Source organism: Allobacillus sp. SKP2-8, from assembly GCF_007559355.1.
GTDB lineage: Bacteria > Bacillota > Bacilli > Bacillales > Alkalibacillaceae > Allobacillus > Allobacillus halotolerans.
In genome coordinates, this window is sequence record NZ_VMHF01000001.1 from 74,032 (window position 1) to 131,702 (window position 57,671).

The window sequence follows — 57,671 nt, forward strand, 5'->3', positions numbered from 1 at the left end:
GGCGCCAAAAGACGTTCCATTTGAAAAGGTTCCAATCGGTTCTTGGGAAGTTCTTAAAAATGGACAAGATGGTGTCATCCTTGCATTTGGAACAATGCTTGATGTGGCGTTGAAAGCTGCTGATCAGTTAAGCGAAGAAGGTTTATCTGTTCGCGTAGTTAACGCGCGCTTTATTAAACCGTTGGATGAGAATATGATTAAACAAATCGTGAAAGAAAATATACCGATTTTAACGATAGAAGAGCATGCCTTACAAGGTGGTTTCGGAAGCGCTGTTCTTGAATTTATTGAACAAGAAGACTATTTATTCCCATATGTTTATCGAATGGGACTTCCAGATTATTTTGTTGAACACGGTAGTGTCGGTGAGCTACTTGAAGAAACAGGTTTAACTGTAGAAAATGTTAAGAAGAAGATTAAACGAATTGTACCATTACAAAAGAAAAGAGCTTAACGTATGAAAAGAGTTCGATTAGATGTCCTTTTAGTCGAAAAAGGTTATTTTGAAACAAGAGAAAAAGCAAAACGATCTATAATGGCCGGTCTTGTTCACTCGGAAAACGAGCTATTGGACAAGCCGGGTGTTAAGATCGATCCAAATACAAAAATTACCGTTAAAGGAAAAGCAGTACCTTATGTAAGTCGAGGTGGCTTGAAGTTAGAAAAAGCGTTAAAAGAATTTAATGTCAATATTGCTAATAAGTTAGTGATGGATATTGGTTCTTCTACAGGTGGTTTTACGGATTGCGCCTTATCTTTTGGTGCCAAGGAAGTTTATGCCATCGATGTAGGATATAACCAGCTTGACTGGAAAATGAGAAGTGATGAACGTGTGCATGTCATGGAGCGAATGAATTTTCGCTATGTCACACCTGAAGATCTAAAATACGGTAATCCGAATTTTGTTGTAACGGATGTTTCATTTATATCTCTGCGATTAATTTTCCCCACGATAAAAAAGCTTGTACAAGATGATACTGATATTATAGCTTTAATTAAACCTCAGTTTGAAGCAGGAAAAGAAGAAGTCGGGAAAAAAGGGATTGTCCGCAATCCAAAGACGCATGAAAAAGTCATCCGTGAGCTAACAGACTTTATCGTTTCTGAGGGCTTTCAAGCCATAGCATTAAGTTATTCACCTATTACGGGTGGTGATGGGAACATCGAATATTTGATTCACGCAAAGTGGTCGACAGAAGGAGAAATAGATCTCATCAGTGATAAAATTAATGAGGTCATTTCATCAGCTCATCAATCTTTATAAGAACCTTGGTTAAAGTCTGTGTACTTGCAATGGTGAAAATGTCGTAACCTTTAGGAATAGTGAGGAATGACAAGTGAAAAAGACGCAACGGTTAATTAAAATGCGTGAGATTATTACAAAGAATGAGATCGAGACGCAAGATGAACTCGTTCGCCAGTTCAATGAACAAGGTTATAATGTAACGCAAGCGACAATCTCACGTGATATTAAAGAACTCCAATTGGTCAAAGTGCCGACGGAAAAAGGAACGTATAAATACAGCTTACCGATTAAACCAACTGGAAATCCTCGTGAAAAGCTCTCCCGGTCTTTAATGGACAATTTAGTGACAATCGATCAGGCCAACTGTTTTATTGTTTTAAAAACATTGCCTGGTAATGCTCAATCGGTTGGTGCTTTAATCGATCAATTGGATTGGGAAAATATGATGGGAACTATTTGTGGAGACGATACTTGCTTAATTATTTGTCGATCGGAAGAAAGTCGTGCGGCAGTATATGAACGATTTATGGAAATGATTTATTAATTGAGGTGACACAATGCTTGGTCAACTTTCAATCAAAGATTTTGCAATCATTGATGAAATAACATTAGATTTTAAAGATGGATTAACCGTGCTTACAGGGGAAACAGGGGCTGGTAAATCCATTATTATTGATGCAATTCAATTGTTGGCAGGTGCACGGGCTTCAGTTGAATTTGTACGTCACAATCAAGACCAAGCAAGGATTGAAGGACTCTTCTTTATTGATGATGAAAAACATGAAGTATATGATGTACTTTCGCATTTTCATTTACCGATTGATGAAGAAGGAAATATCATTTTAGAACGATACATAACGGCTAAAGGAAAAAGTATATGTCGGGTAAATCATAAATTGGTGACTTTAGCAATCCTGAAAGAAGTTGGAAGTAAGCTAATTGATATACATAGCCAACATGAAACACAATCATTAATGAATCCTGAACAGCATATTGAGTTGATGGATCAATTTGATGCAAAAAAAATAACCTCTTCTAAAAATGATTATTTAATGATTTTTAATGAACTGAAGAAAGCTAAAGAACGAATGAAAGAGCTTTCTGAAAGCGAACATAAAACGAACGAACGTCTAGACTTACTGACTTTTCAATTGAGTGAACTTCAAGAAGCTCAACTGGAACCGAATGAAGACGTACAATTGGAAAAAGAACGAAATCAGTTAGCGAATTATGAGCGGATTTTTGATGGACTTCAAACAGCTTATGGCTCCCTTTATGGTGAAAACAGAGGACTTGATTTCTTATCCAATGCGATGAATGCACTCGAACAAATTGAAGATGTAGATGACCAATTACAAAAGATTTCAGAACAAATGAAGTCACATTATTTTGCTTTAGAGGAATTAAGCTTTGATATCCGGCATGAATTAGATCAGATGGAATTTCATCCTGATCGGCTAAATGAGATTGAATCCAGATTATTTGAATTAAATCGACTGAAGAGAAAGTACAATAAAGATTTGGAAGGGCTCATGTCTCATATGGCTAAAATGGAAGAAGAACTTGAGCAACTTCAACATCGCGAAACTCATCTACAGTCTTACGAAAAGCAGATTGATGAACTGACTAAGGATGCCTTAATTGAAGCAGAACAGCTGCATACACTACGGAAAAAGATCAGCGTTGACTTAACGAAAGAAATTCAACAGGAATTGAAGGACTTATATTTAGAAAAAGCGGTTTTTGAAGTTGACTTCACGCAACCTTCAGGTGATGTGAATTGGAAAGATAAATCAATCAGATTGACTCATGAAGGTTTTGATCAAGTGCAATTCAAAATTAGCACAAATCCAGGAGAACCCTTAAAGCCTCTCCACAAAGTGGCTTCAGGCGGTGAAATCTCAAGAATTATGCTTGCGCTAAAACGAATCTTTTCTAAGCACCAAGGGATTACGAGCGTAATTTTCGATGAAGTCGATACAGGAGTCAGTGGCCGGGTCGCACAAGCGATCGCTCAAAAAATCGTTGATATTTCTAAAGGTTCTCAAGTACTCTGTATTTCCCATTTACCGCAAGTAGCGGCAATGGCTGATCAACATTACCGTATTGAAAAAATTCAAAAAAATGGTGAATCGACACGAACAACAGTCAATTTATTGACCGATGAACAGGCGATAGAAGAGATCGGTCGGATGATTTCTGGAGAAACAATGACAGAATCAACTAAACAACATGCCAAAGAACTGATTGAACAATCGATTCAGTTGAAAAATGCATAATAATTATTTTCATGCTATCTGGTAATCGGATAGCTTTTTTTATTATCCAAACCTTTCTTAAATCAAAATCTTCATAAAAAATGCGATCTATACGTCATAATTTCACTCATAAAAGGAAAAGTTAAACTTCATTGCATGGTATTAAGTCGTTTAAAAACCATCGATTTAGCTCAAATTAATGGTGAAACATCAGAAGATGAAAACACCATGAAATGAGGAGTTGAATATATGATTCGTTCCCGCGTCACCCTTTTAATGATTCTCCTTGTTTCGTTCATCACTCCATTCGCATCCGACACCATTGTTTTAGCGGAAGACCAACCAACCGTAACTCACGTCATACCTGGTGGCCAATCAGTAGGCGTACAATTACACACTGCTGGCGTAGTCGTTGCAGGTTTCAGTGAAATCGAGACAGCAGATGGAAAAGTTTCCCCTGCTAAGCAATCAGGTCTACAAGTTGGTGACATTATTATCCGTGTAAACCAAGCTAAAATTGAAAACATGAGCGAATTCACTTCATTATTAGAACGGATGACCAAGAAATCTGACACGGTCGAGTTAATGATCAAAAGGAAAGAAAATATCTTCCCTGTTAACTTGAAGCCGTACGAAATTGATGATGAACTGAAGTTAGGTTTATTCATTAAAGATGCAACTGCAGGTATTGGAACAATGACTTTTTATGATCCAACATTCCAGAAATACGGTGCACTTGGTCATAGGATAACCGATCAGCATTCAAAAAAACCAATGGATATTTATAATGGTAAAATCGTTCAATCACAGGTTACATCAATAAATAAAGGAGAAAATGGTGTCCCTGGTGAGAAAAAAGCACGCTTTTCAATGAAAGATAAAAGCTTAGGCACGATTCAAAAGAACAGTGATTACGGCATTTTTGGCAAAGTTACTAAAGGAGCAGAATTGTTTTCCGAAAAAGAGCCGATCCCTGTAGCCTCATCGGATGAAGTCAAAAAAGGTAAAGCTAAAATATATACAGTCGTTGAAGGCGATGAAGTGGAAAGCTTTGATGTGGAGATTGTCAGTTCAAAACCTTCAAAAAAAGCAGCAACAAAAGGAATGATCATTAAAGTTACCGATGAACGGTTGCTTAAAGAAACAGGTGGCATTGTCCAAGGAATGAGCGGAAGTCCGATTATTCAAGATGGAAAGCTGGTTGGAGCAGTTACTCATGTGTTTTTAAATGATTCAAAAAGCGGATATGGTGTACATGTGGAATGGATGTTAAATGAAGCAGGTCTACAAATAGCAAATAAACAAACAGCCTTAGCAAGCTAACCATTAACCAGTCGGTATCCCGACTGGTTAATTTACATAATATTTTCGACAAATTTTATCATATTTTGTAGAAACTCAACGAAAAATTAAGTAATCATAAGAAAAACACTTGTTTTATAAAATATTTAAAAAAATTTAAAGAAAAAAGAGGAGATTTGGGTTATTTAGAGAAGTTATAACGTAGAAGGAAATGGAATTTACAAAGTTGGAGGGTAATTATGGAAAAAATTAACGTAGCAATTGCAGATGACAACAAAGATTTAGTACATATGTTGGAAAAGTATTTAACAGAAGAAGGAATGGATGTCGTTGGAACAGCTTATAATGGGAAAGAATGTTTAAATATGTTGGAAGAAACCGTTCCAGATGTATTGGTTCTAGATATTATTATGCCACATATCGATGGGTTAGCCGTATTAGAAAATATGCATCAGTTAGATGTCGAAGCTTTACCTAAAGTCATCATGTTAACCGCTTTTGGTCATGAATCAGTCACGAAAAAAGCTGTTGATCTAGGGGCTACATACTACATGATGAAGCCTTTTGACATGGAGCAATTGAAACAGCAGATTATTCAAGCGGCTGGTGGTCAATCCATGTCTCCGACGAAAACGCATAGTGTTGGGGTAGTGCAACCGAAGAAAATTGATTTAGATTCCAACATTACATCCATCATACATGAAGTTGGCGTTCCAGCACATATTAAAGGATATATGTATTTACGAGAAGCAATCTCGATGGTTTATCATGATATTGAGTTGCTCGGTTCAATTACGAAAGTTCTTTATCCGGATATCGCAAAGAAATTCAATACAACAGCTTCACGTGTTGAGCGTGCGATACGCCATGCCATTGAGGTAGCTTGGAATCGTGGTAATATTGATTCATTGTCAGCAATCTTCGGTTATACCGTGAGCGTTTCTAAAGCGAAACCGACAAACAGTGAGTTTATTGCAATGATTGCAGATAAATTACGATTGGAACATAAAGTTAGTTAACGCATTCAAAAGCGGCCTTTCGGGTCGCTTTTTTTATTTAAATCAATCTTTAATTTGGAAAATCCTGATATGTTAATAATCGATGTTTCATGTTAAAATAGAACATCTTTAATTCAGTGCAGAAATGAAGGTGTTCACATGAAAGTATCAAAATTTGGCGGAAGCTCAGTAGCAAATGCAGAAATGTTGAAAAAAGTAGCAGATATTGTTCAAGCAGACGAAGAACGTAAATTCGTCGTCGTTTCTGCTCCTGGGAAACGCTTTGATGGCGATCATAAAGTTACAGATTTATTTATCGAATTGCTTAATCAATTTACAGCAGGTGCTGACTATCAAGAGACATTAACACAAGTAATAGACCGTTTTCGAGAGATTACTCAAGATTTATCATTATCGAACGAGATACCGGATGAGCTTGAAAAAAAGATTGTGGAATTATTTTCGCTGAAAAAGAGTCATGAACAATTGATTGATGAGTTAAAATCTTTTGGTGAGGATACACTAGCCCAGATTTTTAGTGATTATCTGACGAAATTGGGAATAGAATCTACATATAAAAACCCAAAAGAAGCTGGAATCATCGTCAGTGATGATTACGGAAATGCAACCATTTTGGATGAAGCTTATGAAAAATTATATGAACTTCGGAACCAACGAGGTGTTGTTGTGATTCCTGGATTTTTTGGATACACAAAGACAGGAGAATTAAGGACCTTTCCACGTGGAGGTTCAGACATTACTGGGTCAATTATTGCTGCAGGGGTCGAAGCTGATCTGTATGAAAACTTTACAGATGTGAGCTCTGTATATTGTGTGAATCCAAAGCTCGTTCAAGAGCCGAAAGAGATAACGATGCTGACATACAAAGAGATGCGGGAGTTGTCTTATTCGGGTTTTTCTGTTTTTCATGATGAAGCGTTGATTCCTGCTTTTAAAAAGAAAATTCCCGTTGTTGTCAAAAACACTCATCAACCCGATTGTCCAGGAACAATGATCAAAGCGGAAAAAGAAGATTTTTCTAAGCCTGTTGTGGGTATTGCCAGTGATGAGGGCTTTTCCAGTATTTATGTACGAAAATACTTAATGAACAGAGAGTTGGGTTTCGGACTGAGATTGCTAAAGATCTTAGTTGATGAAAACATTTCTTTTGAGCATGCCCCATCTGGAATTGACGACATGTCCGTGATCGTGCGAACACATCAACTGACACAAGAAAAAGAAGAAAAGGTTCTAAAACGAATCCAAGAAGAATTACATGTTGATACGATATCCATCCAACATAACTTAGCGATGATCATGTTGGTTGGTGAGGGGATGAGCCAACGCATCAATGTTGCAGCGAAGGCTACAAAAGCAATTGCGGAAGCGACAACGAATATTGAAATGATTAATCAAGGTTCCTCAGAAGTATCCATGATGTTCGGCATTGAATCTGATAAACTTCAGCAAACAGTACAATCCCTATATCGGGAATTTTTTGAGCACTCACCATCAAGTTGACTTAATTATCTGAAAACTTTAATATAATAGTAACAAAATAAAATTGGAAGGGGACTTGATTATGGAAATACTTACTCTAACCAGCTGGACTTGGTTTTGGTTTCTAGTTCCATTACCATTATTAGCTGTTTGGGCAGTAGTCTCTTACTTTACCGATGCACCGAAGGAGGATGATTCAGAGTGAATCCAACGTATATTACGTTCCTTCTGTATTTGATCGTCCTTCTTGCCATTGGTATAACGACGTATCGAATGACAAATACGATGTCCGATTATATTTTAGGTGGGCGCCGTTTAGGAAGTTGGGTAACGGCTTTTTCCGCATCGGCCAGTGACTTTAGCGGGTGGCTTTTATTAGGACTTCCAGGTGCCGCATACGCCGCAGGTTTTGGCCAGTGGAGTTTATGGCTTGCTGTTGGTCTTGCAATTGGAGCAATGTTTAACTGGAGATTCGTTGCTAAAAGGTTACGCGTATATACACAGTTCTCCAAAGATTCAATCACATTACCTGAGTTTTTTGAAAACCGTTTTAGGGATCGTTCGAATTTATTGCGTCTCATCTCGGCCTTATTTATTTTAGCCTTTTTCCTTTTCTATACTGCATCAGGTCTTGTTGCCGGCGCAAAGTTGTTCGAAGGAACATTTGATTTTGATTATCATAATGCATTATTGATCGGTGCTGTTGTCATTGTTGCATATACCTTCCTCGGAGGATTTTTAGCTGTCAGCTTCACAGACTTTATTCAAGCGCTCTTAATGTTCATCGCTTTAGCGATAACAGCTGTTGTCGGCGTATATGAAATCGGTGGCTTCGGTGCTCTATTTGAGAGTATGGGTGATGTTCGAGAAAGTTTAACGGACGCTTTTGCCGGAACAGCATATGACCAAGGAACTGGTGTGATATGGGAGTCTGCAGGAGCAATCGGTATAGTCGGCATTATTTCCGCTTTAGCCTGGGGACTTGGTTATTTCGGCCAACCGCATATTTTGGTTCGTTTTATGGCTATTCGTAGCCACAAGGAAATCCGAAAATCCAGACTTATTGCGATGATCATGGGTGTCGTCATTCCGCTTTATTCATCTTTATTAGTTGGAATGATTGGGATTGTTTCGATTTCGGAACCGTTGGCTGACCCTGAACAAGTATTTATTGTATTGGTCCAAATGACATATAATCCATGGATCGCTGGGTTTTTACTAGCGGCTGTATTGGCTGCTATTATGAGTACAGTCGATTCACAGCTATTGGTTTCATCTAGTGCATTAACTGAAGATTTTTATCGTAGGTTTTTCAGAAGAGCTGCGTCAGAAAAAGAATTGGTATGGGTCGGTCGGATTTCCGTATTGCTCATTGCAGTCATCGCAGTTATTCTAGCATGGAATGAGAGCAGTTCTGTACTTGATCTTGTTTCTTACGCATGGGCTGGCTTTGGTGCTACTTTTGGACCACCGATATTATTCTCCCTATTCTGGAGAAAAACGACTCGAAACGGTGTTCTAGCCGGTATGATTGTCGGTGGTTTAACCGTTATGACATGGTCGTTAACTGGATATGAAATTTATGAAATGGTACCAGGATTCCTGTTCGGTAGTTTAACCATTATATTAGTCAGTGTCATCGGTAAAGCCCCTTCGAAAGAGATTACAGAAGAATACGATAAGGTTGTCAATAATCTTTAATCCATATAAAATAGACATAGAGCGACAAAAAAAGGTTTGGAGTCCACTCCAAACCTTTTCTTGAATATGACAGAAGAGGATGGGATTTTCGTGACAGATTATATTTACGGCAATACCCCTTGTTTTTTAGGGGGTAAAAAAGTTCAAATTGGAACCAACGAAGTAAATGATCGAGACGTATTGATCTATGGTGTACCCTGGGAGGGCGCCGTTACTTGGGGAGACTACACAGGAGCAGAACTCGGTCCAAAATCCATTCGTTTGAATTCCGCACGTTATAGTGGCTACCTTCCTGAACTAGGTGGCATTGATGTACTATCCCATTACCAATTAGGCGACCTAGGTGACGTTGATATTGTTCCTCATGATGTTCCTGATACAATGAATCGAATTGAATCTTTTGCCGGCAAAGTATGGGATACTGGTAAGTTTCCGGTAGCTTTTGGTGGAGACCATGGAATCACTTTTCCGATTGTCAGTGCATTGGGGAAGAAAATCGATGGCAAAGTAGGAATTATTCATTTAGATGCACACTATGACAACATGAATGATTACCAAGGGGAAATGTACGCTCGTTCTACTCCATTCAAACGGTTGTATGAAGATGAAAATGTCCGTAGTGAAAGTATTGTTCATATGGGTATTCACGGACCAAGAAACAAACCGGAAACAGGAAAGTTTGCAGCTGAAGCTGGTGCAACAACGATTACATCAAGAGAAATCCGTTATGTGAATGACATTCAGGCAATGGCGGATAAAGCATACGAAATTGCCAGCGAAGGAACAGAAGCGGTTTACCTTTCTATTTGCAGTGATGTATTGGATTTCGCTTTTAATCCAGGAGGTCCGGTTGATGGAAATGGTCTAACTTCTTTTGAATTAGTTGAATTAGTACATGCTTTTGCTAAAAAAGGAATTATTGGTATGGATTTAGTAGAGATTTATCCTATCCAGGATCCAAATGATTTTTCATCCCATTTGGCTTCAACAATTATCCTTTACGCATTAGCGGGAAATATTTTACATGAAAAAGAAAAATAAATGTAAAAAAGCTGAGCAGTCGAGAAATTCGGCTACTCAGCTTTTTCTTTATTAATCACAGGTACTTCATTATTTCTTTTTGATAGGCTCTGTTAAAGTTTGGTGTTGATAATAAAGAGATTGTGCATAGTTGTTGAATGGTGAAGAGCGAAGGTGGCGACTTCTGCGGGTCAAGAAATAAAGGAACTTCCGCTAAAACCGCACACGTCCTGTGTGCAACGCGGGAAGCCACCACATCCTGTGGAAGTACGTCCTGTGGCCAACGTTGACACTAGCCCGTCCTAGGCGTCGGAACAGCACGAGCTGAAGATCCACTTGGGAAGTGTTTTTCTTACCAAGTTAGCTGAAGCCGTGCCCGCGGTAAAGAAGACACTGCGATTTATCGCAGATGTCGCCCTTATGCCCTTTGGGTAAAAGCGTTCACCGTAAGCGAATCACCATAACACAACGAACTTTAATAGAGCGTCTTGATAAATGCTTTATTTGTCGGTGATTTTATTTATTGTCGACTAACACACAATCTTTTCCTGAATCTTTCGTTTTATTTTTCTTCTGATCTCTTCGATAAATAAAGCCTCCAATAAAACCAATCCCTATGATGATGAATAAAATCCCGGCTGAAAACTGAATCATGACATTGATGAATAAGGGAGCGACTTCACCAAAAAAGGAATCACGAAGTAATTTAATGCCATAAGCTGCTAAGACGCCAGGTATCAATAATAGAATCAAAGCGATTAAACGAATCATTGCAAACCCTCTTTTCTCTTAATCCCTTACTGATTATATCAAAATAATCAAGAAATCACATATAAAACACTTGATAAATTAAAGCGTTTTCATATATGATGGAAGTATGCAAAAAATTGCAGTGATAAAGGTGAATATAATGCAAAATGTGTTAATCGTTGGAGCAGGAAAAGGTGGAACTGCAATTTTACAACTGTTTTCAGATATCGATTTATTATCTGTGCAAAAAGTTGCAGACATTAATTCAGATGCACCAGGTATGATCGAAGCAAGAAAAAATGGGATTGCAACGTACCCATCTTACATGGAAGCAATCGATGAAACGATAGATATTATTGTTGAAACCACAGGGGATGCGACTGTTTTCCAAGAACTGAGGCAAATGAAACCCCAAAACTGCGTGCTTATTCCTGGAACAGTTGCACATGTCATTGCGGATCTATTGTATGAAAAAGAAGGGTTAATGAACCAAGTTGAAAATGAAGTGAATATGCGGGAGATCCTGCTGTCATCGATTCACGATGGAATGATTGTGGTAGATACAAATGAAAAGATCACATTCGTTAATCAATCCGCTGCTGATTTCTTGAATCAGCAGGAAACAGAGATGCTTGGAAAGAAAATTAGAGAAATTATCCCTGACTCTGCTTTGCCCAACATTCTTCAAACAAAGGAGAAAGAGATCAATAAACAACTAATCCTTGAAAATGGAAAAAAAGTGATTACGACAAGAATACCTATGATTGATGACTCGAATCAACTGATTGGTGCTTTTGCGGTTTTCAAAGATATTACCGAAGTCGTGGAACTCGCGGAGAAGGTAACAGATTTAAAAGAAATCCAAACGATGCTTAAAGCAATCATCCAGTCCAGTGAGGAAGCGATCTCGGTAGTGGGTGAGAATGGGATTGGATTAATGATCAATCCGGCTTATACGAAAATAACCGGACTTCATGAGGAAGAAATCATCGGGAAGCCAGCAACAACTGATATATCAGAGGGCGAAAGTGTGCATTATGAGGTCTTAAGGACAAGGAAGCCAGTCAGGGGAAGAAAGATGAAAGTTGGCCCCTATGATAAAGATGTTCTTGTCAATGTAGCCCCGATTATTGTTGACGGGAAGTTAAAAGGTAGTGTCGGCGTCATTCATGATCTATCAGAAATCGAGTCACTCACTGCTGAATTAAAAAAGGCAAAGCGAATTATTCGCAACCTCGAGGCGAAGTACACATTTGATGACATCATTGCTAATTCAGAGGATATGCGATTAACGCTTGAACAGGCTAAGATTGGCGCCAAAATGCCTACATCGATTCTGTTAAGAGGTGAACCAGGTACAGGGAAAGAGTTGCTTGCTCACGCTATTCACAATGAAAGTCGTCGTAAATTTGATAATTTCATACGTGTGAACTGTGGAGTAGTAGATGATGATACGTTACAGAAAGAATTGTTTGGCGATGAATTAGGTCCACCTGAAAGGCAAAAGGGACTATTTGAGGAAGCTAGTAATGGAAGTGTATTTCTGGATGATATAGGAGAATTGTCGCTTACGATGCAAGGTAAGTTGTTAAAGGTCCTCGAAGATCAGGAAGTTGTTCGTTTTGGAGGTCATGAACGTATTTCTGTTGATGTTCGAATTATCGCAGCAACGAGCGTTAACTTGGAACGTGCCATTGTTAACGGATCTTTTAAGGAATCGCTCTTTTACCGACTGAATCGACTACCGATTCATTTACCTCCATTACGGGAAAGAATGGATGACTTAAAACCATTAACGAAGCATTTAATGAACCATTTAAATGAAAGTTATGGTAGAAAAATAAACAATATATCAGAGGCGGCTTTAGATAAATTACGAAACTACAGCTTTCCTGGAAACGTCAGGGAATTAGAAAATATTCTCGCACAGGCGTTCATTAAGATGCATCCACATGAACGAGAAATTCAGGAGCATCACATTCCAAGACTTCACAAACATACTTTTGATCAACTGGATTTACTCCATGATCAACGCGAAGAAGAATTTGCAACGTTGCAAGAAGCAATGGATGACTTTGAAAAACAATTTATTTTAGAAATTTTAGAAGCAAATGATTATATTAAATCCAAAACAGCAAAACAGTTAAATATCTCTATCCGTAATTTATATTACAAAATGGATAAATATAACATCGGCAAACATTTAAATTCAGCCGAGGATGGTTGACCTAATCCTTAGCTAAAAAAAGTTTCTCAATATAAAGAAAAACATTAAAGGAGGAGTTACTATGGAACTATTTAAATACTTAGAGGAATACGATTATGAACAGGTGATTTTTTGTCATGATAAAAATTCAGGATTAAAAGGAATTATCGCGATCCACGATACAACACTTGGACCTGCTTTAGGTGGTACACGCATGTGGACTTATGATTCAGAAGAAGAAGCTTTGGTGGATGCTTTACGCTTGGCAAGAGGGATGACTTATAAAAATGCTGCAGCCGGCTTAAATCTAGGCGGTGGTAAAACAGTCATTATTGGAGATCCGAAAAAAGATAAAAGTCCAGAACTCTTTCGCGCATTCGGCCGTTACATTCAAGGACTTGCCGGCCGCTATATCACTTCTGTAGACGTCGGTACAAACACTGAGGATATGGATTTCATTTATATGGAGACGGATTATGTGACTGGTAAATCCCCTGAACATGGATCAGCTGGAAGCCCATCACCTGCGACCGCATATGGTGTTTATTTAGGGATTAAAGCATCTGCAAAAGCCGCGTTTGGTTCGGATTCTCTTGAAGGGAAAACCGTTGCCGTTCAAGGTGTAGGAAGTGTTGCGTATACCATGTGTAAATATTTGCATGAAGAAGGCGCGAATCTCATTGTTACGGATATCAATGAAGAAGCTGTCAATCGCGCGGTAGAAGACTTTGGTGCAAAAGCTGTAGGCACAAATGAAATTTATGAAGTGGACTGTGACATTTTCGCTCCGTGTGCTCTTGGTGCCACAATTAATGATGACACAATTAAGCAACTAAAAGCGAAAGTGATCGCTGGTTCTGCCAACAATCAATTGAAGGAAGAAAGACATGGGGAAATCCTTCATGAAAAAGGAATCATTTTCGCGCCTGATTTTGTCATTAATTCTGGTGGTGTCATTAACGTCGCTGATGAATTAAATGGCTACAATAAGGAACGCGCTTATAAACAAGTTGAGAATATCGGTCTTAGTTTGGAAAAAATCTTTGAAATTTCCAAGGAGAAAAACATACCTACTCAAGCTGCCGCAGATCATTTGGCTGAAGAGAGAATTGCCAGTGTGCAGCGTTCTAGAAGTACCTTCTTGACGAATGAATTGAATCCATTATCCAGACTGAAATAAACTGGGAAGAGGGAACGTTTTAGGTTTCCTCTTCACTCATGTTTTGATCAATACTAAATTGATTTAAAGAAGGAAGGGGAGAAACGGATGGCTACAGAATATGATTTGGTTATATTAGGCGGCGGTACAGGCGGCTATGTTGCTGCGATCCGCGCTAGCCAACTCGGATTAAAAACAGCAATTGTCGAAAAAACAGAACTAGGTGGCACTTGTTTACACCGCGGATGTATTCCGTCCAAAGCTTTGTTACGAAGTGCAGAAGTATTTAAACAAACAACGAATGCTGCTGATTTCGGTGTTGAAACAAGTTCTCCGACAGTAAATTTCCCACGGGTTCAGGAACGAAAGAACTCCATTATTGAACAACTACATAAAGGTGTTCAGGGGCTCATGAAAAAAGGGAAAATCGACATTTACGAAGGGCACGGCAGAATTCTCGGTCCTAGTATTTTTTCACCGACTGCAGGAACAATTTCTGTTGAAATGAATAATGGAGAAGAAAATGAAATGCTTGTTCCGAAAAACGTCATTATCGCAACAGGGTCTTCTCCAAATACGCTTCCAGGACTTGAAATTGATGGACAAACGATTATGACTTCAGAGGAAGCACTTGAGATGGATGAATTACCTGAATCGATCATTATTGTTGGTGGCGGTGTCATCGGAATTGAGTGGGCTTCCATGTTGGCTGACTTTGGCGTAAAAGTATCTGTCCTGGAATATGCTTCAGCAATTTTACCGACAGAAGATGAAGAAATCTCGAAAGAAGCTTTGAAACAGTTGAAGAAAAAAGGAATCGAATTCTTCACTGATACAGAAGTATTAGGAGACTCGGTTACGACTGATAACGGTGTAACAATCCAAGCGAAAATCGATGGTGAAACGAAGACATTCGAAGCAGACCGTCTACTTGTATCTGTCGGCAGAAAACCGAACGTGGACAATATAGGTCTGGATAATACGGATATTGAAACCGAACGTGGAGCGATTAAAGTTAATTCGGTTAATCAGACAAAAGAAAGTCATATTTATGCAATTGGTGATGTGATCGGTGGGATGCAGTTAGCTCACGTAGCCTCACACGAGGGTATTTTAGCTGTTGAACATATTGCTAACGAGCAACCAGAACCGATTCAGTATGATCATATTGCTTCTTGTGTATATTCCAATCCAGAAATTGCAAGTGTTGGATTAACGGAAAAACAAGCAAAAGAGCAAGGGTATGAATTAGAAGTAGGAAAGTTTCCATTTAAAGCAGTAGGTAAGGCTTTGGTTCATGGAGATTCTGAAGGATTTGTCAAAATTATTTCCAATAAAGAAAACCAGGACTTACTTGGAATTCATATGATTGGACCACACGTGACGGATATGGTTTCAGAAGCAGGGCTTGCAATGGTTCTTGATGCCACACCGTGGGAAATCGGAGAGACCATTCATCCGCATCCGACGCTGTCAGAAGTGATTGGTGAAGCAGCATTGGCTGTAGATGGAAAACAAATACATGGATAATTGAAGGAGGAAAATCGTATGGCTCAAAAAAAGAATCGACATAAAGAGTTAGGGTTGAGTGACGAACAAGTCATTGAAATGTATCGGACCATGTTGCTTGCGAGGAAAGTTGACGAAAGAATGTGGTTACTCAACCGTGCTGGGAAAATTCCTTTTGTTATTTCTTGTCAAGGGCAGGAAGCGGCACAAGTCGGGGCTTCATTCGCTCTCAACAGAGATGAAGATTATGTAGCGCCATATTACCGCGATGTAGGCGTCGTATTAGCGTTTGGCATGACGACGAAAGAATTGTTTTTACACGCATTTGCCAAAGCGGATGATCCGAACTCTGGTGGACGTCAAATGCCAGGACATTTTGGTCAGAAAAAGAACCGTATATTAACAGGATCTTCACCTGTTACAACGCAGTTACCACATGCTGTTGGTGTTGCACTTGCCGCGCGAATGGATAAGAACCCAGCAGTATCCTTTGCTACATTAGGCGAGGGTTCTTCCAACCAAGGTGATTTTCATGAAGGTTTGAACTTTGCAGGTGTGCATAAACTCCCAGTGATTACGATGGTCGAGAACAATAAATATGCCATTTCCGTACCGTTGGAGAAGCAAGTTGCCAGTGAGTCTGTTGCCGTTCGAGGAAGCTCTTACGGAATGCCGGGGCACCAGGTGAACGGCAATGATCCTTTAGAAGTATATAAAGTGGTGAAAGAAGCGCATGAGCGTGCAACCAACGGAGAAGGTCCAACATTGATTGAAGCGATGACCGACCGGATGACCGCTCATTCAAGCGATGATAACGACAAAGCTTACCGTAATGCAGAAGAAATTGAAGAAATGAAGAAGAATGATAATGTGCTGGCGTTTGGAAAATATTTAAAAGAAGTAGGCGTCCTCTCAGAGGAAGAAGAAGAAAAATTAATGAAAGAAATTGACGATGAAGTAAACAAAGCAACAGATGAAGCTGAAAATGCGCCATATGCAGAGCCTGAGCACGCATTGAAATTTGTATATGCTGAAGAAGGAGGGGAATAAGATGGCCGTAATGTCTTATATTCAAGCAGTTACACTCGCAATGAAAGAAGAGATGGAACGCGATGAGAAAGTATTTGTCTTAGGAGAAGACGTTGGAAAGAAGGGCGGTGTCTTTAAGGCGACTGAAGGTCTATACGATCAATTTGGGGAATCCCGTGTTATTGACACACCGCTTGCTGAATCGGCGATTGCTGGTGTAGGGATCGGTGCAGCCATGTATGGCATGCGCCCAGTTGCTGAAATGCAGTTCGCTGATTTCATTATGCCGGCTGTCAACCAAATTATTTCTGAAGCTTCTCGTATTCGTTATCGTTCAAACAATGATTGGAATGCACCCATCACAATCCGAGCTCCGTATGGTGGTGGTGTTCATGGGGCTTTATACCATTCTCAATCCGTTGAAGCCGTTTTTGCCAATCAACCAGGTTTGAAAATTGTCATGCCGTCGACTCCATATGATGTCAAAGGGTTGTTAAAGGCAGCAATTCGTGATGAGGATCCTGTTCTTTTCTTTGAACATAAGCGTGCTTATCGACTAATTAAAGGTGAAGTACCTGAAGATGATTATACATTGCCAATTGGGAAGGCTGATGTAAAACGCGAAGGGGAAGATATTACCGTTATCACTTATGGTTTAAGTGTTCACTTTGCTTTACAAGCAGCTGAAAAGTTGGCAGAAGAAGGTATATCAGCACATATTCTAGACCTTCGAACTGTATATCCACTCGACCAAGAAGCCATTATTGAAGCAGCTAAGAAGACTGGAAAAGTTCTATTGATTACAGAAGATAACAAAGAAGGAAGCATCATCGGTGAAGTTGCTGCGATTATCGCAGAAAACTGTCTATTTGATTTAGATGCACCCGTACAACGATTGGCGGGACCAGATGTACCATCCATGCCTTATGCACCAACGATGGAAAAATATTTTATGATCAATCCAGATAAAGTCGAAAAAGCAATGCGTGAATTAGCTGAATTTTAATCGGAGGAGGTACAGACCATGGCGGTAGAAAAAGTTACTATGCCCCAGCTTGGGGAGAGTGTAACGGAGGGTACGATCAGTTCCTGGCTTGTTAAAGCTGGCGATCAGGTGAATAAATATGATCCAATTGCAGAAGTAGAAACAGATAAAGTGAACGCGGAAGTCCCTTCTTCTTTTACGGGTACTATCAAAGAGATTGTGGCTAAAGAAGGAGAAACGATCGAAGTAGGCGAGCTTATTTGTTATATGGAAATTGAATCAGCTGGTGAGGATTCAGCCACAGAGGAAAAAAATGAAAAAACAGAAGAAAACAATGAATCTAACGCAGTTGAAGAAAACAAAGATCAATCAATGAAAAAACGTTATTCGCCAGCAGTGATGCGTATGGCTCAAGAAAATGATATTGACTTAAATCTAGTAGACGGGTCAGGAAAAGGTGGACGAATTACACGGAAGGATATTGAGAAAATCATCGCTTCCGGTGACATTCCAAAACCGTCTGCACAAGAGGAAACACCTGCTCAACAAGTAGCGGATGAAACGAAAACGAAGTCTGCTAAAAAGCAATCTCAATCCCCTTCTGTGCCAACGCAAGATGGAGATATTGAGATTCCTGTCACAGGTGTCAGAAAAGCAATTGCACAAAATATGGTTACATCCACAACAGAAATTCCACATGCTTGGATGACGGTCGAAGTTGATGTAACAGATCTTGTTGCATTTAGAGATGCGAAAAAAGTAGAATTCAAACAAAAAGAAGGATTTTCATTAACGTATTTCGCTTTCTTTGTAAAAGCAGTCGCTCAAGCGTTAAAAGAATTTCCACAATTGAACAGTTCTTGGGCAGGAGATAAGATTATCCAGAAAAAAGACATCAATTTATCTATTGCTGTTGCACATGAAGACCGTTTATTTGTGCCAGTGATCAAGAATGCTGATGATAAAAGTATCAAAGGGATTGCTAAAGAAATCGTTGAGCTTGCGAATAAAGCTAAATCAGGCAAGTTAACGAATGATGATATGTCTGGTGGTACATTCACCGTCAATAACACAGGTTCTTTCGGATCTGTACAATCGATGGGTATCATTAATCATCCACAAGCAGCGATCCTCCAAGTCGAATCCATCGTGAAGAAACCTGTCTTCATGGAAAATGGAATGTTTGGAGCACGAGATATGGTAAATCTATGCTTATCGTTAGATCACCGAGTACTGGATGGATTAATATGTGGCCAGTTCTTAGCTCGTGTGAAAGAAATTTTAGAAAATATGTCTGAGAAAAATACATCTGTTTATTAATTATAACGGAGAAAAAGAACCAGCAATGCTTTCACCCTTTTGCTGGTTCTTTTATGAAATAAGCTATATAATCTTTTTTATTACCGTCAAATGGTAATTTTTCCGATGGCAAATAAATTGAAAAGCTTGTTCGAAGCTGATAGGATGAAATTGACACTTAGAAAATTAGGGGGTACACATAGATGGATTTTAGCCTATACATGGAAGATATGTCTAAAGAAGCACGTGCAGAGCTTACGAATGCTGGTTATGAAGAATTAACAACACCTGAAGAAGTCGATCAGGCACTAACGAGAGAAGGAACTACACTTGTCGCTATTAATTCAATGTGCGGCTGTGCTGGCGGAGTTGCACGTCCAGCTGCCACGAATTCAATTCATTTTGACAAAAGACCAGATCATTTAGTGACTGTTTTTGCAGGACAAGATCGTGAAGCAACAGACCGAGCAAGAGATTATTTTGAAGGTTTTCCACCATCTTCACCTTCGTTTGCACTATTGAAGGATGGGAAAATTCTTGAGATGGTTCCACGTGAAGAAATTGAAAGCTCCATGCCAATGGAGGTCGTTCAGAAGCTACAATCTCTATTTGATGAACACTGTGAAGAATATTAAATCTTTCTTTTTAAAAGAAAGGGATATGATTACTGACGGCGACATTCTATCCCGTCAGTTTTTTCTGTAAACATGTAACGTATATAGTTATTCCTTTTTAACGTAATTTTCTATGAAGTATTCATTTAAGATTAAATTCAGTAAGAGAGGGAAATCATGTTTAAAATCGGCTACCGAACGATCAAAACAGCCATCGGCGCACCCGTTGCCATATTTATCGCTCAGTTACTTCAATTGGATTATGCTATTTCAGCTGCAGTCATAACGATGTTATGTATCCAAACAACACGTAGAGCTTCTTATTTAAAAGCTTGGTCAAGGTTTTATTCATTCATGATCGGTGTGACAATAGGTGGGTTGGTATTTGAATTCATCGGCTATTCACCGCTCACCTTTAGTTTGACGCTATTGCTGTTTATCCCGATTGCAGTGAAAGTAAAAGCGACGGAAGGAATCATAACAAGCACGGTTATTATTCTTCATATTTATAATGCGGGTGCGTTAACGGTAGGTTTAGTCATTAATGAAGTGATTTTGCTTTCCATTGGAATTACCATTGGAATTGTACTCAATTTATATATGCCTAGCTTAACGGACGATATCGTCGCGATTCGAAAGGAAATCGAAAAAAACTTTTCACGTATATTACATGAGGTTGCACGGTTCATTGAAACGGGAGATCATTCATGGTCCGGTGAAGAACTGGCTGAAACAGCTCAGTTACTTGAGAAAGCGCAGGACTTAGCAAATAAAGATGTAGAGAATCACATTCTGCGCACCCGGCATCCATACATTGACTATTTTCATATGCGAGAAAAACAATTTGAGATTTTAGAACGCATGCTCCCATTCATTACTCATTTGAATGCAACGGACAACCAATATAAATATATTGCTAAGTTGTTTAAAGATTTATCAGAAAATGTTCACCCAGGGGATACATCCATCCAATATTTAGAGAGATTGCGTAATATTCGCAACCGATTCAATCAAGAGGAATTGCCTGTTAGCCGAGAAGAGTTTGAGAGGCAAGCTAATTTATATATCCTTTTAAATGAAATAGAACAATATTTAACGTTGAAACGCTCGATCAAGAGTTTTAAATAACGGCGTACAATGATGAGAAATCAGACTTCAAAGCATACAGTTGTGAAAAAAACAAAAATAAAAAGCAACCACCAGAACATGTAATGAACTTGGTGGTTGCTTTCTTTTTTATACAAACATAGCTGCTCCCGCAAGCAATGAGCTTAAAAGCATTGCGATAATCATTGCATAAATGACAATTGTCGTCCATTTAGCTTTTTTTCTTCTATTTGACGAAAACGGTGCTCTCGTTTTCTTTTTTTGATTAGCCAAGTGTATTCCTCCCTGCATTCTTATCCATTACCTCTTATTTTATATAAAAACTTACAGTTGGACAAGTGTCTTTTTTCTATTAAACTATGAAGAAGATTAAAAATTCCTTATATTTATAGTAGAATGGTTACTAGAAGGGAGAGTTTTATCAATGAGTGAACATTTTTCAGAACAAAAAAAGATATGGGAACAACAAAGTGAAAAAGTAAAAGAACGCTTTCCGGAAAGAAAAGATCCATTTACAAATCTATCCGGAATTCCTATTGAACCTTTATATGTACCTGAAAACGAATCGAATTTTGATGACTATGCAGAAAAGTTAGGGTTTCCTGGACAATACCCATTTACTCGAGGAATCCAGCCGACAATGTACCGTAATCGATTTTGGACAATGCGCCAATATGCTGGTTTCGGATCCGCAAAAGAAACAAATGAACGTTTCCGTTACTTATTAGATCAAGGACAAACGGGTTTATCCGTCGCATTCGACCTGCCGACTCAAATCGGTTATGACTCAGATGATCATATGGCAGAAGGTGAAGTCGGAAAAGTTGGTGTAGCAATCGACTCATTAGAAGATATGGAGATCTTATTGGATCAAATCCCGCTTGACAAAGTAAGTACGTCCATGACGATTAATGCACCAGCTTCGGTTTTGCTATGTATGTATATAGCTGTTGCTGAAAAGCAAGGTGTTCCAAAAGAAAAGATTACTGGAACCATTCAAAATGATATTTTAAAAGAATATATTGCAAGAGGAACATATATTTATCCGCCTAAACCGTCTATGCGATTGATCACGAATATCTTTGAATATTGTCGTGACAACGTACCGAAATTTAATACAATCAGTATATCGGGATATCACATCAGAGAAGCTGGCTCTACAGCTGTACAAGAAGCAGCCTTCACGATTGCTGATGGTCTTGCATATGTTGATGCAGCACTTGAAAGCGGTTTAGAAATTGATGAATTTGCTCCACGTTTAGCCTTTTTCTTCAATGCGCATAATAACTTTTTTGAAGAAGTGGCAAAATTCAGGGCTGCGAGAAGAGTATGGGCAGACTTGATGAAAAACAAATATAAAGCGCAAAATGAAAAAAGCTGGCGCTTACGTTTTCATACGCAAACAGGAGGTTCTACACTTACTGCTCAGCAACCGGATAACAATATCGTACGTGTAGCCTTACAAGCCTTATCGGCTGTTATGGGAGGCACACAAAGCTTGCATACAAACTCTCGTGATGAAGCATTGGCACTACCTACAGAAGAGTCTGCAAGGATTGCGCTCCGTACGCAACAAATTATTGCTCATGAGAGTGGCGTGGCGGATACAGTAGATCCATTAGCCGGTTCTTATTATGTTGAGCAGATGACTGACGAAATCGAAAAACAGATTCGTGAGTATTTAGATAAAATTGAAGATATGGGTGGAGCTGTACAAGCTGTTGAAGAAGGGTATATGCAACGTGAAATACACCAGGCAGCTTATGAAGCGCAAAAACGTATTGAATCGAAAGAAGATATTATTGTGGGTATGAACGAATTTACAACCGATGAAGAAACCCACGCAGATTTATTGAAAGTGGATGAAAAGTTAGAGCAAGAACAGATTGAGCGACTGGGAGAGATTCGCGCCAATCGCGATCAACAGCTTGTTGATAAAAGGTTACAAGATTTGAAAAAAGCAGCAAAGAATCCTGATGAAAACTTGATGCCTCATATTTTAGCGAGTGTGAAAGCTTATGCAACAGTCGGAGAGATTTGTCATACAATGCGAGACGTATTCGGCGAATATACAGGTGCTTAATGGTCAGCGATCGTGTAAGAAAGGTTTGTAGTTTTTAAGAGAGGTGAAGAAGAAATGAATAGAAAAATACGTGTACTAGTCGCTAAACCTGGTCTTGATGGACATGACCGTGGTGCTCTAGTCATTGCACAGACATTGAGAGATCGTGGAATGGAAGTCATCTATACGGGGTTAAGACAATCGGCCGCACAAATTGCCCAGACGGCCATTCAGGAAGATGTGGATGTAATTGGTCTTTCCTCTTTATCCGGTGCGCATAAATCATTATTTCCGAAAGTAATGGAGGAATTAAAGAAGAGAGAGGCAGAAGACATTCCTGTTATTGGTGGCGGCGTTATTCCAGAAGAGGACATCCAATTTTTATTAGACCATGGAATACAGAAAATTTTCACGCCGGGAACCCCAATGACTGCTGTTGCTGACTTCATTGAGGAACGAGTTCAGGGTGATTCTGTATGAAGAAAATCAATCACATCGGAATCGCTGTAAGAAACTTGGATGAAACGTTACCATTCTATACGGAAACACTGGGTTTAACGTTCAAAGGTGTGGATAAAGTCGAGAGTGAAGGGGTGAAAGTAGCTTTTTTGTCCATTGGTGAAAGTAATTTTGAGTTATTGGAGCCACTTCATGAGGAATCACCAATTGCTAAATTTATCGAGAAACGAGGAGAAGGTATTCATCACATCGCTTTAGAAGTAGATGATATTCAGGCGAGGTTAGAACAATTCAAAACTGAAGGAATTCGTATGATCAATGACCAGCCGAAGCAAGGAGCTCATGATACGCAAGTAGCCTTCTTACATCCAAAAGCAGCGAACGGCGTCCTATTAGAACTTTGTCAGCCAAAACAGGAGGATTAGTAATGGATATTTACGATAAAATTAATGAACTCTATGACAAACGCCGCGAAATTGAGTTGGGCGGTGGAGATGACAAAATTGAAAAACAAAAAGATAAAGGGAAGATGACAGCGAGAGAACGAATCGATTATTTGTTAGATGATGGGTCATTTGTGGAACTGAACGCATTCATGGAACATCGAGTCACCGATTTTGGTATGGCAGGAAAAAAAGCTCCGGGAGAAGGTGTTGTCACCGGTTTTGGTAAAATTGATGGAAGACCCGTATACTTATTCGCTCAAGATTTCACGGTTTATGGTGGAGCTCTTGGTGAAATGCACGGTAAAAAGATCGCCGCAGTCATGGACTTAGCAGCCAAAAACGGAACACCTTTCATAGGACTGAATGACTCAGGTGGAGCCCGGATTCAAGAGGGAGTGGCTTCGCTTGATGGGTATGGTCATGTGTTTTACCGGAATTCTATTTATTCCGGAGTGATTCCGCAAATTTCGGTTATTATGGGTCCAAGTGCAGGTGGAGCTGTCTATTCACCAGCGATTACCGATTTTGTTATCATGGTTGAAAAAACATCGCAAATGTTTATTACAGGCCCAAAAGTCATTGAAACGGTAACCGGAGAAAAAATCTCTGCTGAAGATTTAGGTGGAGCAGATGTACATAATGCAACCAGTGGAAATGCACATCTGAAAGCGGCTACCGAGGAAGAAGCATTAGACCAAGTGAAAGAGTTGGTACGTTATTTACCGCAAAACAATAACGAAAAGCCTCCTGAAGTCGAAGTGGAGGAAGTGGATGATTACCGTCCAAATATGACGGATATCATTCCTTTTGATTCCATCCGACCTTATGATGTACGTGTCATTATCGAAGAAGTCGTTGATGAAAATTCTTTCTTTGAAATTCATAAACAATTTGCGAAAAATATTGTTGTCGGCTTTGCAAAAGTAAAAGGCAAGACCGTCGGATTGATTTGTAATCAACCGAAATTCATGGCGGGTGGATTGGATATTGACTCAAGTGACAAAGCTTCTCGATTCATTCGTTTTTGCGACTCCTTTAATATCCCATTGATTACATTTGAAGATGTTACTGGATTTTTCCCTGGCGTCAAGCAAGAGCATGGTGGAATCATTCGTCATGGAGCTAAGATTTTATATGCCTATTCGGAAGCGACTGTGCCAAAAATTACAGTCATAACACGTAAGGCCTACGGCGGTGCATATGTTGCATTAAACAGTAAATCAATTGGAGCCGATTTGGTTTATGCATGGCCAAATGCGGAAATTGCAGTAATGGGACCAGAGGGAGCCGCGAATATTATCTTCGCTCGTGAGATTAACGAGAGCGACAATCCTGAAGCGACTCGCAAAGAAAAGATTGACGAGTACAGGGAGAAATTCGCAAACCCATATGTTGCCGCAGGTTTAGGTATGGTCGATGATGTTATCGATCCACGTGAGACAAGAGAAAAACTGGTCCAAGCTTTAGACATTTTACAAAATAAACAGGAAGAACGACCGAAGAAGAAACACGGAAATATTCCATTATAAGGAGGTTTTCTTTTGATTCAAGCAGATCGAGAACGATTGGTCAGTGAATTTATTGAGCTGGTCAAAATTGATTCAGAGACAGGTTACGAAGAAAAGATATCGGTTGTTCTTAAAGCAAAATTTGAAGCTTTAGGTTTTAAAGTTGAAGAGGATGACGCCAAAGAAAAAACCGGTCATGAATCCAACAACTTGATTTGTACATTGGAAGGTACAAAAGAAGGTGTCGAGCCGATCTTCTTCAACTCACATATGGACACAGTCGTCCCTGGTAAAGATATTCAACCACAAATCGAAGGTGATACCATTCGGTCTGATGGCACGACAATTTTAGGTGCAGATGATAAAGCAGGAATTGCTGCGATTATTGAGATGGTCCGTCTTCTGAAGGATTATGATATTGAACACGGCCAGATTCAAGTTGTCCTTACGATTGGCGAAGAATCAGGTTTGATTGGTGCAAAAGCATTGGATGCGAGCCTGATCGATGCAAAATATGGATATGCAGTGGATAGTCACGGAGATGTGGGCGGCTTAATCGTCGCTTCTCCTACGCAGGCGAAATTTGAAATAACTTGCCATGGAAAAACAGCTCATGCAGGTGTGGCACCTGAAGAAGGTATTTCTGCGATTACGTTAGCTTCAAAGGCCATTTCAAAAATGAAATTAGGTCGAATTGATGAAGACACCACTGCAAATATCGGTCGATTTGAAGGTGGAAAAGCAACGAATATCGTTAGTGATGAAGCGGTTGTTATTGCTGAGGCACGTTCGCTTGTCCGAGAAAAATTAGATCGTCAAATCGAGCAAATAAAAGAAGCTTGCCGACAAGCAGAGGAAGAAGTCGGTGGCTCAATTGATGTTGATGTTAAAATTATGTATAAAGGTTATAAGCATGATGAAAATGCACAAGTTGTAAAAGTAGCGAGTCAAGCAGCTAAGCGCATTGGATTAGAACCACAACTCAAAGCGACTGGCGGCGGAAGTGACGCCAACGTGATCAGTAGCTATGGTTTTCCAATGGTTAACCTATGTGTCGGTTATCAAAACATTCATACACCAGAAGAAGAAATTTCAATCAATGAGATGATGAATATTTCTGCTTTGCTTACAGGGATTGTAATCGAAGCTGCTGAAGAAGGAACGGCTTAATCGATTGAACAATTCTTACTTCCGTTGTAAACTAGCCTCATTCAATAACTGAATGGGGCTTCCATTGTGTAGGTGAGAAAAATGAGCAAAGGTCGAGTAATTTTCCATGTCGATATGAACAGTTTTTATGCTTCGGTTGAAATCGCAGAACACCCGGAGCTAAAAGGGAAACCTGTTGCTATTGCTGGGGCTCCCGAAAAACGAAAAGGGATTATTGTCACAAGTAGCTATGAAGCAAGAGCAAAAGGTGTCAAAACAACAATGCCATTATGGAAGGCTTATGAATTATGTCCAAATTTAATTGCATTGCAACCCAATTTTGAGAAATATCGAGAAGCTTCAAGTAAAATATTTTCAATTTTGTATGAGGTTTCACCAATCGTCCAGCCCGTGTCGATTGATGAAGGGTATCTCGATGTAACAGAACATAACTTGGGAATGAACGGGATCGAACTTGCTGAATGGCTTCAAAAGAAAATATACCAAGAGTTGGATTTGCCTTGTAGCATTGGTATTGCACCGAATAAATTTCTGGCCAAGATGGCATCTGATATGAAAAAGCCGATGGGAATTACTGTTCTTCGAAAGCGGGAGATCCAGCAAAAATTATGGGTGCTTCCAATTGGCGAGATGTATGGTGTTGGTGACCGGACAGAGGAAAAGTTACAAAAGCTTGGCATTCAAACGATTGGAGATTTAGCAAATCATGATGTCGTGGCATTGAAGCAGCTTTTAGGGATCAATGGTGAGCGTCTCCATACTCGTGCAAATGGGCATGATAATCGTCCGGTCGACCCAGATGCAATCTACGAATTTAAAAGTATCGGAAATTCAAGAACGTTACCACACGACACAACAGACCAACTAGAAATTGATTCGTTATTGGATCAATTGGCCGAAAAAGTATCTGCGAGATTGCGCTATAAAGATGTAGTTTCAGAAAACATTCAAATTATGATCCGTTATCACGACCGGAAGACGGTTACTCGGAGTAGGCAATTACGTGACTTCGTTGAAAAAAAAGATGAAGTTTTCATGATTGCGAAAATGTTATTCGATGAACATTGGAAGGGGGAACCGATCAGACTATTGGGGATTACTGCACAAGATCTCGTACCAAAGCACGAACTTTCCAAGCAATTGGATTTATTTACATATCAAGAAGAAGCGGAAAAAGAAAAACTTTATCAAACCGTAGAGGATATGAAAGAAAAGTACGGAAATGATGTTTTCATTCAACCAAAAGAAAAAACTCGACCAAATTTATCAACGAGTTTTCAGAAAGATTTTTTAAATGATTTTAAAAAGGATAAAAGAGAGGACTAAAAAAGTCTGTACTTTTATAAAGAAAACCCTGAGCAAGGACAATAAATCCTTTGACTCAGGGTATTTCGTATAGCAGGATTCTTTTTAATGTGACCTGCTATTTTTTAAATAATTTTTTCATGATTTGCTCTCCGAATTTCGAATTTGGATAGCGGAAAGATAAGTCGAATGCCGTTGTTTGTTTCAGGACACTTTTGCGGTGTGTGAACGTACGGAAACTTTCATAACCGTGATAAGCCCCTATTCCACTCGCGCCAATTCCACCGAAGGGCAGGTGAGATGTCCCGATATGCATAATCGTATCATTGATTGACCCGCCACCGAACGAGACATTATTTACAACCCATTGTTGTTTCTGTTCATTCTCAGAAAAATAATACAGCGCTAGAGGATTTCTGGAATGTTCAATCTCATCAACAACTTTCTCTAAATGACTAAACGATCGGATGGGTAAAATCGGACCAAAGATTTCTTCTTGCATGATCGGTCGTTCCCATGATGGTTCATCGATCAATGTAGGATTCATTTTGCGGTTATCTCGATTAACTTCACCACCAAAAATGACATTTTCACCTTCAAGTAGCTTTGCCAAGCGATCTAGATGATTATCATGAATGAGTTGAGTGTAATCTGGATGTTCCATTGGTTGCTCTCCATAGAATGACGATAATTCATTTTTTAACGCTTTAATAAATTCATCTTTTACGGATTCATGGACGAGCGCATAGTCGGGAGCTATACACGTCTGGCCAGCGTTTAATAACTTGCCCCAAGCAATCCGTTTTGCGGCTAATGGAATCTTGGCGTCTTCATCAATAATGACCGGACTCTTACCACCAAGTTCAAGCGTCACAGGAATTAGATGTTTACTTGCTTTCTCCATGACGATTTGACCAACCTTCTGGCTACCCGTAAAAAAGATATAGTCGAATTCCAACTCAAGTAGTTCTTGTGATATTTCTTTACCGCCTTGAATGACTGTAATGTATTTTTCCTCAAAATTATCAGCAATCATTTCAGCTAGTAGCTCACTTGTATTTGGCGTAAACTCTGATGGTTTTAAAAAGGCTGTGTTCCCACCGGCAATGGCGCCAATCAATGGTGTAATACTTAAGTTCAATGGATAGTTCCAAGGGCTAATAATCAAAACCGTTCCATAGGGTTGTTTGTAAATATAGCTTTTGGCTCCCTTATGGGTGGTGGGCGTTTTCACTCTCTCTGTACGCATCCATTCTTTTAAATTTCGAATGACATGATCAAGTTCACTATAAAGCACTCCTAATTCGGTCATTAAAATCTCGTAATCCGATTTTCCTAAATCTTTTTTGATTGCTTGATAGATTCGTTTTTCATTCCGATTCAACATGTCTTTTAGTTTCTGTAGTTGATGAATGCGATATGTGTGTGTCATGGTCTTTCCAGCTCTATACATTGTTTTGTGATCGGACAAGATTGTTGATAAATGCATGGTTTCACACTCCTTCCTTACTTTACAGTAAATTCCATAAAATCTTCGACAAATTGTAAAGGTGAGAATATATCCTTTAACCGAGTCTGTTCATCTTCAAGTAGATCTTGTTGATAGCGAGAAGATATATGGTTCATGAGTAAATAATTCACTTGTGCTTTCTTAGCTAGCCGAGTTGCATCGGCTGCTGTTGAATGAGAATAATCATTTGCCAATTGTTCATCCGCTTCCATAAATGTCGCTTCATGGATCAAAACATCGACACCTTGGACCCATTGTGCGAGCGATTCTACTGGTTTTGTATCACCACAGATGGCAATGCGTCTACCGGGAATATCCGGACCTGTCACATCGTTTCGGTGAACCTCCGTACCATTTGGAAGTACTGTAGTTGGTTGATTTTTAATCGTTTCATAAATAGGACCAGGGGAGACGCCGAGTTTTTTCAATCGTTCGGGAAGCAATGGACCGATTTTATCCGCTTCCTCAATTTTGTATGCATAAGAAGGCATTCCGTGTTGTAATTTTTTTGCAGAAACTTTAATATCTTGATCTTGATAAATGATTCCTTCTGCAATAGGTTTAAAAATCAATGGATAATTCAAGTGTGTTCCTGTTGTTTTCAAAGACGTTTCTACAAACTCTTTTAGACTTGGCGGACCATACAGTTCGACCGCTGATTCACCGTCTTGAAAAGATCTACTGCTGAGTAAGCCTGGAAGACCTAACACATGATCCCCATGCATATGTGTAATAAAAATTTTAGCTATTTTCCGTGGTTTGATTGTCGTTTTCATAATTTGATGTTGAGTAGCTTCCCCGCAATCGAATAACCAAACTTCATCACGCTCTTGCAACATTTTTAGAGCTAAAGAAGAAACGTTTCGATTTTTAGAGGGCATGCCGGAACCTGTACCTAAAAAAGTGATTTCCACAAAGATATCCTCCCACTAAATCCATCCACGCTTGTATTGTTTAGGTGCTTCGATTTCCACTTGTAAATCATCCGCCGCTTGTTTAGGCCAGTAAGGGTTGTTTAACATGGCTCTGCCAATGAATACAAGGTCTGCACGGTCATTTCTTAAGATTTCTTCGGCTTGATTGCCGTCCCGTATCCAACCGACCGCTCCTGTTGGAATATCCGCTTCAAGTCTGATTGTTTCTGAATAACGAACTTGATAGCTAGGATAGACTTCGATTGGTGTTTGTGCATGTACGACTCCACCTGAACTACAGTCAATGAGGTCAACTCCATCTGACTTCATCTCTTTCACAAGATCAATATAGTCATCAACATCATAACCCTTCTCGTGATATTCATTTGCTGAGATTCGAACAAATAGAGGTCCATCCCAAATGTCTCGAACAGCTTGAATAATTTGTTTCAAAAATCGGTATCTGTTTTCTTTTGTACCTCCGTATGCATCTTTTCGAACATTGGCAAGAGGGGAGAGGAATTCATTGATTAAGTACCCATGTGCTCCGTGCAGTTCAATAACATCAAAGCCGGCGTCAGATGCTCGACGGGCACCATCTTTAAAGGCTTGGATCGTTTGATTAATCTCATTGATCGTCATTTCAGTCGGTGTTCGTGATTGGTCATCAAAAGGGATGGCACTCGGTGCGAATATTTCATCGTTTACTTTAGATTTCCGGCCAGCATGGGCTAATTGAATTGCACTTTTGGCACCATGTGAATGAATACGTTCATTTAATTGTTGATAGGCGGCGACATGGTCATCTGACCAAATACCTAAGTCTTGTTGTGAAATTCTTCCTTCTGGTAAGACAGCAGTTGCTTCAACCATAATGAGACCTGCTTGACCAATTGCTCGACTTTCATAATGTGTATAGTGAAAAGGGGTTAATAAGCCATCTTCTTTAAAACTAGAATACATACACATTGGCGACATGACAATGCGGTTTTTTAACTGTATACCCTTGATTGTATAGGGAGAGAATAGTTTATTCATTATTGTTTTCATCCTTTATTCATTCGTTAATGATCATTCACTCATGACTTATCCAATTTTTTTGCCTTTTGATGGTCAGTTAGGCTCATAGAGAACAAGTCGGGTCGGTCGGTAATGATTCCTGACGCGTTTTTATCAACAGATTGTTTAAAAGTACTTCTTCTATTTACGGTATAAACACGAAAAGGAATATCATGTTGATTCATCGCTTGAACCATTCTTGAAGATAGAAGACGTGATTTTATGTGCATCACATTGGCGCCTGTATCCGATAAGTATTGTTGAATATTTCGGAAGGCAATTTTGCTTAAAAGAGCTAGCTCAATGTTTGGATGAAGCTCTCGCATCCGATAAAGTGTATGTGGGTTAAAGCTTGAAATGATCACACGATTTTCTAAGCCATATTCACGGATTAATTGGAACACAATTTTTTCGATATTCGGGTATTTAATGACTTTTGTTTTCATTTCAATATTAACGAACAAGTCTTTTGGTAAGATCCATGCAAAAAACTCCTCAAGCGATAGGATTCGTTCATCCGAAAACCGTTCACTGAACCAACTACCCGCATCAAATTGTTGGAGTTCTTTATACGTATATTTTTGAACAAACCCTCGCCCATTTGTTGTTCGCTTAATGTCTTCGTCATGGATGATGACAGGTATTTGATCTTTTGTCAGATGGATATCTAACTCTATACCGTCTGCACCCATCTTTTCTGCCAATTTAAATGCAGCAAGGGTGTTTTCTGGAGCAAATTTACTCGCGCCTCGGTGAGCGATAATTTGTGTCACAGTTAAAAACACCTCGAATCGTTATCTGTTTTGATTGTCTTGTATCGGTTGGAAAAAGTCAATAATCAAGCTAGCTGTATATCAATTTTCATTTTTTTCACGAATGAAAATACTTTTGTAGTATAATCAATGAATAACCATTCAATCAACTAGATGAAAGGAGCCTACAATTGTCAAACCAATCGTTCCACCAAATAACCGTACCTACACCTTATGCTGTAGGGGATGTGCACATGTATGTTTATAGAGGTGAGTCTGTCTCATTAATAGATGCAGGTGTGAATACAGATACAGCGTGGGATCAGTTAGTCGTTGGTCTCAAGGAAATTAACTTAAAACCATCGGATATCGAGCAGATTATTTTAACCCATCATCACCCTGATCACATTGGTCTGACAGGACGTTTCGAACACGAACCAATTATTTATGGACACAAATTAGTTGAGCCGTGGCTGAACCAATCTAATCAATTCTTTGATCAGTATCTTGATTTTTTTAATGGTCTATATGAAAAGTGGGGTGTACCACATCATTTTCGCAATATCGAAAAAACAATAGCTGTTACCAAAAAGTATTCTTCTAAAAGCGAATTGCATCATTATTTGGTTGAGGGAGACGTTATTGAAGGAATTCCCGGCATGAGAGTAATCGAAACACCGGGACACGCACAGAGTCATTTATCTTTTTGGGATGAAAAAAATCGCCAAATGATTGTCGGAGATGTTTTGTTAAAGCACATATCTTCCAATCCATTGTTAGAACCGCCAAAGAATCAAGGTGACGCTAGGCCAAAACCATTACTGGAATACCGGAATTCATTAGAAAAATTGCTGGACTATGATGTCGATCAATTTCTTCCGGGGCACGGAAAGCCGTTTCGTGAACATAAAGAGTTAATCGAGCGACGACTTGAAAAGCAGTCGAAACGAGCAGAAAATGTATTCGCTTATTTAAAAGAAAAAGGTCCAAAGACGCCGTACGAGATTTGTACGTGGTTATTTGCCAGACAGTATGAAACCCAGTTTGGCTTGACGATGTCCGAAACGATCGGCCAATTAGATTATCTTGAAAGTATCGGTGCGGTCAGTAGCGTGGAAACAGATGGTATAAGCTACTATGCACCCTCGATGATTCATCAAAAGTAACGGACAGAAGCCCTTTTAATAATTTTAAAATAAGAACGGGATTGATCACTACTTAAGGATCAATCCCGTTCTTATAGGTATAAACGCGTATTGAGTTATGAAGCGAATACGATAACCTGTGACCATTGAAATCGTTACATGGTGTAGAGTGAATTAAACGCGATGATTCTCATATCGTTGTGACTTAGTTATTGTTCGCAACTCGTCGTACATTTCATCGGTTATGGATGCTTGTTCATAGGCTTTCATGTTCTTTTCAATTTGACTGGCTTCACTTGCACCAATAACCAAACTGCCAAGTGCTTTGTTTTTTAATAAGTAAGCCATGGCTAGTGACTGTAATGGTTGGCTGTTTTCTTTTGATAGTGCAAGCAATTCCTTGATTGTATGACGTAGTTCTTTCCCAGAATAATCAAGAAAGCCATCTTGCCCTTTTTGTTCCCACTTATCCAAACCATGCTCTGTGAGCATACCTTTAGCCAAGCTGCCTCTAGCCATGATGCTTACCTCCTGTTGATGAAGGGTATCTTCAAACTCTTCTGGTCTTCGGTCGAGTAAACTATACTGCATCATATTACTGACGACTTTGGAACGGTCTAGAAATTGTTGAATGACGTTTGGTCGAATAGATGAAATGCCGTAGTAACGAATCAATCCTTCTTGCTGCATTTCTTCTAATGCTTCAAGTACTTCATCAAAAGGATCCTCAATTGTCCCTCCGTGTAATTGATAAAGATCAATTTCATCAATACCTAATCGATATAAGCTGTTTTTAACGGCTTCTTTCAAATAAGTTTTGGATGGATCCCAAAACCAATCTCCTTTGTCTTTGTCAAAGTGATTACCGCCTTTCGTTGCAATGACTACTTCATCGCGTCGTCCTTTAATCGCTTCCCCAACAATTTTTTCATTTTCTCCAAAGTCATATAAATCCGCAGTATCCAAATAGTTAATTCCTGATTGGATGGCCTCATGAATAATATCCTTTGCACGACTGGTGTCCGTGCCAAGACTCATACAACCCAGGCCAATTTCGCTCACATGAAGATCTGTGTTTCCGAGTTTACGTTTATTCATTGATTCTTCACCCCTTTGTCATTCATTGTAGAATTGACGAATAAGAAAGACAAATGATTGGTAACAGACGATTGTGGTAAAATAATCGAATAGTAGGAGGCATGCGAAGTGAATAAATTCGAAGAGAAAACAATACACACCGAAAAAGTTTATCAAGGAAAAATTATCGATTTAGAGATTGACGATGTTATTTTACCCAACGAGCAAACATCGAAGCGGGAGATCGTTCGTCACCCAGGTGCTGTCGCCATCTTGGCACTCACGGATGAAGGAAAAATCATCATGGTTGAGCAGTACCGTAAGCCTTTAGGAAAAAGTATTATTGAAATTCCAGCCGGGAAATTAGAACCTGGAGAAAAATCAGTAAAGACAGCTGAGCGTGAATTGGAAGAAGAAACAGGGTATGCGGCACGCCAGTTTGAATTTATTATGTCTTACTATACTTCGCCTGGTTTTGCGGATGAAAAAATTGAGTTATTTCTAGCAAAAGATCTTTATAAAGTAGAAGAACAATCTATGGGTGATGAAGATGAATTTGTCGAATTAATTGAACTAACTCCAACACAAGCGATTGAGTACATTAAACAAGAAAAAATTCATGATGCCAAAACCATTCATGCTGTGTACTATGCGTTAATGAAGGAAGTGTAGCCATTGAGTTTATCGACTTTCTATGCAGATATTCATATTCATATCGGAGAAACGATGTATGGGAAGCCAGTGAAGATTTCTGCTTCCAACCAATTAAAACTGTCAACGATCATGGAATTTGTAAAAGAGAAGAAGGGACTGGACCTAATTGGAATCATCGATGCCCACGTTCCGGCTGTTCTTGAAGAAATCGAATTATCCATAAAGAATAATGAGTATATCGAATTGCCTGATGGCGGTATTTCCAACGGGTCGGTAACCGTTTTACTAGGTTCGGAAATAGAGATATACGATTCAAAGAGCAATGGTCCGATTCATATTCTTTGCTTCTTTTCAACGCTTGAACGAATGAAGAACTTTGCCCAATGGTATCGTCAATACGTCAGTAATCCAGAACTAAGTTCTCAACGAATTTACACTGAAGGAAAGGCACTCCAAAAAAAAGTGAAGGAATTACAAGGTTTATTTATTCCTGCTCATATTTTCACACCCTTTAAAAGCTTATATGGAAAAGGAGTGAAGAAGAGCTTGACAGAGGTCTTTGACCCAACACAAATTGATGCTGTTGAATTAGGGTTAAGTTCAGATACGGACATGGTAAGGAACATCGAAGAAATAAAACCTTATCCTTTCCTCACCAATTCGGATGCTCATTCATTGGAAAAGATTGCTCGTGAATACAACGCACTGCAATTAAAAGAAGCAACGTTCAAGGAATTTGAGAAAGCTTTAAAGAAAGAAGCGGGAAGAAAGATTCAAGCAAATTATGGAATGAATCCACATTTAGGAAAATATCATCATACGGTGTGCAAAGCTTGTCAGACAACCGAGATCATTGGGACGGTTTGTCCAAACTGTGGCTCGACCAATGTGATTCGAGGAGTCAGTGAGCGTATAAAGGACTTATCTTCAAACCGTAATAGCACTATCGAAAGACCACCTTACATTCATCAGGTTCCTTTGGATTATATTCCAGGATTAGGTCCTAAAACACTCGAACGCTTAAGAAAGCATTTACATCACGATATGTATATCATTCATCAAGCTAGCTTCGACCAGTTGAAAGAGAATTCCAATGAACGAATTGCTAGAAAAATATTAGATTTACGAGAAGGGAAAATCTCTGTTCAAGCTGGTGGTGGTGGCGTTTACGGTAAAATCATCGATTAATTCATGATCTTTCGTTCTAGTTTTATGATTCCTCACATAGATTTTTAATAGGAAATTGAGATTGGGGGATCTGAAATGAAACGATGGATCAAAGGGTCGTTATATACAATCGAACCCTATATCAGCTTATATGTCTTTTTGTTTGTCTTATTTGTGATTGGTGTTATTTTTGGAGCGAATTTGGTCGGGAACTTGAATTTTTTACAACAACAAGACCTGTTATTCTTTGTCGAAAACTATTTTCAAATGCTTGAAAGACCAGCAGATCAAGCGATTATGGATAGCTTTCTGAACATCTTGTATACACACGGTAAATATATGATATTTTTATTCCTTTTTGGTTTATCATTTGTTGGTCTCCCCATTGTATGGTTTTTATTATTTTTAAAAGGGGTAGTCGTTGGTTTTACAGTTGGTTTTCTCGTTCATCAATTGGCTTGGGATGGTTTTTTTATCTCACTCGTTTCGATCGCTCCACAAAATTTGTTGATCATCCCAGCTTATCTATTCTTGGCTGCAGGAAGTATGATTTTCAGTATCCGTGTGATGCGCTTATTATTTAGCCGGTTGGGCAACAAAGCTTCGATTGGAGAAGTGTTGAGGAACTATTTTAAGAATCTAGCCATTTCCTTTTGTATTCTTTTGGCAGGATGTGTAGTAGAAATATTGATTTCCAGCCAAGCGATCCACTTAGTTATCAATTAATAATGATTATAGGATGATATTCATTATAATCTGCTATTAATAATCATTTTAATTTGACACGTTCAACACTCTTACTTATAATAAAACTTGAACGAGTAAGAGGAGAGGTGCATAAAAGTGGAGAACCGCATTGAAAAGATCAAAAAACAACTTTCATCTCAAAGCTATAAGTTGACACCACAGCGCGAAGCCACCGTGCGTGTATTGCTGGAACATGAAGAAGACCACTTAAGTGCCGAAGATATTTATCTCCTCGTAAAGGAAAAAGCACCGGAAATTGGGTTGGCCACGGTATATCGAACATTGGAATTGTTATCTGAATTAAAAGTGGTCGACAAAATCAACTTTGGCGATGGTGTTTCTCGTTATGACCTCAGAAAAGAAGGGGCAGAACATTTTCATCACCATCTCGTTTGTGTGGAGTGTGGCTCCGTAAAGGAAATTGAAGAGGATTTACTCGGTGATGTTGAAGCCATTGTTCAGACAAGATGGTCTTTTGAAGTGAAAGATCACCGCTTAACCTTTCATGGTGTTTGTGAACAGTGTCAAACAATTTCCAGCAAAGTCAATTCGTAAAATAAAATAAATAACAGATGATAAGATGATCTCGGAGTGTTCGGGTTCATCTTTTTAATTTTCTTGGATATTCTTTCGTACATATAGTTTTTTAGTGAAATGAAGGGCTGTAGTATGATAAATTCTTACTATAGCCTTTTTTATGTCACACCATTTGAGGGAGATACCGTCATGGATAATGAAATTGCTGATTTTGTTCACTATTTGACGATTGAAAAGGGATTGGCAGAAAATACGGTAAAATCGTATGAGAGAGATTTAAAACAATACCAATTTTTCTTGGAAAACGAATACACCATCCATCAAGTCAAGCAGATTGAGCGACCACACATTAAACATTTTTTGCTGTCTTTAAAGGAACAAGATAAATCAACGGCTTCAATATCTCGAATGATATCAACCATTCGTTCTTTTCATCATTTTTTGATCTATGAGCGTTTAGCGGAGCATGATCCGAGCCTACATATTGAAACGCCTAAAAAAGAACGGATGTTGCCGAAAGTTCTTTCAAGTCAAGAAGTAGAGTCTTTACTCGACATTCAAGGTGACTCACCTTTTGACCTCCGGAACAAAGCAATGTTGGAGATGCTGTATGCAACCGGACTACGAATTTCTGAATTACTATCCTTGGAATTGGATGATCTTCATTTAACGATGGGATTCGTACGAATAACGGGAAAAGGCGGGAAGGAGCGTATTGTACCGCTTGGAAAACATGCACAAGAGGCAATAGAAGGTTATGTGGAGATGGCTCGTTCTCAATTGGAAAAAAAGAACCAATCAGACGCTCTATTTCTGAATCATCACGGGAATCCGATGAGCCGACAAGGTTTTTGGAAAGTGTTAAAGGGAATTGTCTTAAAGAAAGGGATTCAAAAAGATGTATCGCCACATATGTTGCGCCATTCTTTTGCTACACACTTGTTAGAGAATGGGGCTGACTTGCGTGCTGTTCAAGAAATGTTGGGCCATTCGGATATTTCAACAACGCAGATTTACACACATGTGACAAAAACAAGGTTAAAAGATATTTATCATACCTATCATCCTCGGGCATAATACGAATTGGAAACTAACACAAAACGGAGGAGTTTTTTTATGGATTTTAAACGCGTATTTTTAATCGTTATGGATTCTGTAGGAATTGGAGAAGCACCTGATGCAAAGGAATTTAAAGATGTAGGTGCCGATACCCTCGGACACATAGCAGAAAAAATGAACGGATTGACTATGCCGAATATGAGTAAGCTTGGTTTAAGTAATATTCGTGAAATTCAAGGGATTGAGAAAGCGGAACAACCAAAGTCACATTTTACAAAAATGGAAGAAGCATCGAGTGGAAAGGATACAATGACTGGACACTGGGAAATGATGGGTCTTCGCATTGATCAGCCTTTCCGTACATTTCCTGATGGATTTCCAAATGAGTTAATTGAAAAGATTGAGAATAAATTCGGACGCAAAATCATTGGAAACAAACCTGCATCCGGTACGGAAATCATTAAAGAACTTGGTGAGGCACATGTAGAAACTGGTGCATTAATCGTATATACTTCAGCTGATTCTGTTTTACAAATCGCAGCTCATGAGGAAGTTGTTCCGCTTGATGAATTATATGAAATCTGTGAGTATGTAAGAGAAATTACGAAAGACGAGCCATATATGATCGGTCGGATTATCGCACGACCTTTTATTGGAAAACCTGGTGAGTTCGAACGTACTTCCAACCGTCATGACTATGCATTGAAACCATTCGGTCGTACAGTCATGAATGAACTGAAAGACAGCAACTATGATGTCATTGCGATCGGAAAAATTTCAGACATCTATGATGGTGAAGGAATTACGAAAGCCATTCGAACAAAAGACAATATGGATGGAATGGATCAAATTCATCAAACGATGAAAATGGATTTCACCGGTATCAGTTTCTTGAATTTAGTTGATTTTGATGCGAAGTTCGGCCATAGAAGGGACCCAATTGGATACGGTGAAGCTTTGGAAGCTTTTGACGAACGTCTACCTGAGCTACTTGAACAGTTGACAGAAGATGATTTACTCATCATCACTGCCGATCATGGTAACGATCCTGTGCACCACGGAACAGACCATACGAGGGAGTATGTTCCTTTACTGGTTCATCATAAGAACATCAATACGGGTGAGGAATTACCAATTCGTAAAACATTCGCAGATGTTGGGGCGACCATTGCTGATAATTTCAACATTAAACTACCAACACACGGCGAAAGCTTTTTAAAAGACATTCGATAAGTAGTAAAGGGGCGTTAATGAAATGCAGTTAATGAATCAAATTGAAGAAGCTAAACAATTTATTCAACGTAAATTAAACAAGCAAGAACCTACGATTGGACTGATTCTCGGTTCAGGGTTAGGTGTATTGGCTGATTATATCGAGGAACCTACAACCATTCCTTATGAACAGATTCCTCACTTTCCAAAGTCCACAGTAGCTGGGCATAAGGGGCAGTTGGTCATTGGTGAACTTGAAGGACAATCGGTTTTGGCCATGCAAGGTAGGTTTCATTATTATGAGGGCTATCCAATGGAAGCTGTGACATTTCCAGTGCTGGTGATGAATGCACTAGGTATTGATCAATTAATCGTTACGAATGCTGCAGGTGGTATTAATGAAAATTTTGAACCTGGCGATTTAATGATTATTCAGGATCATATTAATATGATGGGAACAAATCCATTAATTGGCCCCAATCCTGATGAACTTGGACCTCGGTTCCCGGATATGTCTCAAGCTTATAATAAAACGTTACGTAACATTGCTGAAGAAACAGCAAATGAGCTAGGACATACCATTCGTAAAGGCGTATATGTAGGGAATTCAGGGCCAACTTATGAAACAAGCAGCGAAATAAAAATGTTACGTATTCTCGGCGGCGATGCCGTTGGAATGTCAACTGTTCCTGAGGTTATTGTTGCGAACCACTCAGGAATGAGTGTTTTAGGGATTTCTTGTATTTCCAATATGGCAGCAGGTATATTGGACCAACCGTTGTCTCATGAAGAAGTGATCGAGACAACTGAGCGTGTGCGTGCGGATTTCATCCAAATCGTTCGCTCGATTCTAACGAAAATGTAAAACGGAGTGAACAATATGAGAATGTACGATATTATTGCCAAAAAGCGTGATGGGGAAGTTTTGACCCAAGAGGAAATCCAATTCTTCATCGATGGTTACACTTCTGGGGAAATTCCTGATTATCAAGCAAGTGCCTTTGCCATGGCGCTTTATTTCCAAGGCATGAACAAAGAAGAACGTGCAGCCATTACGATGGCGATGGCACAATCCGGTGACATGATCGATTTATCAGAAATAGAAGGAACGAAAGTCGATAAACATTCGACTGGTGGCGTTGGCGACACGACTACATTGATTCTCGCTCCACTGGTTGCTTCTGTTGGTGTACCAGTTGCGAAGATGAGTGGAAGAGGTCTCGGCCATACTGGTGGAACGATTGATAAGCTCGAATCTGTACCAGGATTTCATGTAGAACTATCCAAAGAAGAGTTTATTCAAAACGTCAATGAGAGAAAAGTATCCGTCATTGGTCAATCTGGAAATTTAACACCGGCAGATAAAAAATTATATGCACTTCGTGACGTTACTGCGACTGTCAACTCCATTCCGTTGATTGCCAGTTCGATTATGAGTAAAAAAATAGCTGCAGGCGCAGATGCGATTGTTTTGGATGTAAAAACGGGTGCTGGTGCATTTATGAAAAAAGAAAGTGAATCCGTTGATTTAGCTAAAGCAATGGTTGAGATCGGAAACTCCGTTGGCAGAAATACAATGGCGGTGATCAGTGATATGAGTCAACCGCTTGGAAATGCAATCGGAAATGCCTTAGAGGTTAAGGAAGCAATTGATACCTTAAATGGGACTGGACCCGAAGATTTAACGAAGTTATCGTTAACGCTAGGTAGTCAAATGGTTGTTTTAGCAGGTCAAGCAGAAAACCTTACCGAAGCATGGTCATTATTAGAAAAAAGTATTGAAAATGGGGATGCTTTGAAAAAATTCAAAGAGTTTTTAGCTTCACAAGGCGGAGATGCGTCCGTTGTCGATGAACCTACTTTATTGCCACAGGCAAAGCATCAATTTGAGGTTCTTGCTGATGAATCTGGTTATATTCACGAGATTGTAGCAGATGAAGTTGGTCATGCAGCAAGTATGTTAGGTGCTGGAAGGTTAACAAAGGATGCAGAAATCGACCTTTCTGTTGGAATTGTATTGCAGAAAAAAGTAGGCGATACCATTGAAAAAGGAGAGCCATTATTGACGATTCATAGCAATCATGAAGAAGTTAAAGAAGTTCAAGAAAAGCTGAAAGAAAATATCAAAATTTCACCAGAACCATTGATTCCGCCAGATTTAATCCGTCAAATCATTACGAAATAAGCAAGCTGTGCAGAATGAACCCAAGCTAAGGTACTCCAACCTTTGCTTGGGTTTTTTTATGGTGTTCTATTCGAAAATAAGACATTTATATAGCTTTCCTTTTCATTAAATACTAAAACAGTGTAATAATTTCTCGAATCATGGAAAAAATATCAAGCAGAACTAATGGAGGGAAGGGAAGTTTATGATTCGTAAGGTATCCATTCTTATGGTGATTATTTTCGTAATGATTCCAGGCTTTTCTGTATTCGGAGAAGAAGCGGAATTAACTGATCATTCATCGAGCTCTTTTTTAATGGAGGTAGATACAGGTACAGTGCTACATGAAAAAAATGCCCACAAACCGTTACCACCTGCAAGTATGACAAAGCTTATGACACTACTATTGATCATGGAGGAGATCGACCAAGGAAAGTTAACATTAAGTGAATCAGTGCGTGTCAGTGAATATGCTGCATCAATGGGTGGTTCTCAAATTTTTTTAGAACCAAACGAGGAAATGTCGGTTGAAGATTTACTGAAGAGTATTGCGATCGCATCAGCTAATGACTCATCGGTTGCTTTAGCTGAAAGAATTGCCGTATCTGAAGAAAATTTCGTTAAGCGTATGAATGAGCGAGCAAAAGAATTAGGGCTTAAAAACACAACGTTCAAAAACGTAACAGGACTACACGCGGAAGGCCATGTAAGCTCTGCTTATGATCTGGCTAAAATTGCGCAAGAGCTTTTGAAGCATGATGAAATCACTTCTTATACTAAAATTTATGAAGATTATTTACGAAAAGGGACCGATGAAGAATTTTGGTTAGTCAATACAAATAAATTGGTGAAATTTTATCAAGGTGTCGACGGATTAAAAACAGGATATACAGATGAAGCGAAATACGGTCTGACTGCCACTGCAAAGCGTGGAGATATGCGGGTGATCGCGGTCTCCATGGGAGCGAAAACCGTCAAGGATCGAAATGCTGACGTGACCAATATGTTGGACTATGCGTTCAGTCATTATGAACTCCATAAATTGCATGATAAAGAAACGCCTTTGTATACGTGGTCCCACTTAAAATCAAAACAAGACGAATTGAACTTAGTCGCCGATCAAAATGTTTCTGTCCTATTATCAAAAGGAGAAGAGATGGAAGACTATGAAACGGTCGTTAAACCTGGAAATATAGACAAGTGGCCAATCAAGCAAGGGGAACAATTAGGTGATCTGCACGTTAAGAAAGGCGACACCACAATCAAAAAAATTCCACTCTACGTAAAAGAAGACGTAGAAGAAGCGAGATTGTTAAAATTGTTTAATCGTGTCGGAAAGTTCTTGCATCAAGGATATAAAACGTCGAATATGAACTAGTTTTGTCAGTGAGAAGGATTTTTCATAAGAAGTAAAGAAAGACTCAAGTAGCTAAAACCAAGAGGAGGGGTATGGCCTTGAGTCTTACTTATGATTTTGAACAAAAACAAGATGTCTTACTGGTTCGACTGACAGGTGAGTTGGACCATCATGAAGCAGAGCAGTTAAAAAACGATTGGCAGTCGTATTTACAAAACGGAATGACAAAACATGTTGTCGTGAATTTGGAAAATCTACACTTTATGGATTCGTCAGGGTTAGGTGTATTTCTCGGCCGATATAAAGAAGTGAAGGAAATTGGCGGTGAAATGGTCATCTGCTCAATTAATTATGATGTTCAACGATTATTTGAGTTATCGGGTTTGTTTAAAATTATCGATGCAGCAGATAATGAAGCAGCCGCACTCGCTCGTTTGGGGGTGGCGCTATGAGTAATTTCATGAAAGTGGAATTTTCCGCCAAAAGTGAAAATGAATCATTTGCCCGTACAACAGTTGCTGCTTTCATTGCTCAGTTAGACCCAACGGTTGAAGAACTAACGGAAATTAAGACAGTCGTCTCTGAGGCGGTAACCAACGCAATTATTCATGGATATGAAGAAAATGAGGAAGGAACCGTGTTGATCGAATGCGAACTCAAAGATCAAGATATCTCCTTGACGATCCGCGACTTCGGCAATGGGATTGAGGATGTTGATGAAGCCATTCAACCAATGTATACATCGAAACCAGAATTAGAACGATCTGGAATGGGTTTTACCATTATGGAAAATTTTATGGATCACTTTGAAATTGAATCAATTCCCAATCACGGGACAACGGTCACGCTGAGAAAAAAGTTTCTAAATAACCAATCGGCTTACAATTAGGTGATGCCGATGAGCCAAAACAGTCAGATCAAAAAGAATATATCACTCAGTAATGAAAGAGTCCGTGAATTGATTGAAAGAAGTCAAAGTGGTGATGAAAACGCCCGTGATGAAATCGTCGAACATAACACCCGGCTCGTATGGTCTGTTGTCCAACGATTTTTGAATCGAGGATATGAACCAGATGATCTATTTCAAATCGGATGTATTGGATTGATTAAATCCATTGATAAATTCGATTTGTCTTATGATGTGCGATTCTCTACATACGCTGTACCAATGATCATCGGGGAAATTCAGCGTTTTATCAGAGATGATGGCTCTTTGAAGGTGAGTCGCTCCTTAAAGGAATTGAACAATAAAATTCGTATTAAAAAAGACGAACTAACCAAGCAACTCGGTGAATCACCATCTATTTCGATGCTAAGTGAAGAGATGAATATTCCGAAAGAGGATATCCTCTTAGCACTTGAGGCAAATCAACAACCACATTCGATTCATGAAACGGTTTATGAGAATGAAGGAGATCCAATCACATTAATGGATCAAATAGCTGATCAGAACACCGAATGGTTTGATCATATTGCATTGAAGGAAGCCGTTCGACATTTAAATGAACGAGAGCGGCTCATTGTATATTTGCGCTACTATAAAGACCAAACTCAATCGGAAGTAGCTGAACGACTGAGTATTTCTCAAGTGCAAGTGTCTCGATTGGAAAAAAACATCCTCCAGCACTTAAAAGAGTATTTGAATCAATAGACAAAAAATAAAAGTTGTTGAAAAAGACGAATAGTAAAATAACAAAGAATTAGCTGGATAGGAAGCGAAACCATAACACGTAGATGTCTGTGGTCAAAGTTGACACTAGTCCCGTCCTGGGTGTCGGAAAGGCACGTGCCTCCGAAACCCTACAGACCAAGTTTTTAGGATGAGGTGGCTCGTGTTGTGTCCGTGGAAAGCGGAGTATATTGATGAAGCGCTATCCAAGTAGGAAACCCGAACGATTTAGATAAATAAATCGTTCGGGTTTTAACTTTGTTTTAGCCACTAATAAAAATGGTGGGACAAGGATAGAAAATTATAGCGAGATCCATTCTATTTGTATGAGAGCATGATTTTATCGCGTTATCCCAGATTAGAACGCTTCAATTCAGGAGTAGGGCAAAAATTTCACCTGCTACCCCCGATTATTAGAACGCTTCAATTCAGGGGTAGCGCCAGAATTTTACCTGCTACCCCCGATTAGAACGCTTCAATTCAGAGGTAGGACCAGAATTTTACCTGCTACCCCCGATTATTAGAACGCTTCAATTCAGGGGTAGCGCCAGAATTTCACCTGCTACCCCCGATTATTAGAACGCTTCAATTCAGGGGTAGCGCCAGAATTTCACCTGCTACCCCCGATTAGAGCGCTTCAATTCAGGGGTAGTGCCAGAATTTTACCCGCTACCCCTGATTAGAGCGCTTCAATTCAGAGGTAGCATCAGAATTTTACTCGCTATCCCCGATTAGAACCCTCCAATTCAGGGGTAGCGCTCTAATTTTGCATTCTACCCCTGATTAGTCCAATTTTTAAGCTAATCGAAGTTAGTACCAAACTACGCGTATGATCATTTTCACCATTTTAAAAGAACGCACTTCCTCATATGATGTTTTGCCCGCATCCGCTTCCACATGATTGCGTACACTCTTACCACTAAATACAACCTAATTATTTTCAGTACGGTACCTCTTTTTAAATTCCGAAATTTAGTCGGGTTAAACTCAAATTTCCAATCGAAATACATGCTTTAAAGATGAACGTACATACTAACGGCTAGAGTCGATTAGTGAAGGTGAAGATGATGGCACATGTGATTTACATTAAATTAAAACACCATAAAACAGTTCAGTCGAATGAAAAAGTTTTTCTGAGGGACATTGCTTGGATTCAAGCTGAGGATGAAGTGAAAAGAAAACTTGAACAGCTTTTCATTTCGGAAGTCAAAAAAGAAGACCTGACTTATAAGGTTCTAGACATATTTACGATTATCGAGAAAATCAGAAAGCTTTATCCGGAATATGAAATAGAAACAATCGGCCCTGCACAAACTATACTTAAACTCCAAAAGAAGCATTCAAAAATATTTCCGTTATACGTTGTTTTTATTTGGTGTCTTTTGTTTATCGGTTCGGCGATGGCCATAATAAATTTTCATTATGACGTTAGCATGGAAGAAGTACAAGAGCGTATCCATTATATGATAACTGGTGAAGAGGGGCGAAGTATTTTATGGTTTCAAATACCTTATTCACTCGGGTTAGGTCTCGGTATGATTTTGTTTTTTAATCATATTTTCAAGAAAAAATTAAATGAAGAGCCAAGCCCATTAGACATTGAAATGCATAACTATGATGAAGATATTCGACGTTATGTTTCTTATCATGAAAATGAACTGGTCGAGCGAAATGAAGATTAATTATTTAGTTGACTTATTTATTGGCTTAGCAGCTGGTTTTACTGTTGGCGCTGGGTTTGTCGCTTTCTTGGCAGTTTTAGGAATCATTCCACGGTTAGCTCAACTGTCAAAGTCAAGAACCTTTATTCACTTTTATGAAAACGCCGTAACTGCTGGTGCAGTGTTCGGTACCTACTTATCGTTTCAGACAGCCATGATTTCAGTTCCGATTCCGATCGAAGTGTTGTGGGGACTGTTACACGGAATTTTTATCGGCATGCTTGCTGCCGCTTTAACCGAAGTGCTCAATGTGTTTCCGATTCTTTTTAAACGTATTCGGTTGAATCGTTATCTATTAACACTCTTACTTGCAATTGTATTAGGCAAAATTTTTGGCTCGCTTTTTCAATGGACAATCTTTGATTTTTAGAAAGGAGCATCTAAATGATTACAAAAGATAACTATAAAGAGAGTGTGAAACCATATCAAGGTAAACCACCACTATTAAAGAATTGCCTGAAAGCTTTTATTGTTGGGGGTCTGATCTGTGTGATCGGACAAGGGTTGACCTATTTTTATATGTACGTATTTGATTTTACAGAAAAACAAGCAGGGAATCCGACGGTAACAACACTGATATTGATATCTGCATTATTGACCGGTTTTGGCGTGTACGATCGCTTAGGAAGTTTTGCAGGCGCAGGTGCTGCTGTACCCGTTACAGGCTTCGCCAACTCGATCACAAGTGCTGCTTTAGAGCATAAGAGTGAAGGAATTCTTTTTGGGATATCAACAAACATGTTTAAGCTAGCTGGGTCTGTAATCGTTTTTGGTACGGTATCTGCTTATGTCGTCGGTTTAATTCGGTATACAATCCAGCAATTACTCTAACAATAGAGGTGATCGCAAGTGAAACAAGGAAAAAATTCATGGAAATTTACAAATGGAGTTTATATTGATGGAAACGCCACGGTAACTGGACCAAAGGAAGCAAAGGGGCCATTGGCAGATACGTTTGATTATAGTTTTGACGATTTATATTGCAACGAAAAAACGTGGGAAAAAGCAGAGCAGGCTTTATTGAAAAAATCAATCGGACTGACGTTATCCAAAACAAATACACGGCAAGATGCTGTCGACCTATTCATTAGTGGTGACCTACTGAATCAAACCATCTCATCCAGCTATGTCGCAAGGGACATGGACATCCCTTTTTTCGGCGTATTCGGTGCTTGCTCAACATCGATGGAAACTGTGGCAATAAGTTCCTCGTTCGTTGACGCAGGTCATTGTTCCAAAGTTGTTGCCGGTACAAGCAGTCATTATTCAACAGCTGAAAGACAATTTCGCTATCCAACAGAGTACGGAATACAAAAACCGAATACTGCACATTGTACAGTGACTGGAGCTGGGTCGGTCTTAGTCCAAAAGGAAAAGGCGGCAATCCAAGTGGAAGGAGCGACAATTGGAAAAGTGATTGACTATGGTGTGACTGATCCGTTGGATATGGGTTCTGCGATGGCACCAGCCGCAGCCAATACGATCGTACAACACTTCAAAGATTTTGGTCGCCAACCAGATGATTACGATATCATCTTGACCGGCGACTTAGCCAGTGTAGGTACACCAATATTAAAAAAATTAACAGAGCAATCAGGCTATGATATCGAGGATGTGCATCAAGATTGTGGACTAATGATTTATCATGATAGCCAAAAAGTGAATGCAGGAGGAAGTGGATGTGCAAGCTCGGCTGTTGTCACTTATGGATATATCATGCAACAAATGATGGATCATAAGCTTGATAAAGTGCTTGTCGTTGCAACTGGTGCATTACTCAGTCCAACGATTGTCCAACAAAAAGAATCCATTCCTTGTATTGCACATGGCGTGGTTATAAAGCGGGTGAAAGACTGATGTTTTTACAGTTTTTATGGGCATTTTTAGTTGGTGGAGCGATCTGTGTAGTAGGTCAACTGTTATTTGATGTCGCAAAGCTTACTCCTGCACATGTAATGTCTTCCTTTGTAGTCGCTGGCGCCGTTTTAGACGGTTTTGATTTATACGACAAATTGATTGAGTTCGCTGGCGCAGGAGCGACCGTGCCGATCACAAGTTTTGGACATAATCTTCTTCACGGCGCCATGGCACAATCAGAAGAACATGGGTTTATGGGAATAGCTGTTGGTATTTTTCAATTGACTTCAGCAGGTATTTCTTCCGCTATTTTATTTGGATTTATCATTGCCTTAATTTTCAAACCAAAAGGCTAAAAGGGGTAATCAAATGGCTCAAGATGTAAAAGGTAAAACAATTGATGCGTCTATCAAAAAAAGCCGTAAAGTCTTCGGTGATCAATTAGGAATCGGAACCTCGTTCGATGTTGGTAGACGCTCACTCCTTGTTTTAGAACATGATGTCGATATTTATTTTGTGAACGGTTTGACTGATTCTGAATATACGATTGAAATCATAAAGAAACTGGTTGAAATCAATGATTTTGAGTCGGAGAAACGGAAATTGGCCGAAATCATAAAAAACCGACTGATGAATCATCAAGTAGAAGAGTTTAAAACTTATGATGATGCCATTAACCAATTATTATCGGGTTTGGTGGTTGTCACCATTGACGGGGAATCATTTGCTCTTGTCGTTGATGTAAGGAATTATCCAGGTCGTGGACCAAAAGAGCCGGATACAGAGAAGGTCGTGCGAGGTGCACGTGACGGATTCACAGAAAATATTATAGAAAACTCAGGGCTAACCAGGAGAAGGATACGAGATGATCGTTTACGCATGGAGATTATGCGTGTCGGTGAGCGCTCACAAACCGATGTATCCATTGCTTATTTAAAAGATGTTGCAGACCCCGGATTGGTCGATGTCATTAAGAAAGAAATTAGTAAAATTAATGTGGACGGCATGGCGATGTCTGATAAAGCATTGGAAGAATTCCTCGTTTCTCAAAGTATTAATCCGTTTCCTTTAGTTCGATACACAGAAAGGCCGGATGTCGCATCAGCTCATTTATTTGAAGGCCATGTCCTCATCTATGTGGATACATCGCCCAGTGTCATGATTACACCGACAACGTTCTTTCATCATGTTCAACATGCAGAAGAAAGTCGGCAAGTTCCATCAGTCGGTACGTTCATTCGTTGGGTGAGATTCTTTGGTGTTATTTTATCAATCTTTTTGCTGCCATTATGGGTACTATTCGCAACACAACCTGAATACTTACCACCGGAGTTATCGTTTATTGGCTTAAAAGAAGAAGGTAATCTGCCAATTATTGTGCAAGTGTTACTGGCAGATATTGGATTGGAATTCATGAGGATTGCGGCCATTCACACACCGACCGCCCTATCGACCGCTATGGGACTTATTGCGGCGGTGTTGATTGGCGAGATCGCAATCACAGTCGGTTTGTTCAGTCCAGAAATTATCTTATACGTAGCAATTAGTGCGATTGGTACCTACTCGACACCAAGCCATGAATTAGGTGTTGCTAATAAACTGGTGAGGATTATGTTGGTCATTGCTGTATCGATATGGGGAGCTGCCGGATTTATAATTGGTGTAACACTGTATTTGCTCCACTTAGTGCGAACAATCTCGCTGAATACGCCTTATTTTTGGCCATTGATTCCTTTTAATGGGAGAGCACTATGGCACGTGTTTATCCGAATGACGGTTCCTCACCAACGTTTCCGTCCGAGCATTGTTCATCCACAATCAGCCGCACGAATGCCTAAGGGAGAAAACACAAAGTAATAAAAAAGTTGTTAAATCAAGTGATTGGAATATAGTTTTACAAATGTTTGACACCCGTACGATGATTAATCGATCTTAATCGTCATACGGGTGTTACTTGATTCTTTCGCCAAAACACCAACCGTCATCAATAGTTGTCATAAAAATGTAGTATTAAAATTGAAAAGTGTGTGTAACTTGTGATAAGTTATTTTTATTAGCTTTGCTTCAAAGAGAAAAGGTGAGATAATTAATGAGTAATAACCATTTGCATATTGGTGGTATTGATTCAATCGATTTGATCGAGAAGTATGGGACACCTTTGTTTGTCTATGACGTTAAAAAGATTAGAGAAAATGCTCGTGCTTTTGTCAGAACTTTTGAAGAATCGGGGATTCCTTTTCAGGTCGCATATGCGAGTAAGGCCTTTTCTTCTATAGCAATGCTTCAAGTAGCAAAGCAAGAGAAACTAAGCTTGGATGTCGTTTCTCAAGGAGAATTACATACTGCATTAGAAGCTGGTTTTCCTGTAGAAAAAATTCATATGCATGGAAACAACAAAAGCGAAGATGAGTTAAAAATGGCAATTGAGAGTGGGATCGGTTGTATTGTCGTTGACAATTTTTATGAAATCTCTTTGTTGGAAGCTTTGCTTGAGGAAAAAGATACAGCTGTGGAAGTATTGCTTCGAGTCACGCCAGGAATTGAAGCACATACACATGATTATATATTGACTGGTCAAGAAGACTCCAAGTTTGGTTTTGATTTGAATAGTGACCAAGCTGACGAGGCATTGAAACGACTACTTAATCATCCACGATTCCATGTGTTAGGAATTCACTCACATATTGGATCCCAAATATTTGAGACAACGGGTTTTGAAATGGCGATTAAAAAGCTCTTTCAATTACTTGATCATTGGAAAAAACAATTTCAATACGATGCCGAAGTTGTCAATCTGGGCGGAGGGTTCGGCATTAAGTATACGGAGAGCGATCAACCGTTGCCTTTGAATCAATATGTTGTTACATTGACAGATTGTGTCAAAATGGAAGCACAAAGGTTGAATTTAGCCATCCCAGAAATTTGGATTGAACCAGGCAGGTCTATTGTCGGCGATGCTGGAACAACATTATATACTGTCGGATCATTGAAGGAAGTTGAGAACGTTCGAAAATATGCGTCCGTAGACGGTGGCATGACAGATAATATTCGCCCGGCACTTTACCAAGCTAAGTATCAAGCGGTTGTCGCAAATAAAATAAATGAACCGTTGTCCGAAGAAGTATCAATTGCTGGTAAATGTTGTGAGTCTGGTGATATGCTTATCTGGGACTTGAAGACCCCGACAATCGAATCCGGTGACTACTTAGCTGTGTTTTCTACAGGTGCTTACGGGTATGCAATGGCAAGCCATTATAACCGCTTTCCTAAAGCTGCGGTTGTGTTTGTTGAAGATGGAAAAGATCAGCTCGTTGTCCAACGTGAAAAATACACGGATTTAACTCGATTTGATTTAAGCTATGAATAAACGAATTGGAGGAATAAACAATGAAAAAAGCAACAATTCAATTTGAAAACGGTGAACAAATTAAGATCGATTTATTTGAAGAAGATGCTCCAGGAACGGTTGAAAACTTCGTCAGCTTAGCAAAAAAGAATTTTTATGATGGTTTAACGTTCCACCGAGTGATTCCAGGATTCGTCATTCAGGGTGGCGACCCAAATGGTAATGGAACAGGCGGTCCAGGATATACGATTAAATGTGAAACGGAAGGAAATCCGAATAAACATGAGAGAGGTTCTTTATCCATGGCACATGCCGGTAAAGATACAGGTGGAAGCCAGTTCTTCATTTGTTTTGAAGCTCAACCTCATTTAGACGGTGTTCATACCGTATTCGGAAAAGTGGTTGAAGGCATGGACGTTGTAGACCGAGTAAAAGTCGGCGATGTGATGCAGAAGGTGACGATCGAAGAATAGAACATCAATCGTATTGAATCTTGATTTTTGGGATAAAATGGTGTTACTATTACTACTCGACAAACTTTTTTTGTGAATTTTTCAGTGAATTGTAATTCATAGAATTCTCAAAGATTGAAGGATTGAAAGAGAAATCCTTTTGTTAAAGAGGGGTTAATATGTTAATCAAGTTTAAGAAAAGTTTTGAAAAAATTGCCATGGGTCTTCTTTCCTTTATGCCCGAAGAAAAAAAAGTAAAGAAACTACAAGAAACAATCAATGAATATGAAAGTAATGAGAATTGGCAATTGTACTTGTGGAAAGAGGAAGAGGTTCTAGGGACAATTGGTGTCCGCCTGGAAGACGAAAAAGTTGTCGTCCAACATATTAGCGTTAATCCATCGTATCGAAACCAAGGAATTGGCAAGAAGATGGTTCAAGCAGTTAAAGAGCTTTATGAGGAACGCGATGTGTGCGGTAATGAATTCACCAATGAATTTTTCGAAGCTTGTAAAGAAGAAGAATAAATAAACTGCCCAATTCACTCGAGTAATGAGTAGGATGGGCAGTTTGTTTTTATACAGGAAAAAGTAGAGAAATGAGTGTGAGAATTTCAGGAAAAGATGAATGAGAATCGCATACTCAAATGACGTTTACAAATGTGTGGAATATCGAAGACTTAATGATCATTACGAAATTCTTTGAGGTGACGGTGGATGACTCGCTCGTCGGTAACCTGATAAGCATATTCCGTGTGCTCATTTTTTTGAATGGCGAAGTGTTGGAGTTTTTCTTTTAATTTTTCACTGGCGATTGGTAAGTCAACACTTTTGTACGGCACATTGGCATCAATATTATATTGAAGATCTGATACGAGTGTGAGTAGTTCGCGGTTAGACAAGCCTAAGCAATCTAACTCATCTGGATGCTCCATTAACTTTTCATTGCAACGATCGATTAATTTTTTTGCACCTACCATATTCCCACGCCTGTAATGATATAAGCTGACAGCTAATTGAATCAACCCAGTCCAAACCGAATCTCGTTTCATTTCCGTCTTGTTTTTCCAAAAATCCTCTAACACCTCATGACACTCAAAATAGTCTCTTGTATAATGGAATTCGTAAAGATATTCAAGAAATTGTTTCGGATACATAGGCCGTCTCCCTTATTGTTATTCCCTTTCATTCGAAAATTTGATAGAATCTCAATATACACTGTCGGTCACGAAAGAGTGATGCATTTGTCCAATAACCATACTTATCAAGTGAAATTCGATACCTTTGAAGGTCCTTTAGATTTATTATTGCATTTAGTTAATCAATATGAAATCGATATATATGAGGTTCCTTTAAAGGATGTCGCAGACCAATACATGAATTACATACGTACAATGCAAGAACTGCAGTTGGACATTGCCAGTGAATACTTGGTCATGGCCGCAACATTGCTTGCGATCAAGAGTCAAATGCTTTTGCCGAAGCAAGAAGTGGAAATGGAGGACGAGTATGAAGAGGACTTACGAGATGAGCTAATTGCTAAACTGATTGAATACCGTAAGTTTAAGGAAGCAGCCGCTGGACTAAAAGAAAGAGAGCAGGAACATTTTCGGACGCACATGCGACCGGCCACTGACCTTTCCGTTTATCAAAGCGAAATAAAAGTCGAAAGAAGTAATGAACTAGATATTGTTGATCTGACACAAGCTTTTCAAAAAGTGTTACGCAGAAAACAATTATTAGCTCCAATGGAAACAACTGTACAGAGACAGGAAATCTCGATTGAGAAAAGAATGGATGAAGTTTTAAATGCATTAAATGACCACCATGGTAAAAAATCCTTTGATGAACTTTTCTCTTATCAAAAAAGAGCAGAAGTTGTTGCGACATTTCTCGCGATCTTGGAATTAATGAAAAGCATGCAAGTCACCTGTATTCAAAACCAAAATTTCGACTCAATTACAGTCCAGCTAACGGAGGAAATTCAATGGAGTTAAATGAAATGAAAGGTGTCCTGGAAGGTTTGTTGTTTGTTTCCGGTGATGAGGGGTTATCAAATAAACAAATCAAGAATATTCTTGATATAGATGAGGATGCTATTCAATTATTAATAAACGAATTAAAGTATGATTATGAACATGGACAACGTGGATTATCTATTTTAGAAGTAAGGGGCATCCACTATCTGACAACCAAGCCAGACCATGCTGCTTATTATGAAAAAATGCAACAGTCCAATGTATCCTCGCGGTTATCACAGGCATCCTTAGAAACATTAGCGATTATAGCTTATAAACAACCAATCACAAAAGTCGAAATGGAAGAAATTCGCGGTGTGAAATGTGATGGGCCAGTTCAGACGTTAATGTCTCGATATTTAATAGAGGAAGCCGGGAGAAAAGATACAAGTGGTCGACCGATTCTTTATCAAACAACAAGAGAATTTTTGACATTCTTCGGATTAACTTCGTTAGATGATTTACCACCATTAACGGAAGAGGATTTAGACGAAGCATTACTGGAATCAGACTTATTTTTTAATGAACTGGCTGAAGAGAACGAAAAGGCAGCTCAATAATATTAAGGGGGTCCCTACCAACCAATGCGTACAGGAAGAAAGTCACAAGCACAAAAAGTTTTTGACGAGCTTGGACGTATAGAGAATATTTTAGAAGACTTTCATAATCATCATTCTGCCGAACACTTGGTTAATGGAAATAAGGAATTAAGAAAAGAATATATTCAACAAGTCATTAAACAATTCAGACTGCTAGAAGCCTATTCAACAGAAGGTAAGAGGGCGATTTATCCATTCGCAAATGGAAAAAATATCAATGCAAAGAACATCGATCGTATCTTAAGAGGAATTTCCGTAAAATGTGTCGATTCTTTTTTCTCACCGAATGTTGACTTATGGTTTGAGGACAGCCGGGCTTCTTATCAAAATAAGAATGCAATTGATTTTATTGAAAATCCTGGAGAGGAAATCAACGAATTAACGCGGAAACTTGAGCCGATATTTTTGGACTTACGAAACCAATTAGAATATTTATCACAAGAAATCTCTTAAATTAAAACAGTTTGATCAACAAGAAGAATTTATGTAAACCCGAACTAAGACAGTTACCAAGTGATCTTAGTTCGGGTTTTTTGTGGAGTTCGCTTTCTAAAAAGTCATTCACGTCTCACAGTCACCGATTACCCCATCATGACCATTCCATCGATCGTCCTTTTGCGCTACAGTCTTTTTTCAATTAGGCAATCATATCAGCAAGTATCAGTTCATATCTATAAATAACTAGACAAGCATGAATGGATGTGAAATTGGACAATGAAAAAGCTGGCTATTTTTCTGTCATTGATCGTAACAGCAATGTTGGTGAATCCATACGGCACGGATGCGTCACCTGATATTTCTGCAGAAAAAGCTGTTGTTTTAGATATGAATACGATGGAAGTACTTTACGATAAACAAATGAATGAAAAATCCTCCGTCGCAAGTATCACCAAAATCGTGACTGCCTTTGTTGCATTAGAGCACGGCAGCTTGGACGACCAAGTACGTATATCAAAAGAAGCATCGATGATGGAAGGATCGTCGATTTATTTAGAAGTAGATCAGCAATATTCATTGGAAGACTTAATTTATGGACTCATGCTTCGTTCAGGTAATGACGCAGCAACGGCAATCGCTGAACACGTCGGCGGAAGTGTGAAAGGGTTTGCCTTCTTGATGAATGAGACGGTGGATTGGCTAGGAATGAAGAATAGTTCATTTCAGAATCCACATGGACTAGAAGAAGAAAATCATTATTCCAGTGCATATGATATGGCGCTCATTACAGCCCATGCAATGAATAAAAACGACGATTTCAGAGAGATTTTTGGAACGGAAAAGCACCTGCCGATAAACGGTGATTACTATTGGTTCAACAAAAACAAGTTGCTGACAACTTACGGTGAATATTGTACTGGCGGGAAGACAGGATTTACCAAAAAAGCTGGTCGAACACTCGTCACGACAGCTGAGCATGAAGGAGAAGAAATTGTTGTTGTGACACTTCATGCATCTGATGATTGGAATGATCATAAAAAACTTTATGACTATGCATTTCAAGAATTAGCTAAAAAACCGGATTTACCGATTCATGCAGATGCTAGTGACTCCTATTTTCTAGAACTCTATATCGAAACATTCCGTCAAATGCAGGGGGCTTCTATATGGTAAATATCATATGGGCAGGACTGGCTTCAATCGGAATTATTTATGCCTTGTTTAATGGAACGATGGAAGAAGTCAACGAAGCAATTTTCGCTGGAGCAGAAGAAGCGGTTGCTTTAACGATTACACTCGTCAGTGTTTTGGTATTTTGGTTAGGGCTTATGCAAATAGCGGAAAAAGCAGGATTGCTGGACAAGCTAGCAAAACTTTTTCGTCCGTTATTTAAGCGATTATTTCCTGATATCCCACGAGATCATCCCGCCATGGGTTATATTTTATCGAACTTTTCTTCAAACATTTTTGGTCTCGGTCATGCCGCTACACCGTTCGGCATAAAAGCTATGCAATCATTGAAGAAGTTGAATCATGACCGCCCGGAAGCTTCACGATCAATGATTACATTTTTAGCACTGAATACATCCAGTGTTACGTTAATACCCACAACCATGATTGCAATACGGATGAAATATGATTCGATTGCACCAACCGAAATTGTCGGAGCAACCATTATGGCAACATTAGTATCCACCATAGGGGCGTTGTTAATTGATCGTTTCTTTTATTACCGGAGACAAAGGAGCTTATAAATGCTTGTTCACGTGAGTAACATGATTATTCCGCTCCTCATTTTATCGGTTTTACTTTATGGAACTTATAAAAAAGTACCTACGTATGAAGCTTTTGTTGAAGGTGGTAAGGAAGGGGTCTCGATGGCTGTTTCATTACTTCCTTTCTTATTAGGTATGCTCGTGTCCATTACAATCTTTCGTGCTTCCGGAGCATTGGATGCTTTTGTTCATCTGCTGGAACCGATTTTGTCCATTTTCCATATTCCGCCGGATATCGTACCATTAGCATTGACTCGACCGATCTCTGGTACAGCTTCCCTAGGTGTTGCGACAGATATTATCCAAAACGAAGGACCTGATTCTTTTTTAGGAAAATTAGCTTCTACCATGCAAGGGAGTACGGATACGACGTTATATGTATTGACTGTTTACTTCGGTGCTGTTCAAATCAAAAAAATGGGTGATGCGTTAAAAGTAGGATTGTTGGCCGATTTGATCGGAATTACTGCTTCGTTAATTGTTTGTTACTTATTATTTGGTTAATGGATTGCATTCGATGGAATTAAACTGGATCTAAATAAAAACGAATCGTTGAATTCAGCTAAAATACATAGACTTGCGTATCAAAGGTAAGCTCGATTTCAATGGCAAAGAATGATCATACGAATAAAGTAGGCACTGACTTCGGTCGGTGCTTTTTTTAATGTGCGAATACTTGAATGTTGAAGCCATGCTGATTAATGTTGAAGTCACCCGAGTTAATGTTGAAGTCTTGTTAATCAATGTTGAAGCAAACCGAATTAATGTAGTAGTATTTCTCATTAACGTTGAAGAATAGCGATTTAATGT

At 39.1% G+C, this 57,671-nt stretch carries 61 protein-coding genes (1 of these 61 running past the window's edge); 53 read left to right on the forward strand and 8 right to left on the reverse strand.

Annotation, left to right across the window (positions count from 1 at the left end):
* From dxs to FPQ10_RS00435, 10 genes are all read left to right on the forward strand, one after another.
* A protein-coding gene (gene dxs, locus FPQ10_RS00395) for a 1-deoxy-D-xylulose-5-phosphate synthase (protein ID WP_144158553.1) crosses the window boundary here: on the forward strand, positions 1-454 show its end. 1,439 nt of this gene lie to the left of the window's left edge; the window shows 454 of its 1,893 coding nt (coding positions 1,440-1,893); its start codon lies beyond the left edge, outside the window; it ends in the stop codon at positions 452-454.
* 3 nt (positions 455-457) lie between these two features.
* A complete protein-coding gene (locus FPQ10_RS00400) occupies positions 458-1,264 on the forward strand; it encodes a TlyA family RNA methyltransferase (protein WP_144158556.1) in 807 nt (268 codons plus the stop codon).
* A 73-nt stretch (positions 1,265-1,337) separates the two neighbouring features.
* Positions 1,338-1,790 carry a transcriptional regulator AhrC/ArgR gene (ahrC, locus tag FPQ10_RS00405; RefSeq protein WP_144158561.1) on the forward strand — a complete coding sequence of 151 codons (453 nt, stop codon included), beginning with the start codon at positions 1,338-1,340 and terminating at the stop codon, positions 1,788-1,790.
* A 13-nt stretch (positions 1,791-1,803) separates the two neighbouring features.
* Positions 1,804-3,525: a DNA repair protein RecN gene (recN, locus tag FPQ10_RS00410; protein WP_144158564.1), complete on the forward strand. Its 1,722-nt coding sequence runs from the start codon at positions 1,804-1,806 to the stop codon at positions 3,523-3,525.
* A gap of 228 nt (positions 3,526-3,753) precedes the next feature.
* Positions 3,754-4,827 carry a SpoIVB peptidase gene (spoIVB, locus tag FPQ10_RS00415; RefSeq protein WP_144158567.1) on the forward strand — a complete coding sequence of 358 codons (1,074 nt, stop codon included), beginning with the start codon at positions 3,754-3,756 and terminating at the stop codon, positions 4,825-4,827.
* Positions 4,828-5,045: 218 nt separating this feature from the next.
* Positions 5,046-5,825, forward strand: coding sequence for a sporulation transcription factor Spo0A (gene spo0A / locus FPQ10_RS00420; RefSeq protein WP_144158574.1), 780 nt, complete (start codon positions 5,046-5,048; stop codon positions 5,823-5,825).
* A gap of 138 nt (positions 5,826-5,963) precedes the next feature.
* The gene (locus FPQ10_RS00425; protein WP_144158577.1) at positions 5,964-7,325 is read left to right on the forward strand and encodes an aspartate kinase; all 1,362 of its coding nucleotides are present in this window, start codon (positions 5,964-5,966) and stop codon (positions 7,323-7,325) included.
* A gap of 61 nt (positions 7,326-7,386) precedes the next feature.
* Positions 7,387-7,509 carry a hypothetical protein gene (locus FPQ10_RS13250; RefSeq protein WP_255439595.1) on the forward strand — a complete coding sequence of 41 codons (123 nt, stop codon included), beginning with the start codon at positions 7,387-7,389 and terminating at the stop codon, positions 7,507-7,509.
* Positions 7,506-9,005 carry a sodium/proline symporter PutP gene (putP, locus tag FPQ10_RS00430; protein WP_144158580.1) on the forward strand — a complete coding sequence of 500 codons (1,500 nt, stop codon included), beginning with the start codon at positions 7,506-7,508 and terminating at the stop codon, positions 9,003-9,005. The genes FPQ10_RS13250 and putP overlap by 4 nt, the downstream gene beginning before the upstream one ends.
* A 90-nt stretch (positions 9,006-9,095) precedes the next feature.
* On the forward strand, positions 9,096-10,046 hold the full coding sequence (locus FPQ10_RS00435; RefSeq protein WP_370512012.1) for an agmatinase family protein: 951 nt from the start codon (positions 9,096-9,098) through the stop codon (positions 10,044-10,046).
* A 495-nt stretch (positions 10,047-10,541) separates the two neighbouring features.
* On the opposite strand, the gene FPQ10_RS00440 is transcribed toward FPQ10_RS00435, so the two are convergent.
* The gene (locus tag FPQ10_RS00440) at positions 10,542-10,796 is read right to left on the reverse strand and encodes a DUF2627 family protein (protein WP_144158583.1); all 255 of its coding nucleotides are present in this window, start codon (positions 10,794-10,796) and stop codon (positions 10,542-10,544) included.
* Between the two features lie 139 nt (positions 10,797-10,935).
* On the opposite strand from FPQ10_RS00440, the gene FPQ10_RS00445 reads away from it, so the two are divergent.
* From FPQ10_RS00445 to FPQ10_RS00480, 8 genes are all read left to right on the forward strand, one after another.
* Positions 10,936-13,002, forward strand: a complete 2,067-nt coding sequence (locus tag FPQ10_RS00445; RefSeq protein ID WP_144158586.1) for a sigma 54-interacting transcriptional regulator — start codon at positions 10,936-10,938, stop codon at positions 13,000-13,002.
* A 61-nt stretch (positions 13,003-13,063) separates the two neighbouring features.
* Positions 13,064-14,161: a Glu/Leu/Phe/Val family dehydrogenase gene (locus FPQ10_RS00450; RefSeq protein WP_144158589.1), complete on the forward strand. Its 1,098-nt coding sequence runs from the start codon at positions 13,064-13,066 to the stop codon at positions 14,159-14,161.
* Between the two features lie 87 nt (positions 14,162-14,248).
* Positions 14,249-15,670, forward strand: a complete 1,422-nt coding sequence (gene lpdA, locus FPQ10_RS00455) for a dihydrolipoyl dehydrogenase (RefSeq protein ID WP_144158592.1) — start codon at positions 14,249-14,251, stop codon at positions 15,668-15,670.
* An 18-nt stretch (positions 15,671-15,688) separates the two neighbouring features.
* Positions 15,689-16,699, forward strand: coding sequence for a thiamine pyrophosphate-dependent dehydrogenase E1 component subunit alpha (locus tag FPQ10_RS00460; protein ID WP_144158595.1), 1,011 nt, complete (start codon positions 15,689-15,691; stop codon positions 16,697-16,699).
* A gap of 1 nt (position 16,700) precedes the next feature.
* Positions 16,701-17,684: an alpha-ketoacid dehydrogenase subunit beta gene (locus tag FPQ10_RS00465; RefSeq protein WP_144158598.1), complete on the forward strand. Its 984-nt coding sequence runs from the start codon at positions 16,701-16,703 to the stop codon at positions 17,682-17,684.
* 18 nt (positions 17,685-17,702) lie between these two features.
* A complete protein-coding gene (locus FPQ10_RS00470) occupies positions 17,703-18,983 on the forward strand; it encodes a dihydrolipoamide acetyltransferase family protein (protein WP_144158601.1) in 1,281 nt (426 codons plus the stop codon).
* 182 nt (positions 18,984-19,165) lie between these two features.
* Positions 19,166-19,597 carry a BrxA/BrxB family bacilliredoxin gene (locus FPQ10_RS00475; RefSeq protein WP_144158604.1) on the forward strand — a complete coding sequence of 144 codons (432 nt, stop codon included), beginning with the start codon at positions 19,166-19,168 and terminating at the stop codon, positions 19,595-19,597.
* Between the two features lie 156 nt (positions 19,598-19,753).
* The gene (locus tag FPQ10_RS00480; protein WP_144158607.1) at positions 19,754-20,704 is read left to right on the forward strand and encodes an aromatic acid exporter family protein; all 951 of its coding nucleotides are present in this window, start codon (positions 19,754-19,756) and stop codon (positions 20,702-20,704) included.
* Positions 20,705-20,812: 108 nt separating this feature from the next.
* Here FPQ10_RS00480 and prli42 read toward each other — a convergent pair whose 3' ends face one another.
* Entirely contained in the window at positions 20,813-20,956 is a 144-nt protein-coding gene (gene prli42 / locus FPQ10_RS12900) for a stressosome-associated protein Prli42 (RefSeq protein WP_246065292.1), read from the reverse strand.
* A 151-nt stretch (positions 20,957-21,107) separates the two neighbouring features.
* On the opposite strand from prli42, the gene FPQ10_RS00485 reads away from it, so the two are divergent.
* From FPQ10_RS00485 to FPQ10_RS00510, 6 genes are all read left to right on the forward strand, one after another.
* Positions 21,108-22,766 (forward strand): acyl-CoA mutase large subunit family protein, encoded by a 1,659-nt coding sequence (locus FPQ10_RS00485; RefSeq protein WP_144158610.1) that lies wholly within the window; start codon positions 21,108-21,110, stop codon positions 22,764-22,766.
* A 54-nt stretch (positions 22,767-22,820) separates the two neighbouring features.
* Complete coding sequence (locus FPQ10_RS13465; protein ID WP_144158613.1) at positions 22,821-23,225, forward strand: cobalamin B12-binding domain-containing protein; 405 nt, start codon at positions 22,821-22,823, stop codon at positions 23,223-23,225.
* On the forward strand, positions 23,222-23,629 hold the full coding sequence (gene mce, locus FPQ10_RS13470; RefSeq protein WP_144158616.1) for a methylmalonyl-CoA epimerase: 408 nt from the start codon (positions 23,222-23,224) through the stop codon (positions 23,627-23,629). The genes FPQ10_RS13465 and mce overlap by 4 nt, the downstream gene beginning before the upstream one ends.
* A gap of 2 nt (positions 23,630-23,631) precedes the next feature.
* Entirely contained in the window at positions 23,632-25,179 is a 1,548-nt protein-coding gene (locus FPQ10_RS00500) for an acyl-CoA carboxylase subunit beta (protein WP_144158619.1), read from the forward strand.
* 12 nt (positions 25,180-25,191) lie between these two features.
* Positions 25,192-26,328: a M20/M25/M40 family metallo-hydrolase gene (locus FPQ10_RS00505; RefSeq protein WP_144158622.1), complete on the forward strand. Its 1,137-nt coding sequence runs from the start codon at positions 25,192-25,194 to the stop codon at positions 26,326-26,328.
* Positions 26,329-26,409: 81 nt separating this feature from the next.
* Complete coding sequence (locus FPQ10_RS00510) at positions 26,410-27,654, forward strand: DNA polymerase IV (protein ID WP_144158625.1); 1,245 nt, start codon at positions 26,410-26,412, stop codon at positions 27,652-27,654.
* A 97-nt stretch (positions 27,655-27,751) separates the two neighbouring features.
* Here the strand turns inward: FPQ10_RS00510 and FPQ10_RS00515 are convergent, their stop codons facing one another.
* Genes FPQ10_RS00515 through FPQ10_RS00530 form a run of 4 tightly spaced genes read right to left on the reverse strand, consistent with a single transcriptional unit; the run spans position 27,752 to position 31,889 of the window.
* The gene (locus FPQ10_RS00515; protein WP_144158628.1) at positions 27,752-29,122 is read right to left on the reverse strand and encodes an aldehyde dehydrogenase; all 1,371 of its coding nucleotides are present in this window, start codon (positions 29,120-29,122) and stop codon (positions 27,752-27,754) included.
* 17 nt (positions 29,123-29,139) lie between these two features.
* Positions 29,140-30,057: a ribonuclease Z gene (gene rnz, locus FPQ10_RS00520; RefSeq protein WP_144158631.1), complete on the reverse strand. Its 918-nt coding sequence runs from the start codon at positions 30,055-30,057 to the stop codon at positions 29,140-29,142.
* Positions 30,058-30,072: 15 nt separating this feature from the next.
* On the reverse strand, positions 30,073-31,098 hold the full coding sequence (namA, locus tag FPQ10_RS00525) for an NADPH dehydrogenase NamA (protein ID WP_144160114.1): 1,026 nt from the start codon (positions 31,096-31,098) through the stop codon (positions 30,073-30,075).
* A gap of 38 nt (positions 31,099-31,136) precedes the next feature.
* Entirely contained in the window at positions 31,137-31,889 is a 753-nt protein-coding gene (locus FPQ10_RS00530) for a glycerophosphodiester phosphodiesterase (protein WP_144158634.1), read from the reverse strand.
* 170 nt (positions 31,890-32,059) lie between these two features.
* On the opposite strand from FPQ10_RS00530, the gene FPQ10_RS00535 reads away from it, so the two are divergent.
* Positions 32,060-33,034, forward strand: a complete 975-nt coding sequence (locus FPQ10_RS00535) for an MBL fold metallo-hydrolase (protein WP_144158637.1) — start codon at positions 32,060-32,062, stop codon at positions 33,032-33,034.
* Between the two features lie 153 nt (positions 33,035-33,187).
* On the opposite strand, the gene FPQ10_RS00540 is transcribed toward FPQ10_RS00535, so the two are convergent.
* Positions 33,188-34,111: an aldo/keto reductase gene (locus tag FPQ10_RS00540; RefSeq protein WP_144158639.1), complete on the reverse strand. Its 924-nt coding sequence runs from the start codon at positions 34,109-34,111 to the stop codon at positions 33,188-33,190.
* Positions 34,112-34,219: 108 nt separating this feature from the next.
* On the opposite strand from FPQ10_RS00540, the gene FPQ10_RS00545 reads away from it, so the two are divergent.
* From FPQ10_RS00545 to FPQ10_RS00645, 21 genes are all read left to right on the forward strand, one after another.
* A complete protein-coding gene (locus tag FPQ10_RS00545; RefSeq protein WP_144158642.1) occupies positions 34,220-34,762 on the forward strand; it encodes an NUDIX domain-containing protein in 543 nt (180 codons plus the stop codon).
* 54 nt (positions 34,763-34,816) lie between these two features.
* Positions 34,817-35,932, forward strand: coding sequence for an endonuclease Q family protein (locus tag FPQ10_RS00550; protein WP_144160117.1), 1,116 nt, complete (start codon positions 34,817-34,819; stop codon positions 35,930-35,932).
* Between the two features lie 75 nt (positions 35,933-36,007).
* A complete protein-coding gene (gene spoIIM / locus FPQ10_RS00555; RefSeq protein ID WP_144158645.1) occupies positions 36,008-36,637 on the forward strand; it encodes a stage II sporulation protein M in 630 nt (209 codons plus the stop codon).
* Between the two features lie 117 nt (positions 36,638-36,754).
* Complete coding sequence (gene fur / locus FPQ10_RS00560; RefSeq protein ID WP_144158648.1) at positions 36,755-37,213, forward strand: ferric iron uptake transcriptional regulator; 459 nt, start codon at positions 36,755-36,757, stop codon at positions 37,211-37,213.
* 171 nt (positions 37,214-37,384) lie between these two features.
* The gene (xerD, locus tag FPQ10_RS00565) at positions 37,385-38,272 is read left to right on the forward strand and encodes a site-specific tyrosine recombinase XerD (RefSeq protein ID WP_144158651.1); all 888 of its coding nucleotides are present in this window, start codon (positions 37,385-37,387) and stop codon (positions 38,270-38,272) included.
* Between the two features lie 39 nt (positions 38,273-38,311).
* Positions 38,312-39,487: a phosphopentomutase gene (gene deoB / locus FPQ10_RS00570; RefSeq protein WP_144158654.1), complete on the forward strand. Its 1,176-nt coding sequence runs from the start codon at positions 38,312-38,314 to the stop codon at positions 39,485-39,487.
* Positions 39,488-39,509: 22 nt separating this feature from the next.
* The gene (locus FPQ10_RS00575) at positions 39,510-40,331 is read left to right on the forward strand and encodes a purine-nucleoside phosphorylase (RefSeq protein ID WP_370512013.1); all 822 of its coding nucleotides are present in this window, start codon (positions 39,510-39,512) and stop codon (positions 40,329-40,331) included.
* A 15-nt stretch (positions 40,332-40,346) separates the two neighbouring features.
* Positions 40,347-41,651 (forward strand): pyrimidine-nucleoside phosphorylase, encoded by a 1,305-nt coding sequence (locus FPQ10_RS00580; protein ID WP_144158657.1) that lies wholly within the window; start codon positions 40,347-40,349, stop codon positions 41,649-41,651.
* Between the two features lie 184 nt (positions 41,652-41,835).
* A complete protein-coding gene (locus tag FPQ10_RS00585) occupies positions 41,836-43,008 on the forward strand; it encodes a D-alanyl-D-alanine carboxypeptidase family protein (RefSeq protein ID WP_144158660.1) in 1,173 nt (390 codons plus the stop codon).
* Positions 43,009-43,085: 77 nt separating this feature from the next.
* Positions 43,086-43,439, forward strand: a complete 354-nt coding sequence (spoIIAA, locus tag FPQ10_RS00590; RefSeq protein WP_144158663.1) for an anti-sigma F factor antagonist — start codon at positions 43,086-43,088, stop codon at positions 43,437-43,439.
* The gene (spoIIAB, locus tag FPQ10_RS00595) at positions 43,436-43,876 is read left to right on the forward strand and encodes an anti-sigma F factor (protein WP_144158666.1); all 441 of its coding nucleotides are present in this window, start codon (positions 43,436-43,438) and stop codon (positions 43,874-43,876) included. Before spoIIAA ends, spoIIAB begins: the two co-directional genes overlap by 4 nt.
* Positions 43,877-43,885: 9 nt before the next feature.
* The gene (sigF, locus tag FPQ10_RS00600) at positions 43,886-44,638 is read left to right on the forward strand and encodes an RNA polymerase sporulation sigma factor SigF (protein WP_144158669.1); all 753 of its coding nucleotides are present in this window, start codon (positions 43,886-43,888) and stop codon (positions 44,636-44,638) included.
* A gap of 1,085 nt (positions 44,639-45,723) precedes the next feature.
* Positions 45,724-46,338, forward strand: coding sequence for a stage V sporulation protein AA (locus tag FPQ10_RS00605; RefSeq protein WP_186278479.1), 615 nt, complete (start codon positions 45,724-45,726; stop codon positions 46,336-46,338).
* The gene (locus FPQ10_RS00610) at positions 46,328-46,747 is read left to right on the forward strand and encodes a stage V sporulation protein AB (protein WP_144158675.1); all 420 of its coding nucleotides are present in this window, start codon (positions 46,328-46,330) and stop codon (positions 46,745-46,747) included. The genes FPQ10_RS00605 and FPQ10_RS00610 overlap by 11 nt, the downstream gene beginning before the upstream one ends.
* Before the next feature lie 14 nt (positions 46,748-46,761).
* Positions 46,762-47,208, forward strand: coding sequence for a stage V sporulation protein AC (spoVAC, locus tag FPQ10_RS00615; protein WP_144158678.1), 447 nt, complete (start codon positions 46,762-46,764; stop codon positions 47,206-47,208).
* Positions 47,209-47,226: 18 nt separating this feature from the next.
* Complete coding sequence (gene spoVAD, locus FPQ10_RS00620; RefSeq protein ID WP_144158681.1) at positions 47,227-48,234, forward strand: stage V sporulation protein AD; 1,008 nt, start codon at positions 47,227-47,229, stop codon at positions 48,232-48,234.
* Complete coding sequence (spoVAE, locus tag FPQ10_RS00625) at positions 48,234-48,590, forward strand: stage V sporulation protein AE (protein WP_144158684.1); 357 nt, start codon at positions 48,234-48,236, stop codon at positions 48,588-48,590. The genes spoVAD and spoVAE overlap by 1 nt, the downstream gene beginning before the upstream one ends.
* A gap of 13 nt (positions 48,591-48,603) precedes the next feature.
* Entirely contained in the window at positions 48,604-50,091 is a 1,488-nt protein-coding gene (locus FPQ10_RS00630; protein ID WP_144158687.1) for a spore germination protein, read from the forward strand.
* Positions 50,092-50,323: 232 nt separating this feature from the next.
* Positions 50,324-51,601, forward strand: a complete 1,278-nt coding sequence (gene lysA, locus FPQ10_RS00635) for a diaminopimelate decarboxylase (RefSeq protein ID WP_144158691.1) — start codon at positions 50,324-50,326, stop codon at positions 51,599-51,601.
* A 20-nt stretch (positions 51,602-51,621) separates the two neighbouring features.
* Positions 51,622-52,053 (forward strand): peptidylprolyl isomerase, encoded by a 432-nt coding sequence (locus FPQ10_RS00640; RefSeq protein WP_144158694.1) that lies wholly within the window; start codon positions 51,622-51,624, stop codon positions 52,051-52,053.
* A gap of 158 nt (positions 52,054-52,211) precedes the next feature.
* Entirely contained in the window at positions 52,212-52,559 is a 348-nt protein-coding gene (locus tag FPQ10_RS00645; protein ID WP_144158697.1) for a GNAT family N-acetyltransferase, read from the forward strand.
* Positions 52,560-52,711: 152 nt separating this feature from the next.
* Here the strand turns inward: FPQ10_RS00645 and FPQ10_RS00650 are convergent, their stop codons facing one another.
* Positions 52,712-53,188 carry a DUF309 domain-containing protein gene (locus tag FPQ10_RS00650; protein WP_144158700.1) on the reverse strand — a complete coding sequence of 159 codons (477 nt, stop codon included), beginning with the start codon at positions 53,186-53,188 and terminating at the stop codon, positions 52,712-52,714.
* A gap of 87 nt (positions 53,189-53,275) precedes the next feature.
* Between FPQ10_RS00650 and FPQ10_RS00655 the strand changes: the two genes are divergently transcribed.
* From FPQ10_RS00655 to FPQ10_RS13260, 7 genes are all read left to right on the forward strand, one after another.
* Entirely contained in the window at positions 53,276-54,028 is a 753-nt protein-coding gene (locus FPQ10_RS00655; RefSeq protein ID WP_255439596.1) for a segregation/condensation protein A, read from the forward strand.
* Positions 54,019-54,609 carry an SMC-Scp complex subunit ScpB gene (gene scpB / locus FPQ10_RS00660; RefSeq protein WP_144158706.1) on the forward strand — a complete coding sequence of 197 codons (591 nt, stop codon included), beginning with the start codon at positions 54,019-54,021 and terminating at the stop codon, positions 54,607-54,609. Before FPQ10_RS00655 ends, scpB begins: the two co-directional genes overlap by 10 nt.
* 24 nt (positions 54,610-54,633) lie before the next feature.
* On the forward strand, positions 54,634-55,101 hold the full coding sequence (locus tag FPQ10_RS00665; RefSeq protein WP_144158709.1) for a DUF3907 family protein: 468 nt from the start codon (positions 54,634-54,636) through the stop codon (positions 55,099-55,101).
* 261 nt (positions 55,102-55,362) lie between these two features.
* Positions 55,363-56,259: a D-alanyl-D-alanine carboxypeptidase family protein gene (locus FPQ10_RS00670; protein WP_144158711.1), complete on the forward strand. Its 897-nt coding sequence runs from the start codon at positions 55,363-55,365 to the stop codon at positions 56,257-56,259.
* Positions 56,253-56,840 carry a nucleoside recognition domain-containing protein gene (locus FPQ10_RS00675; protein WP_144158714.1) on the forward strand — a complete coding sequence of 196 codons (588 nt, stop codon included), beginning with the start codon at positions 56,253-56,255 and terminating at the stop codon, positions 56,838-56,840. The genes FPQ10_RS00670 and FPQ10_RS00675 overlap by 7 nt, the downstream gene beginning before the upstream one ends.
* A complete protein-coding gene (locus tag FPQ10_RS00680; RefSeq protein ID WP_144158716.1) occupies positions 56,841-57,365 on the forward strand; it encodes a spore maturation protein in 525 nt (174 codons plus the stop codon).
* Positions 57,366-57,525: 160 nt separating this feature from the next.
* Positions 57,526-57,660 (forward strand): hypothetical protein, encoded by a 135-nt coding sequence (locus tag FPQ10_RS13260; RefSeq protein ID WP_255439599.1) that lies wholly within the window; start codon positions 57,526-57,528, stop codon positions 57,658-57,660.
* Positions 57,661-57,671: the final 11 nt, after the last annotated feature.

Excerpts from the sequence above, each read along its gene's own strand:
- FPQ10_RS00650 (WP_144158700.1), bottom strand. The coding sequence starts at position 53,188 with ATGTATCCGAAACAATTTCTTGAATATCTTTACGAATTCCATTATACA.
- xerD (WP_144158651.1), top strand. The coding sequence starts at position 37,385 with ATGGATAATGAAATTGCTGATTTTGTTCACTATTTGACGATTGAAAAG.
- spoVAC (WP_144158678.1), top strand. The coding sequence starts at position 46,762 with ATGATTACAAAAGATAACTATAAAGAGAGTGTGAAACCATATCAAGGT.
- scpB (WP_144158706.1), top strand. The coding sequence starts at position 54,019 with ATGGAGTTAAATGAAATGAAAGGTGTCCTGGAAGGTTTGTTGTTTGTT.
- FPQ10_RS00680 (WP_144158716.1), top strand. The coding sequence starts at position 56,841 with ATGCTTGTTCACGTGAGTAACATGATTATTCCGCTCCTCATTTTATCG.
- FPQ10_RS00675 (WP_144158714.1), top strand. The coding sequence starts at position 56,253 with ATGGTAAATATCATATGGGCAGGACTGGCTTCAATCGGAATTATTTAT.
- spoVAE (WP_144158684.1), top strand. The coding sequence starts at position 48,234 with ATGTTTTTACAGTTTTTATGGGCATTTTTAGTTGGTGGAGCGATCTGT.
- lysA (WP_144158691.1), top strand. The coding sequence starts at position 50,324 with ATGAGTAATAACCATTTGCATATTGGTGGTATTGATTCAATCGATTTG.
- FPQ10_RS00575 (WP_370512013.1), top strand. The coding sequence starts at position 39,510 with ATGCAGTTAATGAATCAAATTGAAGAAGCTAAACAATTTATTCAACGT.
- sigF (WP_144158669.1), top strand. The coding sequence starts at position 43,886 with ATGAGCCAAAACAGTCAGATCAAAAAGAATATATCACTCAGTAATGAA.
- FPQ10_RS00440 (WP_144158583.1), bottom strand. The coding sequence starts at position 10,796 with ATGATTCGTTTAATCGCTTTGATTCTATTATTGATACCTGGCGTCTTA.
- FPQ10_RS00630 (WP_144158687.1), top strand. The coding sequence starts at position 48,604 with ATGGCTCAAGATGTAAAAGGTAAAACAATTGATGCGTCTATCAAAAAA.
- FPQ10_RS00585 (WP_144158660.1), top strand. The coding sequence starts at position 41,836 with ATGATTCGTAAGGTATCCATTCTTATGGTGATTATTTTCGTAATGATT.
- FPQ10_RS00485 (WP_144158610.1), top strand. The coding sequence starts at position 21,108 with ATGAGTGAACATTTTTCAGAACAAAAAAAGATATGGGAACAACAAAGT.
- recN (WP_144158564.1), top strand. The coding sequence starts at position 1,804 with ATGCTTGGTCAACTTTCAATCAAAGATTTTGCAATCATTGATGAAATA.
- FPQ10_RS13260 (WP_255439599.1), top strand. The coding sequence starts at position 57,526 with ATGTGCGAATACTTGAATGTTGAAGCCATGCTGATTAATGTTGAAGTC.
- FPQ10_RS00580 (WP_144158657.1), top strand. The coding sequence starts at position 40,347 with ATGAGAATGTACGATATTATTGCCAAAAAGCGTGATGGGGAAGTTTTG.
- FPQ10_RS00445 (WP_144158586.1), top strand. The coding sequence starts at position 10,936 with ATGCAAAATGTGTTAATCGTTGGAGCAGGAAAAGGTGGAACTGCAATT.
- FPQ10_RS00510 (WP_144158625.1), top strand. The coding sequence starts at position 26,410 with ATGAGCAAAGGTCGAGTAATTTTCCATGTCGATATGAACAGTTTTTAT.
- FPQ10_RS00400 (WP_144158556.1), top strand. The coding sequence starts at position 458 with ATGAAAAGAGTTCGATTAGATGTCCTTTTAGTCGAAAAAGGTTATTTT.
- FPQ10_RS00670 (WP_144158711.1), top strand. The coding sequence starts at position 55,363 with ATGAAAAAGCTGGCTATTTTTCTGTCATTGATCGTAACAGCAATGTTG.
- spoIVB (WP_144158567.1), top strand. The coding sequence starts at position 3,754 with ATGATTCGTTCCCGCGTCACCCTTTTAATGATTCTCCTTGTTTCGTTC.
- FPQ10_RS13465 (WP_144158613.1), top strand. The coding sequence starts at position 22,821 with ATGAATAGAAAAATACGTGTACTAGTCGCTAAACCTGGTCTTGATGGA.
- FPQ10_RS13250 (WP_255439595.1), top strand. The coding sequence starts at position 7,387 with ATGGAAATACTTACTCTAACCAGCTGGACTTGGTTTTGGTTTCTAGTT.
- deoB (WP_144158654.1), top strand. The coding sequence starts at position 38,312 with ATGGATTTTAAACGCGTATTTTTAATCGTTATGGATTCTGTAGGAATT.
- FPQ10_RS00540 (WP_144158639.1), bottom strand. The coding sequence starts at position 34,111 with ATGAATAAACGTAAACTCGGAAACACAGATCTTCATGTGAGCGAAATT.
- FPQ10_RS00500 (WP_144158619.1), top strand. The coding sequence starts at position 23,632 with ATGGATATTTACGATAAAATTAATGAACTCTATGACAAACGCCGCGAA.
- spoIIAB (WP_144158666.1), top strand. The coding sequence starts at position 43,436 with ATGAGTAATTTCATGAAAGTGGAATTTTCCGCCAAAAGTGAAAATGAA.
- FPQ10_RS00480 (WP_144158607.1), top strand. The coding sequence starts at position 19,754 with ATGTTTAAAATCGGCTACCGAACGATCAAAACAGCCATCGGCGCACCC.
- FPQ10_RS00605 (WP_186278479.1), top strand. The coding sequence starts at position 45,724 with ATGGCACATGTGATTTACATTAAATTAAAACACCATAAAACAGTTCAG.
- FPQ10_RS00610 (WP_144158675.1), top strand. The coding sequence starts at position 46,328 with ATGAAGATTAATTATTTAGTTGACTTATTTATTGGCTTAGCAGCTGGT.
- FPQ10_RS00465 (WP_144158598.1), top strand. The coding sequence starts at position 16,701 with ATGGCCGTAATGTCTTATATTCAAGCAGTTACACTCGCAATGAAAGAA.
- FPQ10_RS00515 (WP_144158628.1), bottom strand. The coding sequence starts at position 29,122 with ATGCATTTATCAACAATCTTGTCCGATCACAAAACAATGTATAGAGCT.
- spoIIM (WP_144158645.1), top strand. The coding sequence starts at position 36,008 with ATGAAACGATGGATCAAAGGGTCGTTATATACAATCGAACCCTATATC.
- FPQ10_RS00645 (WP_144158697.1), top strand. The coding sequence starts at position 52,212 with ATGTTAATCAAGTTTAAGAAAAGTTTTGAAAAAATTGCCATGGGTCTT.
- FPQ10_RS00640 (WP_144158694.1), top strand. The coding sequence starts at position 51,622 with ATGAAAAAAGCAACAATTCAATTTGAAAACGGTGAACAAATTAAGATC.
- lpdA (WP_144158592.1), top strand. The coding sequence starts at position 14,249 with ATGGCTACAGAATATGATTTGGTTATATTAGGCGGCGGTACAGGCGGC.
- FPQ10_RS00475 (WP_144158604.1), top strand. The coding sequence starts at position 19,166 with ATGGATTTTAGCCTATACATGGAAGATATGTCTAAAGAAGCACGTGCA.
- FPQ10_RS00460 (WP_144158595.1), top strand. The coding sequence starts at position 15,689 with ATGGCTCAAAAAAAGAATCGACATAAAGAGTTAGGGTTGAGTGACGAA.
- FPQ10_RS00470 (WP_144158601.1), top strand. The coding sequence starts at position 17,703 with ATGGCGGTAGAAAAAGTTACTATGCCCCAGCTTGGGGAGAGTGTAACG.
- spo0A (WP_144158574.1), top strand. The coding sequence starts at position 5,046 with ATGGAAAAAATTAACGTAGCAATTGCAGATGACAACAAAGATTTAGTA.
- FPQ10_RS00425 (WP_144158577.1), top strand. The coding sequence starts at position 5,964 with ATGAAAGTATCAAAATTTGGCGGAAGCTCAGTAGCAAATGCAGAAATG.
- FPQ10_RS00550 (WP_144160117.1), top strand. The coding sequence starts at position 34,817 with ATGTATGGGAAGCCAGTGAAGATTTCTGCTTCCAACCAATTAAAACTG.
- mce (WP_144158616.1), top strand. The coding sequence starts at position 23,222 with ATGAAGAAAATCAATCACATCGGAATCGCTGTAAGAAACTTGGATGAA.
- FPQ10_RS00450 (WP_144158589.1), top strand. The coding sequence starts at position 13,064 with ATGGAACTATTTAAATACTTAGAGGAATACGATTATGAACAGGTGATT.
- FPQ10_RS00665 (WP_144158709.1), top strand. The coding sequence starts at position 54,634 with ATGCGTACAGGAAGAAAGTCACAAGCACAAAAAGTTTTTGACGAGCTT.